Source organism: Streptomyces tateyamensis, assembly GCF_003205575.1.
GTDB classification, from domain to species: domain Bacteria; phylum Actinomycetota; class Actinomycetes; order Streptomycetales; family Streptomycetaceae; genus Kitasatospora; species Kitasatospora tateyamensis.
The window spans coordinates 1-56275 of sequence record NZ_PYBW01000142.1 but is presented as its reverse complement, the minus strand read 5'-3'; the positions used below and the strand labels follow the sequence as shown (position 1 = coordinate 56275).

Here is a 56275-nt window from a genome sequence, read left to right as displayed (position 1 = left end):
GCCAGCAGGGCCAGCCCGAGCAGCAGCACCCGGCGCCGGTCCAGCCGGCCCAGTACGGCCGGTGCGGCGGGCGCGGCGAGGGCGAAGGTCAGGGCGAAGACGCTGACCAGGAGCCCGACCCCGGACGGCGCGGTGTGCAGGGCGCGGCCGATCGGTCCGCCCAGGCCGACCACGGCCAGCGAGGTGGTCCCCAGCACGAAGTAGCCCAGGGAGAGCGAGAGCAGGGCGGGTAACGCGTCGCGAGCGGAGCGCATCGCGAGCCTCCATTTCAATACGGACCGTTGCGTATCTATTCGAGGATTATTTCAATACGAGACGGACCGTATGTCAATGGGTATCCTGGACCGCATGACCGGACGCCCCCGAGACCCCGCCGTCGACGAAGCCATCCGCGCCGCCGCGCTGGAGCTCACCCAGGAGCAGGGCTACCGCGGCCTGAGCATGGAGGGCATCGCGGCCCGCAGCGGGGTGGCCAAGCAGACCGTGTACCGCCGCTACCGAAGCAAGGGCGAGGTGGTGCTCGACGCACTGGTCGGCTTTGCCTTCACCCAGCTGCCCGACCCCGACACCGGCAGCCTGCGCGGGGACCTGACCGCGCTGCTCACCGCCACCTTCCGGGCCGGCCGGGGCGTGGCCGGCGACCTCAACCGCGCCCTGGCCGTGGAGGCGCTGCAGGACGACGAGTTCGCCGCCCGCCTGTGGCACAAGCTGATCGCGGTGCGCCGCGAGGCGGTCGCCGAACTGCTGCGCCGCGGCCGCGAGCGCGGCGAGGTGACCCACCCGGACGAGGAGTTCCTGATCGACCTGGTCTACGGCCCGTACTGGTACCGCCTGCTGTTCGGCCCGGCGGTGCTCACCGACGCCCGCGCGCAGCAGCTGGCCGAGGCGGTCTGCCGGGCCGCGGCCTGAGGCCGGTCCCGGCCCGGGGCGGTCAGCGCCCGGTCAGCGCCGCCAGCACCGCGGCCGCCATGCCTTGCTGCCCGGCCGGGTTCGGGTGCAGCGGGGCCCGCCCGGCGGCCGGCAGCGGCGGCTCGATCCAGCGCTGCTGCGCACCGGCGCACATGTCGTGGCCGAGCGAGGGGGTGTAGGTGTCGACGAAGACCGCGTGCGCGGCCGCTGCCCTGGCGTTGAGCACCGCGTTGAGCCGCTGCTCCTGCTCGGCCAGGAAGGCCACGTCGCCGGCCGCGACGCTGTGCCCGAGCACCGGCAGGCAGCTACCCGGATCGGCGGGCAGCAGCGCGGGGTACCCGACCACGTAGACCCGGGCGTGCGGCGCCCGCCGGGCCACCTCCCGCAGCACCCCGGCCAGTCGCTCCCCAACCGCGTCCAGCACTCCGGTCAGCCTGGAACTGCCGTCCGGCGCGGTGTAGGCCGCCCGGCACGGCGCCGACCCGCCGGCGGCCTTCAGCGCCTGCAGCATGCCCGCCTCGGCGCACTTGGCGACCACCTTGGTGAACTCCGCGTCGTTGCCCCCGATCCCCACCGTGACCAGCTTGGTCTGCGCGGTCAGGGCGTCCAGCTGCGGCGGGTTGCTGCCGCCGGCCACCTGCTGGGCCGCCGTCAGGTCCGCGGTGGTGGCGCTGGAGCAGCTGACGTCGGTGAACGGCGCCAGCTTGAGCTGCTGGGCCACCAGCGAGGGGTAGTTGACGGTGGACCGACCGCAGCCCGCGGGACCGCCGCCGGCCGGCTGGAGCTGGATCCCGGCGGTGTACGAGTCGCCGATCGCCACGTAGGGCCCGCTGGGCGGGCCGGGCGACGGGGACGGGGGTGCCGAGTTCGGCGCGGCAGCGCGTGCGGGAGCGGCAGCGGGCGCGCCCGAGCAGCCGGCCAGTGCCAAAAGCACGGCCAGCAGCACCGGGCCCGGCAGACGACGTGTCACACCAGCCCCAACGCACGGGCGGGCGCGGACGACTTCCGCCGCGCCTACCCTGCTCGCAGCCTTGCGGCCGGACCTACTCCCCGCCCTGCTCGTGCTCGGCCAGGAACTGCTCGAACTGCCGCCCGAGCTCGTCCGCCGAGGGGAGCTCGGCGGACTCGGCGAGCAGGCTCTCCCGGTCCTGCGCCCCGGCCACCGCGTCGTACTGGCCCTCCATGCTGCGGATCGCCGAGCGCAGCTCGCCGTCCCCCTGGGCCAGCTGCTCCTCGATGTCGGCATAGACCTCGCCGACCCGCTCGCGCAGCTCGTGCCCGGGCAGCACCAGGCCGGTGGCCGACTGCACCGCCTCCAGGATCAGCACCGCGGCCGCCGGGTAGGGCGAGCGCGCCACGTAGTGCGGCACGTGCACGGCGAAGCCCAGCACGTCGTGGCCGGCCTCACCGAGGCGGTACTCGACCAGCGCCTGGGCGCTGCCGGGGACCTGGGCCCGCTCGAACCAGACCGGGTAGCCGCCGGCCAGGTCGAGCCGGTTGCCGTGCGGGGTCAGGCCGACCGGGCGGGTGTGCGGCACGCCCATCGGGATGCCGTGGAAGTCGACGGTCAGGCGGACCCCGAACTCGGTCACCAGCCGGCCGACGGCGGCCGCGAACAGCTCCCACTCGACGTCCGGCTCGGGGCCGGTGAGCACCAGGAACGGGGTGCCGGTGGCGTCCTGGACCAGCTGGAGCAGGATCTCCGGCGGGTCGTAGGAGACCCAGCTCTCCCGGTCGAAGGTCATCGCGGGACGGCGGGCCCGGTAGTCCACCAGGCGGTCGTGGTCGAACCGGGCCACCACGCGCGGGCTGCCCTGCTCCAGCAGGTGCTCCACCACCTGGCCGCCGGCCTCACCGGCGTCCATGAAGCCCTCGAGGTGGAAGAGCAGCACCAGGCCGTCCTCGGCGCCGGCCGCCGCCACCGCGGCCGCGCCCTGCGGCTCGATCTCGTACAGCTCCTCGGGATCACGCACCGCGCAGCCCACCTGCTCTCGTCCTCGGTCCGGCCAGTCGGTCTCCTGCACCAGCATGCGGCGCGCCACCGACATTCCCGGCCCGCCCCGCCCGTGGTGAATCTTCTCATCCCGGCCCTGTCTCCAAAGCGGCAGCTCCCGACGTCCTCGCAGGTCAGCACTGCTCTTCGGGGCCCGCCACTGGCCGGCGGGGGCCCTGACGGCGTAGCCTCGGTACCTTCGCGCTCCCAGTTGGCGTGCCGCGAAGTGACGCGAGGGGCCAAGGCAGGTATGGTCCTCTCGCTGCCTCGCATTTGTCGCGTCGTCGCCACGTCGTTCGTCACGCCGTGAGCCGCGGTCCCGACCAGGCGAAGGCCAGCCAACCGACCTCACCTTGCGTTTACTTGGCCGCCCGCTTCCCTTCGCGCCCTCTCTCCTTTCCCGGCCATCTCGCGGACGAAAACTGTCCCCCCGCACCTCCCGCCGGACCGGTCCATGCGAACCGTGCCCGCTCCGGCACCGCGATGCCCGCCTCAGGGCCGCTGCCCCCCGTCGTACGGCCGATGCTCCGGCGTACCCGGGAGGAGTGGACCCGCTCGGGGCGGGGCGATCTGTCCACTCGCCCGAACGCCCGCACCCCGGGCGCGCGGGCGCCCTCCGACCGCCGAAGGACGAAGGTCCCGTGCCTGCACCCGTCACCCTCACCGGCCGCACCGTTCGGCTGGAGCCCCTCACCGAGCAGCACGCCGAAGCGCTGGCCGCGGCCGCCGCCGAGGATCGCACGACGTATGCCTTCACCGCCGTCCCGCAGGGTGTGGACGGCGCCCGGGAGTTCATCGCGACCGCGCGGGCCGACATGGCGGCCGGCCGATCGCTGGCCTTCGCCACCGTCCGGGTCAGCGACGGCCTGGTGGTCGGCTCCACCCGGTTCCTGGAACTGGACTACTGGCAGGGCCCGGTGGTCTGGCCGCCGCTGCCCGCGGGCCCGGCCGGCGACCCGCTGACCGCGGTGCCGGACGCGGCCGAGATCGGCCGCACCTGGCTCTCCCGGCATGCCCAGGGCACCGGCATCAACACCGAGGCCAAGCTGCTGATGCTGCGGCACGCCTTCGAGACCTGGGGCGTGCAGCGGATCTCGCTGCGGGCCGATGCGCGCAACCTGCGCTCGCGGTCCGCCATCGAGCGGCTCGGCGCCACGTCCGAGGGGGTCCGCCGGGCGCACAGCCGGGGCCTGGACGGGGTGGTGCGCTCCACCGCGTTCTACTCGATCCTGGCCGACGAGTGGCCGGCGGTGCGCGACATCATCGAGCTGCGGATCGCCGCCGCGATGGCGCCGAGCGCCCCGGACCGCCGGCTCGACCACCTCGGGCAGATCAGCCACGGCCTGGGCCGCGAGCTCGACTCGGAGTGTGTCAGACGCGCCGGCTCGCTGATCTCGGCCGCCTGAGCGCAGCCGCCTGAGCCCCGTCACCCGAGGCGGCTGCCGGACCGGCAGCCGCCCGGACCGCACGCCGGACCGATCGGCCCGACCAGCCTGGTCGGGCCGATCGAACCGTTTGGTCAACGTATACGCGCAGTGACCCCCTGCGGGGGATCTTTCGCATACCCACGGCCCTTCCGGGGCAACAGGCTGCATATGAGTGCCCTCGATTCGGTCCGGCTGCTGGGCGCCGACCAGCAGCACATCGTCACCCGCGCGCAGCTGATCGAGCACGGGGTCCCGTCCGGGACCATCGCGCACCGTCTGCGCCCGGGCGGCCCGTGGCAGCGAGTGCTGCCCCGGGTGATCTGCCTGCAGAGCGGAAGGCTGTCCGCCCACCAGCGGCTGCGCGCCGCCGTCAGCTACGCCGCGCCCAAGGGCGAGCGCCCCAGGCCGGGCGCGGTGCTGTTGACCGGCCTGGCCGTGCTGGCCGAGGCCGGCCTGGCCAGCGCGGGGCACCCCGCCGACGTGGACGTGGTGGACGTGCTGATCCCCAACAGCCGCCGGGTGGCCAGCCGGGACTTCGTCCGGGTGCACCGGGCCCCGCTGCGCCCCGGCGGGCTGCCGGCCGGCTTCCAGCGCGACGACGGGCTGTGGAGCGTGGGGGTCGGCCGGGCGCTCGCCGACGCGGCCCCCTACCTGGGCAGCAGCCGGCACTTCCGGGCGCTGTGCGCCGAGGCGGTGCAGGGCCGGCACTGCGAGCAGGCCGAGCTGCTCGCCCGACTGCTCGGCGGCTCGGCGTCCACCGCCGCACTGCCCCACGTGCAGCGGGTGGCGGACGAGCTGACCTGCGGCATCTACTCGGTGGCCGAGTCCGAGGCGCGCGAGGTGCTGCGCCGCGGCGGCCTGCCCGAGCCGCTGTGGAACCCGGTGCTGCTGCTGGACGGCCGCTTCCTGGCGATCCCGGACGCGTTCTGGCCGCAGGCCTGCGTGGCGCTGGAGGTGGACTCGCGGGCCTGGCACCTGCGCCCGGCCGACTACGAGCGCACGCTGACCCGGGGCAACCGGCTGCAGGCGGCCCGGCTGCCGGTGGTCCGGGCCACCCCGCACCAGCTGCGCACCGACGCGGGCGCGGTGCTGCGCGAGCTGCGCACCCTGCTGACCACCGGACCGCACGGGCCCTGGCACCGGGTCAGCTGGACCAAGCAGCGGATCTGAGCCCGGTCCGGCCGACGGCCGTCAGCTCTCGTACGGCCGACCGCAACCGAGGGGCCGTCAGCAGGCGAGGTCGATCTGCTGGAAGGTGGCGTAGTGGTCGCCGGTCCAGAACTCCTCGCCCGGTGCGCCGGTGACCACCCGCCGGGTGCCCCGGTCCCCGCTGCCCGGGGTGACCACGGTGTACTCGTGGTAGTAGCCGTTGGCCTTCTTCGGCAGCCGCCCCTCGCGGTTCTCGAAGACCACGCCGTCGGTGCGGTACGGGTAGGGGCCGCCCTTGGCGATCAGCGTGATGGTGTCCTGGGCCTGGCTGGGCAGCTTGCTCCGGCAGACCCGGCCGGACGGGGCCGTAGCCGCGGCTGCGGCCGCCCGGCCCGGTCCGGGGCCGGCAGCGGGCTTGTGACGGGCCGTCGCGTAGACGGCGGCGGCGGCCACGGCGCACAGCAGCAGGGCCGCGACGGCGATCAGGCGGGAGCGACTGGTCATGGGCCCCAGCTTGCCGGTCCCGGTCCGGGCGGTGATCGGCGGGGCCACCTGGCTCACCCGGACGGAGCAGCCACCGGGCCCGAGCGCGAGGAGCGGGCCCGGGTACGCGAAGAGCCGGGGCCGGAACGGACGCCATTGTCCGTTCCGGCCCCGGCCCGTTACGACCGGCGGTTCTCCTGCGCCGAGCACCGCCGATCGCCCCTCCCCGTTGGAGGGGGTGCGGTCAGCGAGAGTCGCTGCCCGCCGTCTCGATGGCGGCGCGGCCGGCCTCCAGCCGCGCCACCGGGATCCGGAAGGGGGAGCAGGACACGTAGTCCAGGCCCGCCTCGTGGAAGAAGTGCACCGAGTCCGGGTCGCCGCCGTGCTCGCCGCAGACCCCGAGCTTGAGGTCCGGACGGGTGGCCCTGCCCTCCTTCACCGCGTGCTTGACCAGCGCGCCGACGCCGTCCCGGTCGATCGTCTCGAACGGGGAGACCCCGAAGATGCCCTTCTCCAGGTAGGCGGTGAAGAACGAGGCCTCGACGTCGTCCCGGGAGAAGCCCCAGACGGTCTGGGTGAGGTCGTTGGTGCCGAAGGAGAAGAACTCGGCGGCCTCGGCGATCTGGCCGGCCGTCACGGCCGCGCGCGGCAGTTCGATCATCGTACCGAGCTTGATGTCCAGCTGGACGCCGGTGGAAACCGCCACCTCGGCGAGAACCCGCTCACACTCCTCGCGGACGATCTCCAGCTCCTGCACGGTGCCGACCAGCGGGATCATCACCTCGGGGCGCGGGTCGCCGCCGGCCAGCTTGCGCTCGGCCGCGGCCTCGGCGATCGCCCGCACCTGCATGCCGAACAGGCCGGGGATGACCAGGCCCAGGCGCACGCCGCGCAGACCCAGCATCGGGTTCGCCTCGTGCAGCTTGTGCACCGCCTGGAGCAGGCGCAGGTCGTTCTCGTTCGGGTCCTTGCGGGCCTCGGCGAGGGCGACGCGCACCGACAGCTCGGTGATGTCGGGCAGGAACTCGTGCAGCGGCGGGTCCAGCAGCCGCACGGTGACCGGCAGGCCGTCCATAGCCTGGAAGAGCTCGAGGAAGTCGCCCTTCTGCAGCGGCAGCAGGGTGGACAGGGCGAGCTCGCGGTCCTTGTCGTTGTCCGCCAGGATCAGGTGCTCGACCTCCTTGCGGCGCTCCTCGCCGAGGAACATGTGCTCGGTGCGGCACAGGCCGATGCCCTGGGCGCCGTAGCGGCGGGCGCGGTTCGCGTCGTCGGCGTTGTCCGCGTTGGCCCGCACCGCGAGCCGGCGGCGGCCGTCGGCGTGCGACATGATCCGGTGCACGGCCTGCACCAGGCCGCCCTGGACGTCGGCGCCGGCGTGCAGGGTGCCCTCGAAGTACTCCACCACCGGGGAGGGCAGCACGGGTACCTCGCCGAGGTAGACCTTGCCGGTGCCGCCGTCGATCGAGACGATGTCGCCCTCCTCGATGACCAGGCCGGCGGCGGTGGTCATCTTGCGGCGCTTGGTGTCGACCTCGAGCTCCTCGGCACCGCAGACACAGGTCTTGCCCATGCCGCGGGCCACCACGGCGGCGTGCGAGGTCTTGCCGCCGCGCGAGGTGAGGATGCCCTCGGCGGCGATCATGCCGTCCAGGTCGTCCGGGTTGGTCTCGCGGCGGACCAGGATGACCTTCTCGCCGGAGCGGGACCACTTGACGGCGGTGTAGGAGTCGAAGACCACCTTGCCGATCGCGGCGCCGGGCGAGGCGGCCAGGCCGCGGCCGATCTGCTTGGAGGTGGCCTCGGGGGCGAACCGCGGGAACATCAGCTGGGCCAGCTGACCGCCCGTCACCCGGTGCAGTGCCTCGTCCAGGTCGATCAGGCCCTGGTCGACCAGCTGGACGGCGATCCGGAAGGCGGCCGCGGCGGTGCGCTTGCCGATCCGGGTCTGCAGCATCCACAGCTTGCCGCGCTCGATGGTGAACTCGATGTCGCACAGGTCGCGGTAGTGCAGCTCGAGCTTGTGCATGATCGCCATCAGCTCGTCGTAGGACTTCTTGTCCAGCTGCTCCAGCTCGGCGAGCTGCAGGGTGTTGCGGATGCCGGCCACCACGTCCTCGCCCTGGGCGTTGGACAGGTAGTCGCCGTAGACGCCGGGGGCGCCGGTGGAGGGGTCGCGGGTGAAGGCGACGCCGGTGCCGGAGTCCTCGCCCAGGTTGCCGAAGACCATGGTGCAGACGTTGACCGCGGTGCCCAGGTCGTTCGGGATCCGCTCCTGGCGGCGGTAGAGCCGGGCCCGGTCGCCGTTCCAGGAGTGGAAGACGGCGTGGATGGCCAGGTCCATCTGCTCGCGCGGGTCCTGCGGGAAGTCCCGGCCGGTCTCGCGCGCCACGATCGCCTTGAAGGTGGCCACCAGGGTCTTCAGGTCCTCGGCGGTCAGGTCCAGGTCGTTGGCCGTGCCCTTGGCGTGCTTGGCCTCGTCCAGCGCCTCCTCGAAGAGCTCGCCGTCCACGCCCAGCACGGTCTTGCCGAACATCTGGACCAGCCGGCGGTAGGAGTCCCAGGCGAACCGCTCGTTGCCGGACTGGGCGGCCAGGCCGACCACCGAGGTGTCCGAGAGCCCGATGTTGAGGACGGTGTCCATCATGCCGGGCATGGAGAACTTGGCCCCGGAGCGGACCGAGACCAGCAGCGGGTCGTCGGCCTGGCCGAGCTTCTTGCCCATCTGCTGCTCGAGGCGGTCCAGGTGCTCGCTCACCTCGGCCTTCAGCGAGGCCGGCTCGGCGCCGGTCTCCAGGAAGACCTTGCAGGCCTCGGTGGTGAGGGTGAACCCGGGAGGGACCGGGAGGCCGAGGTTGGTCATCTCGGCGAGGTTCGCGCCCTTGCCGCCGAGAAGGTCCTTGAGGTCCTTGTTTCCTTCGGTGAAGGAGTAAACAAACTTCTGAGTCGCCGCCACGGGTCGGTCTCCTCGCACGGGGTTGCCCTGACGCCGGAGAACATACCCATTTCAAAGGCGGTGTCGCGCCGTCGATAGGCCGTCCGATCCCGGGAACGGGCTGTCACCCCCGAGATCAAAAGCTTGTGAAGGCGTTCACCTCTGTTGTCGAAATCGTCCGGATGACGCGAGCAAGCCTTCAAGTATTGAAGGCACGGATACGCGAAGATCGCCTAGACCGGACGGAGGGTAACGGCGAGCGGGCCGCCGTGTTTCTCCGGCTTGATTTCCTGCAGCCAGCGGCCCGGATCCTCGTCGGCACCCGTTCGGGAAGCGATTTGGACACCATGGCGATTCTCCGCACCCTGACGGACCGTCATCCGCACTCCGGTGTGGCCAGTGTCACGGACGCGGCTCGGCCATCGTACGTATCGAAACTCGTACCACGCTCGCTCAACGCGCCGTTTTCGCTGCGGAGCGTGATGATGATCTGCCGAAAAGGAGCCCTCTTGGCCAGATCGGCCAAGAGGGCAAGGACGCAGTGTCGGAGGGCCGCGTCAGGTCGAACCTGACAAAGAGGCTAGATCATCCGCCAGAACTGTCCGATTCGGCATCCTGGCTCGGCACGGCACAGTCGTACGGATCGTCCAACCAGCCCTCCGGCAGCACCACCCGGCCGTTGCCGCTGGTGCGCCCGCGCGGGCCGTCCGCGCTGTCCGGCCAGCGCTGCTCCTGGTTCACCTGGGCCAGCAGCTCGCCCAGCTCGGCCAGCGAGGAGGCCGTGGCCAGCCCCACCCGCAGCTGCGAACCGACCGAGAACCCCTTGGTGTACCAGGCCACGTGCTTGCGGAAGTCGACCACGCCGCGCTGCTCGTCGTTCAGCCAGCCGCCCAGCAGCTCGGCGTGGCGCAGCATGGCGGCCGCCACCTCGGCGAAGGACGGGCGGACCGGGTCGGTCACCCCTTCGAAGACCGCCACCAGGTCCTTGAACAGCCACGGCCGGCCCAGGCAGCCGCGACCGACCACCACGCCGTCGCAGCCGGTCTCGCGCATCATCCGCAGCGCGTCCGGCGCGGCCCAGATGTCGCCGTTGCCGAGCACCGGGACCTCGGCCGGCACCGCCTCGCGCAGCCGGGCGATCGCCGACCAGTCGGCCTGGCCCCCGTAGTGCTGGGCCGCGGTGCGCCCGTGCAGGGCAATCGCGCTGACCCCCTCCTCGGCACCGATCCGCCCGGCGTCCAGGTAGGTGAGGTGGTCGTCGTCGATGCCCTTGCGCATCTTCATGGTCACCGGCAGGCCGCCGGCCCCGGCCACCGCCTCGCGCAGCAGCTCGCGCAGCAGGTTGCGCTTGTACGGCAGCGCCGAGCCGCCGCCCTTGCGGGTCACCTTGGGGACCGGGCAGCCGAAGTTGAGGTCGATGTGGTCGGCCAGGTCCTCCTCGGCGATCATCCGGGCGGCCTTGCCGACGGTGGCCGGGTCCACCCCGTAGAGCTGGATCGACCGGGGCTGCTCGCTGGGGTCGAACTGGATCAGCTGCATGGTCTTGGCGTTGCGCTCGACCAGCGCCCGGGTGGTGATCATCTCGGAGACGAACAGGCCCTTGCCGCCCGACTGCTCCCGGCACAGGGTGCGGAACGGGGCGTTGGTGATGCCCGCCATCGGCGCCAGCACCACCGGTGGCCAGACCGGGAGCGCGCCGATCTGCAGCGGGGCGAACTCGCCGGTGGGGGCGGGGGCGGGCGTGGTGGACATGCGCGGCGGATCCTCACCGGTCGGCTCAGGTGGACTCTTCATTGTCCCCTACCGGCCCGGCTGCCCCGCGGGGCCGGGGCTCAGCCGCTCCCGTAGCCCAGCGAGAGCGAGCCGGAGCCGGTGGTGGCGGTGATGGTCCGCCTCGAGGAGGCGTCCTGCAGCCCGGGGTCCACGTCGGAGCTGCCCGAACCGACGCTGCTGACCACCTGGTAGCCGCTCCCCCGTGGCAGCGTCGCCGTGGCCGAGCCGGAGTCGGTCACCAGGGTGAGCTCCTGCGGCGGCTGCACGAAGCCCAGGGTGACCGAGCCGGAGTCGGCCTGCGCCTTGACCCGGGCCGAGCCCAGCTCCTGCCCGGTCACCGACCCGCTGTCCACGCGCACCGCGATCGGGCCGCTGTCCCGCTTCAGGGTCACCGAGCCGGAGCCGGCCCGGGCGCTGATCTCTCCGGTGAGCCCCTCCGCGTATACGGCCGAGGCGCCGCCCTTGGCGGTCAGCCGGGTGGTGGGCGGCACCACCAGCGCGAACTGCACCCCGCAGCGGCCGGCCAGCAGCACCCAGGAGCGCGGGCAGCGCGCGGTGAGGTGCAGGGTGGAGCCGGTGACGGCGCGGGTCACCCGCGGGCGGTCGACGGTCCAGCGCTCGTGCTGGGTGATGCTGACCGCACTGCCCGCCTCGCCGATCACCTGGACCGAGGAGTTCTCCAGGTCCAGTTCGACGGCGGTGATCCCGCCGGCGTACCGGAACGGCTCGTCCTGCTCCTGCTCGGCCAGCACCTTCCAGGCCGTGCCGGCCCCCAGCAGCAGCACCAGGGCCGCCGACAGCGCGGCCAGCAACCGCCAGGTGCGCCGCTCCGGGGCCGCCCGCACCACCTCAGCCCTCCCCGAGGAAGCGCAGCACCGCGAGCACCCGGCGGTGGGTGGCGTCGGCGGCGGGCAGGTCGAGCTTGGTGAAGATGCTGTTGATGTGCTTGGCCACCGCGCTGTCGCTGACCACCAGCGCGGCGGCGATCGCGGCGTTGGAGTGCCCCTCGGCCATCAGCCCGAGCACGTCGCGCTCGCGCGGGGTCAGCTTCTCCAGCGGGTCGCGGTGCCGGCGCACCAGCAGCTGGGCCACCACCTCGGGGTCCAGCGCGGTGCCGCCCTGGGCCACCCGCTGCAGCGCCTCCACGAAGTCGTCCACGTTGGCCACCCGCTCCTTGAGCAGGTAGCCCACCCCGCTGGTGGTGGTGGCCAGCAGGTCGGCCGCGTACCGCTCCTCCACGTACTGGGAGAGCAGCAGCACCGCGACCTCGGGCCACTGCCGGCGGATCACCAGCGCGGCCCGCACCCCTTCGTCGGTGAAGCCGGGCGGCATCCGCACGTCCACCACCACGACCTGCGGACGGTACCGCTCCACCGCGACCAGCAGCGCCTCGGCGTCGCCGACCGCGTCGGCCACCTCGTAGCCGACCGCCTCCAGGACCTTGACCAGGCCCACCCGCAGCAGGACCGAGTCCTCGGCGATCACAGCTCGCACGGCAACTCCACAGTGATGGTGGTCGGGCCCCCGACGGGGCTGCTGATGACGAGGGAGCCGTCCACCGAGGCGGCCCGCTGGCGCAGGCCGACCAGGCCGGTCCCCCGGGACGGGTCGGCGCCGCCGATCCCGTCGTCGCTGATCACGATCCGCAGCCGGTCGCCCAGCTGGCTGACCGTCAGGTCCGCCCGGGAGGCCCGGGCGTGCTTGGCCACGTTGGCCAGTGCCTCGGAGACCACGAAGTAGGCCACCGCCTCGATGGTCGGGGACATCCGGCGCGACAGCGAGACCCGTAGCCGCACCGGCAGCGGGGCCCGGGCCGCGATCCCGGACAGCGCCGCGTCCAGGCCCCGGTCCTCCAGCACCACCGGGTGCAGGCCGCGGACCAGGTCGCGCAGCTCGGCGATGGCCGCCTGCGCCTCCTCGTGCGCGTCGACGATCACCTGCATCGCCTCCGGGGGCACGTCCTTGAGCGTCTTGCGGGCCAGCCCCAGGTTCATCGCCAGCGAGACCAGCCGCTGCTGGGCGCCGTCGTGCAGGTCGCGTTCGATCCGGCGGCGCTCGGCGTCGGCCGCGTCCACCACGTCGGCCCGGCTGGAGGCCAGGTCCTCCACCCGCCGCTCCAGTTCGCGGGCCCGGTTGGGACCGAGCAGGCCGCGGGCCGCCCGCCGGTCGATCCGCCCGCTGCGCACCACCAGCCACGGTCCGACCAGCAGCAGCACCATGCCCAGCGCGGTGACCAGCAGATCCAGGCTCCACCAGCGGCCGCCGGAGTGGGCCGGTGCCCCCTCGGGCAGCAGCCAGCTCCAGGCGAACACGGTGGCCGCCACCGCTCCGACCCCGCAGGCCAGCAACCCGAGCACGGTGAGCAGCGCGAGCAGCGGGCCGGCCAGGAAGTGGTAGCCGAGCCGGCGCCAGGCGGCTTCGTCGGCCACGGCCGCCCGCAGCCGCTCCGACCATCCGGCCCCGGGCGGGGCCGGCGGGCTCGGCTGCGGGATCGCCAGGTCGCCCAGCGCCCGGAACCGGCTGTGCTGGGCCTGCGTCAGCCGGCCGGACAGCAGCAGCATTCCGGCCAGTACCGGCAGGGCCGGCGTCCCCTCCTGCGCGATCAGGTAGTAGGGCAGCAGGAAGGGCAGGCCGGCCGCCGCCAGCCGCAGCTCGCGCCGCCGGCCGGGACGGGCCGGCGGCTGCTCCTCGCCGCCGGTCAGCCAGGCCAGGCCCGGGTGCGCGGCACCGCGACGGAGCCGCTCCCGTAGTCGGCCGGTCTTGATCACCCGGACAGCTTAAAGCTCCTGATGGGGGCCCAGCAGTGGCGCGGGGTACCGGTCGGGGGTGTACCCAGCACCACCCCGAAAACGGGTCCGGGCCTCACAGACGCGGTCGGTGGGTACGCGGGAGGGTGGAGCACGTCGGGTGGGGCGAGACGGACGGGGTGGTCGGGATGACGGTTTTGACGGTGGACCAGGCGGCGCGGCCGCCGGCCCGAGGGCAGGTGCCCGGGCCCTGGTCGGTGCGCCGGGCGGCCGGGCGCAGCGGACGGGCGGCGCTGGAGGTGTACGAGGACGGCGAGCTGATCGACGTCCTGGTGGCGAGTGCGCTGGCGACCGGCTCGGCCGGCTGCGGCGTGCTGCGCGGCGCCCGGCGCGGGCCGGCCGGCACCTTCGCCTGGGGGCGGCTGGGCCCGGACGGGGCGGCGCCGGTGGTGTTGGTGGCCGAGCGGCGGCTGCGGCCGCGCTGGGCGGCGGCCGGCCTGACGCTGGTCGCGGACGAGTTCTGGCTGGCACACCTGCCGGTGGCGGGGTTCGCGGTGGTGGCACGGGGCGCCGGCGGTGCCGTCGGGCGGCTGCGGCCCTCGCGGGTGGGCTGAGCGATGCCGAACCGGATGGTGACGGCGGTGCTGGCGGGCGCCGGGCTGGCGCTGCTGCCCTGGATCCTGGTGCTCGCCCAGGCGCCCGGCAGCGCGGGGTGGGTGGCGCTGGACGTGATGGAGGCGGGGTGCCTGCTGGGCGGCGCCGCGCTGCTGCGCCGGGGCGCGGCAGCCCTGGGCGCGGCCCGGGCGGTGGCCGCACTGGCCGCCGGCCTGTTACTGCTGGACGCGGCCGTGGACCTCACCACGGCCGGCTCGGCCTGGCCCGTCGCGGTGGCGATGGCGCTCGGCGCCGAACTGCCGCTGGCCGCGCTGTGCGGCCGGCTTGCCCTGCGCGGCGTCCAGGTGCCCCGGGCCACCCCGGAGCTGGCCCTGGCCGCCTGATCCCGGCGCGGTAGCGTGGTGCGATCACCGGGGAGGGGGCCACATGGCGGGGATGACAGCGGGTGTGACGGCGGGTGCGGTGCTGGAGCCGTTCCGGGCCCGGCTGCTGGCCCGGATCAACGCGACCGTGCACGGCGGGGACCTCCACCTGGAGCGGTACGACCGGCCTGCCGGGGACCCCGGGCTGTTCGGGCCCGACAGCATGGTCTGGCGGGTGCACGGCCACCCGGCGGGCATGCTGGTCGGCGGTTTCGCGGCGCTGCTGCTCCAGTCCCTGCACCCGCTGGCGATGGCCGCCGTCTCCGCGCACTCCGACTTCCGCACCGACCCGACCGGTCGGCTGAACCGCACCGCCCGGTTCGTCACCACCACCACGCTCGGCTCCACCCCCGCCGCCGAACAGGCCATCGCCGCGGTGCGCCGGATCCACCCGCAGGTGCGCGGCACCGCCCCGGACGGCCGGCCCTACCGCGCCGACGACCCGGAGCTGCTCACCTGGGTGCACACCGCCGAAGTGCGCTGCTTCCTGACGGGGTACCAGGTCTACGCCGCCACCCCGCTCACCCCCGCCGAGTGCGACCGCTACCTCGCCGAGGCCACCCGGGTCGCCGAGCGGCTCGGCGCCGCCGGTGTCCCGGCCTCGCGCGCCGAGGTGAGCGCGTACCTGGCCCGGCTGCGGCCCGAGCTGCGGGTCACCGCCCCGGCCCTGGAGGTGCTCCAGCTGCTGCGCCGGTTCGGCCGCAGCCGCCGCGAGCGCTTCGCGGTGCGCCTGCTCACCAATGCCGCGCTCGCCCTGCTGCCCGCCTGGGCCCGCGCCGAGCTCGGCGTGCGGCGTCCCTGGCCGGTCCGCTCCTGCTGGGACCGGCCGCTGGCCCGGGCCGGCGGCCGGCTCCTGGTGTGGGCCTGCGGCCCCTCCGAGATCCGCCGCGCCGCCCTGGCCCGCGCCACGGCCGACGCGGGCTCGTACTGACGGGCGGTCAGCGCGGCGGGGCCGGCGCCCGTCAGGCATCCGCGGGCCGAGCTGCCGTCAGGCGTGCGCGACCCGAACCGCCGTCAGGCGTGCGCGGGCCATTCGGACGGGGCGTCGGCCAGCGCCGCGCGCAGCACCGCCTCGCGCCGGGCCTGGTCGTCGGCGGCGAGCAGGGCGCTGAGCACTGCGATCCGGGCCTGGCCGGCCCGCAGCGTCCCGGTGGGCACCGCGCCGGCGGCCACCAGGTCGACCGCGCCGCCGTGGGTGTAGATCTCGGCGACCGGGCCGGCCGCCACCCGGGTGGTGAGCGCGACCAGGACGCCCGCGGCCCGGGCCGCGGCGACCGCCGCGACGATCTCCGGAGTGGCGTTGCCGGCCCCGGTGGCCACCAGCACGATGCCCTGGGCACCGGCCGCGACGGCCGCCTCCAGCAGCACCGGGTCGCCGTCGGCGTGGTGCATCACCATGTCCACCCGCGGTGCGGCGTCGGGCAGTTCGGGCAGCGCCAGGGCGCTCGGGCGCAGCGGCGTGCGCAGCACCGAGACCTTGCCGAAGCCCACGTCGCCGATCCGCCGGCCGGACGGGTCGGCGAAGGCGTCGGCGGCCAGCGTCTGGGTCTTCACCGTGCCACGGGCGGCGTGCACCTTGCCGTCGAAGACCACCAGTGCGCCCAGCCCGCGCAGCTGCGAGGCCGCGACCAGTGCGTCGTACAGGTTGCCCGGGCCGTCGCCCTCGGCGGTGTCCATCGGGAGCTGGGCACCGGTGAAGACCACCGGGCGCGGGTCGTCGTGGTGCAGGTCGACCAGGAAGGCGGTCTCCTCCAGGGTGTCGGTGCCGTGGGTGACCACGATGCCGTCCACCTCGGGGGCGGCCAGCACCTCGTGCACGGTGCGCAGCAGGGTGAGCTGGTGGTCGGTGGTGAGCCGGGGGCTGTTGACGCTGAACAGGTCGACCACCTCGACCGCCAGGTCCTGCGGCACGGCGGCGGTGGCCAGCACCTCCGGCCCGCGCGCCTCGGCGGCGAAGCCGGCGCCCTGCCAGCGGCTGGCGATGGTCCCGCCCGTAGTGATGACGACAACTCGTCCCATGGCCCGCACACCCCGATCTTTCGCACAGCTGATCCAGTACAGCAATGGTAAGAAAGATGCCCGGCAATCCGATCGCCACTTTTGCCGTCAGGTCGCTGATCAATGGTGGAGAATTGCGCCATGGACAGGATCGACCGCGCAATCTTGCGTGAGCTCCAGCGCGACGGCCGGCTCAGCAACCAGGACCTGGCGCAGCGGGTCGGCCTGACCCCGTCCCCGTGCCTGCGCCGGGTGCGCCAACTGGAGCTGGACGGGGTGATCCGCGGCTACCGGGCGGTGCTCGACCCGGTGGCGGTCGGGCGCGGCTTCGAGGTGCTGGTCTCGATCGAGGTCAAGCGGGACCGCGAGGCGGTGGAGGCCTTCGAGGCCGCGCTGCAGGACATCCCGGACGTGGTCGAGGCCTACCGGCTGTTCGGCAGCCCCGGCTGCCTGCTGCGGATCGCGGTGGCCGACCTGCAGGCCTACGAGCGGCTGTGGATCGAGCGGCTGACCACCCTGTCCGGGGTGACCGAGGTGAACTCGCAGATCATCATGAAGCGGGTCAAGGAGCCACAGGGCCTGCCGGTGGACTAGCGCGGGGCCGCGGGGCCGGGGTGGCCCGGATGGGCGGAGTGGGCGGGTGGGCGGCGGAAATCAACTCGCCGCTGTCAGCCCCGGCTGCGACGATCCTCGGGTGATCGACCCCACCCGTACCCGCACCCGCGAGGAGCTCGCCGCCCTCACCGCCGCCGGCGCCCGGCCCAAGTACCTGTTCTTCTGGGGCCACCGGCCGCAGCGTGACGGCAGCATCGGCCAGGGTTCGCTGAGCCAGTGGTGGCCGGGCGCCTTCACCGTCGACGGGGTCCGGTACGCCACCGCCGAGCACTGGATGATGGCCGGCAAGGCCCGGCTGTTCGGGGACGCGGAGATCGTGCCCAGGATCCTGGCCGCCCGGACCCCGGCGGAGGCGAAGGAGCTGGGCCGCCTGGTCCGCGGCTTCGACGAGGAGCGCTGGGCCGCGCACCGCTTCGCGCTGGTGGTGGCGGGGAACAGGGCCAAGTTCGGCCAGGACCCGGCGCTGCGCGACTACCTGCTGGGCACCGGCAACCGGGTGCTGGTCGAGGCCAGCCCGCTGGACCGGGTCTGGGGCATCGGCCTGGCCGCGGACGACGAGCGGGCGGCCGACCCGGCCCAGTGGCGCGGCCTCAACCTGCTGGGTTTCGCCCTGATGCAGGCCCGCGCCGAGCTGGCGGACAGTCAGTAGCCGGGCACCGGGCCGCGAGAAGCGTCGGACCCCCTCCCGCCGGGGGGCGGGAGGGGGTCCGTCAGTCCGGCGGCGGCGCCTAGCAGCCGATCAGGCGCGCGCCGAGGTACGACTTGACCTGGTCCAGCGAGACCCGCTCCTGGGCCATGGTGTCGCGCTCGCGGATGGTGACCGCGTTGTCCTCGAGGGTGTCGAAGTCCACCGTGACGCAGAACGGCGTGCCGATCTCGTCCTGGCGGCGGTAGCGCTTGCCGATCGCGCCCGCGTCGTCGAACTCGACGTTCCACGCCTGGCGCAGGTCGGCGGCCAGGTTGCGGGCCTTCGGCGAGAGGTCGGCGTTGCGCGACAGCGGCAGCACCGCGACCTTGACCGGGGCCAGCCGCGGGTCCAGCCGCATGCCGACCCGCTTCTCCATCACGCCCTTGGCGTTGGGCGCCTCGTCCTCGAAGTAGGCGTCGAGCAGGAAGGCCAGCAGCGCGCGGTTGAGGCCGGCCGCCGGCTCGATGACGTACGGGAAGTACCGCTCGCCGGACTCCTGGTCGAAGTACTTCAGGTCCTGGCCGGAGGCCTCGCTGTGGGTCGCCAGGTCGTAGTCGGTCCGGTTGGCGATGCCCTCCAGCTCGGAGAACTCGCTGCCGCCGAAGTTGAACCGGTACTCGATGTCCACGGTCCGCTTGGCGTAGTGCGAGAGCTTCTCCTTCGGGTGCTCGAAGAAGCGCATGTTCTCCTCGCGCAGGCCGAGGTCGCGGTACCAGTTCCAGCGCTGCTCGAGCCAGTACTCGTGCCACTTCTCGTCCTCGCCCGGCACGACGAAGAACTCCATCTCCATCTGCTCGAACTCGCGGGTGCGGAAGATGAAGTTGCCCGGGGTGATCTCGTTGCGGAAGCTCTTGCCGACCTGGGCGATGCCGAACGGCGGCTTCTTGCGCGAAGTGGTCTGCACCGACTTGAAGTTGGTGAAGATGCCCTGGGCCGTCTCGGGGCGCAGGTAGGCCAGGCCGGAGCCGTCCTCGACCGGGCCGAGGTGCGTCTTCAGCATGCCCGAGAACTCCTTGGGCTCGGTGAAGGCGCCCTTGGTGCCGCAGTGCGGGCAGTTGATGTCGGCCAGGCCGTTCGCCGGCAGCTTGCCGTGCTTGGCCTCGTAGGCCTCCTCCAGGTGGTCCGCACGGAACCGCTTGTGACAGGAGGTGCACTCGGTCAGCGGGTCGCTGAAGGTCGCGACGTGGCCGGAGGCCTGCCAGACCTCGGGGGCCAGGATCACCGAGGAGTCGAGGCCGACCACATCCTCACGAGCGTGCACCATCGCCCGCCACCACTGGCGCTTGATGTTCTCCTTGAGCTCCACGCCCAGCGGCCCGTAGTCCCAGGCGGCCTTGGTGCCGCCGTAAATCTCGCTGCAGGGAAAGACGAAGCCTCGGCGCTTGCTCAGGCTGACGATCGTGTCGATCTTGTCGGCGGCCACAGTGCTCTCTTCAGACAACGCCGCACCCAGGTGCGACGGCACGGTCAAGGCGCGGCTGGTTGCGCGCACCCGAATACCTCAGGTTACCGAACAGGTGGGTGGCGGGCTCAAACCGATTAGCGTGGCAACTCGGCCAACAGGCGGCGGCGCGCCGGTGGCACCGCTCACACCATCGGGCAAGTTGACAATCATTTCCAGGTAAGTTGAGAATGGTTGTCATGATGCTCCGCCGTCGTGACCGCCGTGACCGCATATCCGCCGCCCCGCTCGCCCTGGCCGCCGGCACCCTGGCGGGCGCCCTGCTGCTCTCCGCCTGCGGCGGCAGCTCCAGCGCCACCAGCGCCGGCGGCAAGGTGGACGTGGTCGCCGCGTTCTACCCCCTGCAGTACCTGGCGGAGCAGATCGGCGGCGACCACGTGAAGGTCACCGACCTCACCGCGCCCGGCACCGAGCCGCACGACCTGGAGCTGACGGCCAAGCAGGTCGCCGCCGTGCAGGGCGCCGGCGCCGTGCTCTACCTCAAGGGCCTGCAGCCGACCGTGGACAAGGCGGTGGCCCAGGCGGCCGGCAAACACGTGGTGGACGCGGCCGCGCTCTCCCCGCTGGTCGACCACCACCTCGACGAGGGCACCGACGCCTCCGGCCAGGGCGCCGCGCACGCCGGCGACCCGCACATCTGGCTCGACCCGACCCGCTACGCGGCCGTCGCCAAGGGCGTGGGCGCCGAACTGGCCAAGGCCGACCCGGCGCACGCCGCCGACTACCAGCGCAACACCGACGCGCTGGTCGCCAAGCTGGCCACCCTGGACCAGGACTTCGCCACCGGCCTGAAGAGCTGCACCGGCAAGTCCTTCGTGACCAGCCACGCGGCCTTCGGCTACCTGGCCGACCACTACGGCCTGCAGCAGATCGCGATCAACGGCGTGGACCCGGAGTCCGAGCCCACCCCGGCCCGGCTGGCCCAGATCCAGCAGAGCGCCAAGGCGAACGGCGTCACCACGATCTTCTTCGAGACCCTGGTCAGCCCCAAGCTCGCCGACAGCGTGGCCAAGGACCTGAACCTGAAGACCGCCGTCCTGGACCCGCTGGAAGGCGTCAAGGACGAGAAGGCCGACGACTACTTCACGGTCATGCAGCGGAACCTGACCAACCTGCAGGCCGCCCTCGGCTGCACCGCCTGACGGGAGACCAGCACACCATGACCCAGCCCACCCGGCCCCCGGCCCCGGTCCGCCTCACCGCCGCCCATGCCTCGCTCGGCGGCCGCCCGGTGCTGCGCGGGGTGGACCTGACCGTCGCCCCAGGCGAGGTGGTCGCGCTGCTCGGCGGCAACGGCTCGGGCAAGTCCACCACGGTCCGCTCGGTGATCGGCGCGGTGCCGCTGACCGGCGGCGAGCGCGAGCTGTTCGGCGTGCCCGGCGCCAGGTTCCGCGACTGGCACCGGATCGGCTACGTGCCGCAGCGCACCACCGCGGCCGGCGGGGTGCCGGCCACCGTGCGCGAGGTGGTGGCCACCGGGCGCCTGGCCCAGCACGGCCTGCTGCCGTTCCGGCGGCGGGACAAGGCCGCGGTGGCCCGGGCGCTGGAGGCGGTCGGCATGCTGGACCGGGCCGGCGACGGGGTGGCCGACCTGTCCGGCGGCCAGCAGCAGCGGGTGCTGATCGCCCGCGCGCTGGTCGGCGAGCCGGAACTGCTGATCATGGACGAGCCGATGGCCGGGGTGGACCTGGCCAGCCAGCGGGTGCTCGCCGACACGCTGCGCCGGCAGGTGGCCCGCGGCGCGGCGGTACTGCTGGTGCTGCACGAACTGGGACCGCTGGAGCCGCTGATCGACCGCGCGGTGGTGCTGAACGAGGGGCGGGTTCGCCAGGACGGCCCGCCCGCCGCACCGGACCACGTCCACCCGCACGCCGACCGGACCCAGGGGCTCTTCGCATGACCGACATGTTCAGCCTGCTCTTCATGCAGCGCGCGCTGCTGGCCGCGCTGCTGGTCGGGGTCACCGCGCCCTCGATCGGCATCTACCTGGTGCAGCGCCGCCAGGCGCTGATGGGCGACGGGATCGGCCACGTCGCGCTGACCGGCATCGGGCTCGGACTGTTCTTCCAGACCAGCCCGGTCTGGATGGCGGTAGTGGTCTGCGTCGCGGCCGCGGTGGTCATGGAGCTGGTCCGCTCCCGGGGCAACCAGAGCGGCGACATCGCGCTGGCCATGCTCTTCTACGGCGGGATGGCCTGCGGCCGGCTGCTGGTCAGCAAGGCGCCCGGCGCCAGCGGTGCCGGCGGCAGCCTGGACAGCTACCTGTGGGGCTCGATCCTCGCCATGGAGGACAGCGACGTGGTCACCATCGCGGCGCTGGGCGCCGTGGTGCTCGCGGTCACCCTCGGTCTGCGCCGCCAGCTCTTCGCCGTCTGCCAGGACGAGGAGTTCGCCAAGGTCACCGGCCTGCCGGTGCGCCTGCTCAACCTGCTGCTCGCGGTGATGGCCGCGGTCACCGTGACGGTGGCGATGCGGGTGGTGGGGGTGCTGCTGGTGAGCGCGCTGATGGTGGTTCCGGTGGCGGCGGCACAGTTGCTCACCCGGTCCTTCCGGGCCACCCAGGCGCTGGCCGTGGCGATCGGGGTGCTGGTCTCGGTGGGCGGGGTGGTGACCTCCTATCAGGCTGACGTACCGCCAGGTTCGGCGATCGTGCTGCTGGCCATCGCCTGCTTCGCGGTGTTCACCGTGCTGGCCGCGCCACTGGCCCGGCGGCGCTACCGGGACCCGGCGGCGGTCACCGGTACGGAGCTGCCGATTCCGGTTCAGTCGGGCGCCGCAGCAGGGTCGGGCGGCGGTAAGGGGCTGGCACAATGAGGTGTGACCCGCCCCGATCCGCAGGAGGAGCACCGGTGACCACCGCAGGCCCGTCGCCACGCGCCCGATCCACCCGTCAGCGCGCCGCCGTGTCCGCGGCGCTGGACGAGATCGAGGACTTCCGCAGCGCGCAGGAACTGCACGACATGCTCAAGCACCGGGGCGACTCGGTCGGGCTGACCACGGTCTACCGCACCCTCCAGTCGCTGGCCGACGCCGGCGAGGTCGACGTGCTGCGCACCGCCGACGGCGAGGCGGTCTACCGCCGCTGCAGCAGCGGGCACCACCACCACCTGGTCTGCCGGCACTGCGGCGCCACCGTCGAGGTGGAGGGCCCGGCGGTCGAGCGCTGGGCCAACTCGGTGGCCGCCGAGCACGGGTTCAGCGACATCGCGCACACCCTGGAGATCTTCGGCACCTGCGCCGACTGCGCCGCCAAGCAGCTGGCCGCCGCCGCCCCGTAGCCGGCGGCTCAGCCGGTCCACTCCCAGACGGCGGGCGGGAAGGCCGCCACCAGGTCGGCCAGCCGCAGCGCCAGCGCGCTGAGCGCCTCGTAGGTGCGGCGCCCGTCGGTCCAGCCGATCAGCCGGTTCCCTTCCAGCCGCCAGCCGCAGTCCGCCGCCAGGGTCAGCCGCTTGACCTCCTCGGTCACCAGCAGTTCGGCGAAGGCCGGGTCGGCGCCGGTGCGGCGGACCCGGGCGCCCGGGCCACCGCCGGGCAGCGGCTGCGCCCGGCCCGCCCCGGGCGGCAGCGCCTGGTGCCGGTCGATCTGCCAGGTCTCGGCGAGCCGGCGGCAGGTCACGGCGGTCGCGGGCAGCGCGCGCGGCAGCTCCAGCACCGCCAGCGAGAACGAGTACAGGTGACCGCCGCGGTTGGCGCCGCACGGCGGTACCACCTGGTGGGCCAGTACCACCTGGTACCCGGCCAGTTGGCCGCGCACCAGGTCGCGCAGGTGCGAGCGGCCGCTCTCCAGCGTGAAGGGGTAGCCGCGCCGGTCGAACTCGGCCCACGGCGCCTGCGGACGGCGCTGGTACTCCCAGGCCGGGTCGGCGCGGAACCGCTTGATGCTGCGGTGCACTTCGAACACTGCTCGTCCCTCCAAGTGCTCGGGCTGGGCCGCGGGGAGCGTCCCGCGCCCGGCCCGAGCCGGTGTCAGTGCCAGGGCCTGTTTCAGAAGTGGCGCCGGGCCCGCGACGCCACGTCTGAAACAGGCCCTAGTAGGCGCCCTTCGGGTCGACCAGCGGCTGACCGTCGTCGAAGAACTTCTGCGGGTCCGGCTCGCCGGTCAGGTCGTTCTCGCCGGAGCCGGCCAGCCCGTAGGCGCCGGCGTTGGTGAGCGCGTCGCCGGTGGTGGTGTCGTCCGGGCCGCCGGCCCGGTGGGTGCCGGGGCCCGGTCCGTAGACCTTGCCGCCGTAGTGCGTCCCCGCGCCGCCGATGCCGCCGCCGATGGCCGAGGTGAGCATGTCCGGACCCAGGTTGGCGCCGGTCTTGCTGCCCTGGAGGATGTCCACCCCGTCGGCCCCGGCGGTGCCGGCCGCGCTGGTGAGGCTGTTGGTGAACATGCTGCCGGCCAGGCCCTCGCCCTTGAGCAGGTTGCTGACCGTCTCGCCGCCGCCCCACGGGCCGGCGTGCGCACCCGAACCCGCCAGCTTGGTGGCCAGCGCGTTGCCCAGCTTGGGCGCGGCCAGCTCGCCCAGCCCGCTCAGGCCGGTGCCGATGCCGGCCGACACGGCCGCGTCCTGGAAGTCCTGACCCACCGTCACCTGCTGTCCCGCCATGGCCTGGCCGAGCACGTTGCCGCCGAAGTTGGCGCCCAGGTTGCCGGTGAACTTGACGCCGAACTTGAGCAGCTTGCTGTCCTCCATCGCCGTCTTCACGGTCTCCAGGACCTTGGCGACCGCCTCCAGGATCCGGGCCAGCCGGGCCACCGCGGCGCTCGCCTCGGCCGCCTCGGCGGCGGCCGAGGCCGCGGCCGCCGCGTCGGAGAAGCCGGCCGTGACGATCGACAGGCCGATGCCGATAGCCGCGGTGGCCGCGATCTCCAGCACGATCTCCTGGATCTGCTTGTTCACCGACTCGATCGAGTCGGCCGCCTGCTCGAGCTGCTGGGCCACCGTCTCGAAGTTGGGCAGCGCGGCGTCGATCTCGCCCCTGGTGTGCTCCCAGTGGGTGTGGAAGCCGTCGGCCGCCGCGCCGGTCCAGGCCCCGCCGAGCTGGCTCACCTGGTGGTCCAGGCTGTCCCGGGTGCTCTTGAGGTCCGTGGCCATCTCCCGCCAGGCGGCGGCGCAGGCGCGCAGCACCGAGGGGTCGCCGCCGGGGCTGAAGATGTCGAAGCTGGACTCGATCTTCGGTGGCGGCGGAGTCTGCTGACCGCCCTGGTTGTCCGGGTTCTGGGCCATGTTCAGACCGCCAGCCGACGGCTGTTGTGCTGGTCCGCCGTCTGGTAGTTCGTCACCGTGGTGGCCAGCGCCTGCGAGTAGCCCTCCAGTTGGGCCTGCAACTGCTGCAGGCTGACCACGGTGGCCTGGGTCATCGTCACGTACTTCTGCAGCGCGTCGGTGGACTCGGCCAGCACGCCGAAGGCGTCGTTGACGTTCTCCGCCTTGCTGCCGAAGGCGGTGATCTGCCCGCCCAGCGTGACTGCCGCACTGTGGAAGTCGGCGCTCAGCGCCTCGACCTTCCCCGGCTCGATGTGGAAATGATCGGCGACCATGACCTCGCTCCCCCGTGAGACGACTTGAGTCTCACGGCACCGTACTCGCCGTCCGGGCGGCGGCCGCAGCCAGGTCCGGGCAGCAGCGCGGAGCGTCAGCCGTCAGCCGTCGGCGCGCCGGGGGTTCTACGGTCTTGGCGGCATCTTGTGCGCGGCGATACGGCCGAGCGGTCGGCGGGCGCGCGGGGCAACGGTGAGCTGGCGCACGAGCTGGTGCAGCGAGATGGCAGCGGTGAGCGGGGGCAGGCCGACGACGATGAGGTTCGAAGCCGTCCGGGAGACCCCGGCGACGCACAGACCGGTCGCGAGCGAGGAGAACAGGATGACCACCACCCAGGAGTGGACCAGCTGCCGGCCGTGCAGCGCGGCCCGCAGCACTGAGAGGCAACCCACCAGCCACGGACCGTAGATGACCACCGGCCACAGCTGCGACAGTCCGCGCGGCACTCGCGAGAACGCCATGTCCCGCAGCGGGTCGTAGGAGAGGATCCACCCCATCACGCACACCGCGATGACCGTCAGCGCCGTCAGTACGCCGAACAGCGAGCTGATCACGCGTGGCCAGGCCGGTGCGGCGGGCCGCGTCTGTCGTCGGTGCCGGGAGGGCGGTGAGCGCTCCGGGTCGGGTGCGACCGGCGGGGGTTGCTCGACCGGCTCGCGAGGGCGGGGGGCGAACACGCCCTCGGCCTCCCAGCCGAGCGTCGACACGGTGACGGAGCCGAACTGGTGCGGACCGCCCTCGGTGAGACCGTCCTCCTCCACGAGGCCCTCGCCGTACCAGCCGCCGTGACCGTAGGCCCCGAACGGCGGGAGGAGATCGCTCATCCGGTCGTACACGGCAGGTCTCCAGAGCTGCGGTCGGACTCTTCGGCCGAGGACGTGTGGAGGTTCAGCCGCGCCGCGAAGTCGCTCTCCAACTGACGGACCTTGCGCATGAAGTCGGCCAACAGGCGCGAGGTGTGGGCCAGGACGACTCGTTCGCCGTTGCGCGACAGGTAGCCGGTGTGCACGTCACCGGCCGCGTTGCGGCGGTCCGGTACGAAGAGCCAGGTCCCGAGGCTGGCGACCGGGTCCCGGTCCAGGGGGGATGGCAGATAGGGCTGGCATGGTGAGATCACGGCTGCTCAACGAGGCGGCGGCAGTCAGGTCAGTACGGCGTTCGGGCGTCATTCCATATTCGCCGCCGAAGGCGCTCGCCAAAATTACCTGGGGTGGCGCGGGGGGTGGTTGATTTCGCGGCCGACTTCAAACCTGCGAAATTCCCCACACAAGGTAGGTTCATATTAACCCCGACCGGCGCTCACCGAGAATGTCCAAGATCAACAAATGAGAGAAACGTTTTTCCGCTTCGATCTTGCACCCTTTGTGCTATATTTCCGGCTTGCCTCTGGCATATCTCATCCGCTGCAGGGCGAAAGCTCGACCGTGAGGGGGAATCTTGCTCAGTTGGGAAGAATACATGGAAGCGCTCAGGTGCAAGCGCCAGGGATGGTCCATCACCGCGATTTCCCGATATCTCGGACGCGATCGAAAAACGGTGAGATCATACCTCTCCGGAAAACGTGTCCCGGGTATTCGAAGTATGGCGCCCGATGTTTTCTCGCAGTTCCTGCCGTACTGCCGCCTGCGGCTGGCGGAGGACCCGCACCTCCCCGCCGCCACCCTCTTCGACGAGGTCGTCGAGCTCGGCTACCCCGGCGGCTACTCGACATTCACCCGCGCCCTGCGCAGGCACCAGCTCCGGCCGCTGTGCACGCAATGCCGGGGTTTCGGCACGGCGGGAGGCGTGAGCGACGCGCAGCGCCTCGACGAGGCCATCCGATTCGACTGGCTGGAGCTTCCCGATCCGCCGGCGGTATGGGCCGGCGGAAACCGAGCACACGTCCTGGTCGGCTCGCTCACCCGCTCCGGGCGCTGGCGTGCGGTGCTGGCGGAGAACGCCGATCTTCCCCAACTGGTCGAAGCCATGGAGCAGGTGATGAGGCGGTTGGGCGGCACCACGGAGTACTGGTGGTTCGGCTCGGACTCCGCCGAGCACTTCGACACCGGTAACCGGATGTCGCCCCAGTTCCGGCACGTGGCCAGGTATTACGGCGCGAGGGTCCAGACCCGTCCGGACGACGAACCGGAGCCGGCGACGGCCGGGAGCATCAACGAAACGATCCGCGCCTGGTGGCGTGGCCTGCCGAAGGACACCGCCCTCCAACACGCCCAGGAGAGCCTCGGCCGGCTCGCGGCCCGGATGGACGCAACCGGAACCGAAGCACTCCGAGCGCTGCCCTCGGCGCCGTACCCGATCTGGCTGTGTGCCCGGCGCACCGTCACCGACCAGGGCACGGTGCCCTTCCGCGGCAACTTCTACGGCGTGCCGCACCACCTGGCCGGCGCCGTGGTGGAGGTGCGTCGGCGGCTGGACCAGCCCTTCCTCTCCATCACCACGACCGCCGGAGCCGTCATCGCCCGTTACGCCCTGGCCCCGGCGGGGGCGGGGCGCACGGTCGGCGAACACAGTGGTGCCGCGATCGTCCTGGACCGGCTCCCCACGAACCCGGCCAGCGACCGGGGCGGACCCGGCGAGATCCCGCCCTGCCGGGGAAGGACGCCGCTGCCGCCCTCGGGCGAGGCGCTGGCGGAAGCCGAGGCCCTGCGCGGACAGTCCACCGCCGCGGCCCCCTGCCAGGTGCAGACCGAACAGGCCGTCGCGAGCGAGCGGGTGCCGCCCCAGCGGGACGGCGGGGGCGGCACCGCGGAGGGGGACTGACGGCCCGTCACCCGGTTCTGGACCGAGCTGCGGCGCTCCGGCGTCAGCGCGGTGCGGGCAGCTCGGCGGCGACCTCGTTGGGCAGCGCACCGCCGAAACGGCGGTCGCGCATCGCGTACTGCTCGCAGGCCCGCCACAGGTCGCGCCGGTCGAAGTCCGGCCAGAGCACGTCCTGGAACACGAGCTCGGCGTAAGCCGACTGCCAGAGCAGGAAGTTGGAGGTGCGCTGCTCGCCGCTGGGGCGCAGGAAGAGGTCCACGTCCGGCATGTCGGGGTGGTACATGTACTTGGCGAGGGTCTTCTCGTTGACCTTCGTCGGGTCCAGCTTGCCGGCCGCCACATCGGCCGCGATCGCTGCGGCGGCATCGGCCACCTCGGCCCGGCCGCCGTAGTTGACGCACATGTAGAGGGTGACCGCGTCGTTGCCCTTGGTCTGCTCCTCGGCGACCTGGAGCTCCTGCACCACGCTCTTCCAGAGCTTGGGCATCCGGCCGGCCCAGCGGATCCGCACGCCCATCGCGTCCAACTCGTCACGGCGGCGGCGGATCACGTCCCGGTTGAAGTTCATCAGGAACTTCACCTCTTCCGGCGACCGCTTCCAGTTCTCGGTGGAGAACGCGTAGAGCGAGATGTTCTTCACACCGAGCTCGATCGCACCGCGGAGCACGTCGAGCACCACGCTCTCGCCGACCTTGTGGCCCTCGGTCCTGGGCAGGCCGCGCTCCTTGGCCCAGCGGCCGTTGCCGTCCATCACGATGGCGACGTGGGCCGGGACCAGCTCACCGGGGATCTTCGGCGGCTGTGCGCCGCTCGGGTGCGGGGACGGGGCCTGGTAGGCCCGCTGCTTGCTGCCGCCGAAGAGCCGTCGCGCTGCCATGCTCACTTCTCCACGTATCTCATCGAGCGGATACCCCGCTCCAGGTGCCACTGCAGGTAAGCGGCCACCAGACCGCTGCCCTCCCGCCAGTAGCGGGGCTCGCAGACGTCCGCGGTCCGCCAGTCTCCGGACAGCAGGGCGCCGAGCAGAACCAGTGTCTCAGGGGAGGGTACGGCACAACCGGGAACCCGGCAGTCCGCGCAGAGCACCCCGCCGGCCTGCAGCGAGAAGAACCGGTTGGGCCCTTCCAGCCCGCACTTGGCGCAGTCGGTGAAGCTCGCGCCGTAGCCGTTGACCGCGAGCGAGCGCAGCAGGAAGGCGTCGAGCACCAGGTGCGACTCGTGGGTGCCGGCGGCCAGCGTGCGCAGCGCACCGATCAGCAGCAGGTACTGCTGCACGGCCGGCTCGCCCTCGTTCTCGGCGAAACGTTCCGCCGTCTCCAGCATCGCGGTGCCGGCGGTGTAGCGGCCGTAGTCGGTGACGATGCCGCCGCCGTACGGCGCGATGGTCTCCACCTGGGTGCACAGCGGCAGCGAGCGGCCGATCAGCTCGCTGCCCCGGCTGAAGAACTGCACGTCCACGTGGGAGAACGGCTCCAGCCGGGCCCCGAACTTGGACTTGGTCTTGCGCACCCCGCGGGCCACCGCCCGGACCTTGCCGTGCTGACGGGTGAGCAGGGTGATGATCCGGTCGGCCTCGCCGAGCTTCTGGGCACGCAGCACGACGCCGTCATCGCGGATCAGACTCATGCGCCCATTCTCCCCCACCGGCCCGCCCGGACAGCCGTGTGCCCGCACCGGGCTTGTACGGGGGGAGCCGGTGCGGGACACGGCGGGCCCGGAGGGGGGAGTTCGGGCCCGGCTCTTGGGGAGGGGTGGGTCAGTGCGGGGTGCGGCTGGCCGCCTCCAGCGTGCGCCGCACGCTGTCCTCGCCCAGGCGCAGGCAGGCGCCGACCGCGGCCAGCGCCACCCGCTCGGTCGGCAGGTACCGCCCGTCGGCCAGCGCGATCCTGGCGCCCTGCAGCAGCAACCGCTCGCGGCCCTGCTGGGCCAGGTAGGGGGACAACGGCTCCAGCGCGGCGTGCAGTTCGATGGCCAGCCCGCTGCCCACCCCGTGCACGTCGAACGGCTCGCCCTCGCCGAACCCGGAGAGCGCGGCCAGCGCGGCCAGCACCTGCGCCTCGCCGCAGTCCTCGAAGCCGGCCACCCGGACCAGCTCGCAGGCCTGGGCCCGAGCCGCGGCCGAACCGGTGCCGCCGGCGGCCAGCACGGTGAGCGCGATGGTGTACTGCGCGTCCCGCAGCATCCCGGTCAGCCGGGCACTGGTGGGCTGCTCCAGGCACTCCACCCCGTACCGGCCCTGGCAGTTGGTGCATTGCACGCTGCCCTGCACGCCGCCCAGCGGCAGCACCGGCAGCTCGAACAACCGCAGCCACCGCCGGCCGTGCTGCCGACGGTAGTTGCGGTCCCCGCCACAGCCGGGGCAGAAGAACTCGCCGAGCACATCCGTCCGCCACCTCGGGCGAACACCCCACAACCGTGTCACGGCGCCAACTCCCCAGACCTGGCAGGCGGCCTGCACGACGACGGGCAGGTCACGCGACCGAAGCACCGGTCGTCCCACCGACCCCGCTTCCGGTTCACCGATGGTGCCACGGTTGCCAGCAGGTGTCAGCACCCCGAACGAGTGCCGACACAAAAAAATGTGGCCCAGACCACAGTCCGGGCCACATCTGGCGAATACTGGTAAAAACCTGGGCGAAGCTGGGAGCTTTACCGGCGTGCGGAGCGGTTCACCGCGCTGATGATCGCCTTCAGCGAGGCGCGCACCGTGTTGGCGTCGATGCCCACGCCCCACAGCACCTGACCGTCCACCGCGCACTCGACGTAGGCGGCGGCCTGGGCGTCGCCGCCCTCGCTCAGCGCGTGCTCGGCGTAGTCCAGCACCCGTACGTCCACCCCGATACCGGCCAGCGCGTCGGTGAAGGCGGAGACCGGGCCGTTGCCGGAGCCGGTCAGGGTGGCGGGCGCGCCGTCCAGCTGCACCTCGACGCTCAGCGCGTCGCGACCCTCCTCGGTGGTCAGGCTCTGCTGCTCGCGCAGCGCGATCCGGCCCCACGGGTTGTCGGTGGTGGGCAGGTACTCGTCGAGGAAGACCGCCCAGATGGCCGCCGGCGTGACCTCACCGCCCTCGGCGTCGGTCTTGGCCTGGATGATCTTCGAGAACTCGATCTGCATCCGGCGCGGCAGGTCCAGCTTGTGGTCGTTCTTCAGCACGTAGGCGATGCCGCCCTTGCCGGACTGCGAGTTGACCCGGATCACCGCCTCGTAGCTGCGGCCCACGTCCTTCGGGTCGATCGGCAGGTAGGGCACGCCCCAGGTGAAGTCGCCCACCGGTACGCCGGCCGCCGCCGCGTCGACCTCCAGCGCGTCGAAGCCCTTCTTGATCGCGTCCTGGTGCGAGCCGGAGAAGGAGGTGTAGACCAGGTCGCCGGCGTACGGGTGGCGCTCGGGGACGTTCATCTGGTTGCAGTACTCGTAGGTGCGGCGGATCTCGTCGATGTTCGAGAAGTCGATCATCGGGTCGACGCCCTGCGAGAACAGGTTCATCCCCACGTTCACCAGGTCCAGGTTGCCGGTCCGCTCGCCCTGCCCGAACAGGCAGCCCTCGACCCGGTCGGCGCCGGCCATGACCGCCAGCTCGGCCGAGGCGACCCCGGTGCCGCGGTCGTTGTGCGGGTGGGTGGACAGCGCCACGAACTGACGGCGGCTCAGGTTGCGGCTCATCCACTCGATCATGTCCGCGTACACGTTCGGGGTGCAGCGCTCGACCGTGGTGGGCAGGTTCAGGATGATCTCGCGGTCCTCGGCGGGCTGCCAGACGTCCATCACGCCCTCGCAGACCTCCAGCGCGAAGTCCAGCTCGGTGTCGATGAAGATCTCCGGCGAGTACTGGTAGCCGAAGACCGTCGCGTCGCCCAGCAGCTTCTCGGCGTACTCCATCACCAGCCGGGTGCCGTCCACCGCGATCGCCTTGATGTCGGCCCGGCTGCCCTTGAAGACCACCCGGCGGAACAGCGGCGAGGTGGCGTTGTACAGGTGCACGGTGGCGCGCGGGGCACCGACCAGCGACTCCACGGTGCGCTCGATCAGGTCCTCGCGGGCCTGGGTCAGCACCGAGATGGTCACGTCCTCGGGGATCGCGCCCTCCTCGACCAGCGAGCGGACGAAGTCGAAGTCGGTGGCACCGGAGGCCGGGAAGCCGACCTCGATCTCCTTGTAGCCCAGCTTCACCAGCAGGTCGAACATCTTGCGCTTGCGGGCCGGCGACATCGGGTCGATCAGCGCCTGGTTGCCGTCCCGCAGGTCGGTGGAGAGCCAGCGCGGCGCCTTGGTGATCATCTTGCTCGGCCAGGTCCGGTCGGGCAGGTCCACGGTGCCGAACGGCAGGTAGCGGTGGAACGGCATGCCCGACGGGCGCTGGCGCACCGAGGAGGCGGTGATCGGGGTGGGACGGTCGACGAAGGCGCGGGCCACGGAGGACTGCTCGGTCATGAGTGAGGACTCTCGGCTTCTCTTCGGATGCGGGCTGGCCGGGGTGGATTCACCCGACGGGCCGACTCGTGCCGTTTGGCGCGCAGCAACGCTGGGATGCGCACAGCACAGACTCCGCGACGAGGGAGCCGGCCTCTACGGTCTTACAGGCCCTCGCCGCGGCAGCTAAGAAGAAGCAGCCCGTAACGCATGATGGTGCCAGCGTAACCCAACGCCCCACGGTGCCGAAGCGGATGCCGCGACATTTCCACCCCTTGAGACGGCGGGATGCGTGACACGGCGTCAGTGATCGGTGACGCTGTGCGCCATGACCCCGCTCTGCACCATCATCCCGCCCTACCTGCTGGACCGGTTGGCCGAGCTCGGCGACGAGAACGCGCGCCGCTCGCTGGCCGCCGACACCGCCCTGCGCGCCGCCCGCGCCACCGCCCTGCGCGCCGCCCCGCTGCCCGCGGGCCGGCCGGGCCGTACCGTGGCGGACGCCGGCCACAGCACCCGGCTGCCCGGGCGCACGGTGCGCACCGAGGGCGGCCCGCCCACCGCCGACCCGGCGGTCAACCGGGCCTACGACGGACTCGGGGCCACCCTGGCGCTGCTGCTGGAGGTCTACGGGCGGCGCTCGGTGGACGGCGAGGGCCTGCCGCTGCAGGCCACCGTGCACTACGGCGAGGAGTACGACAACGCGTTCTGGGACGGTCAGCGGATGGTCTTCGGCGACGGCGACCAGGTGGTGTTCCGCGACTTCACCGGCTGCGTCGACGTGATCGGCCACGAGCTGACCCACGGCGTGGTGCAGTACAGCGCCGCGCTGGAGTACCGCGGCCAGTCCGGGGCGCTCAACGAGTCGCTGGCCGACGTCTTCGGCTCGCTGGTCAAGCAGTACGCGCTGGGCCAGCAGGCCGCGGACGCGGACTGGCTGATCGGCGCCGGCCTGCTCGGCCCGGGCGTGCGCGGGGTCGCGCTGCGCTCGCTCAAGGCGCCCGGCACCGCCTACGACGACCCCCGGCTGGGCCGCGACCCGCAGCCCGCCTCGATGGACGGGTACCTGGAGACCGGGTCGGACCAGGGCGGGGTGCACCTCAACTCCGGGATCCCGAACCGGGCCTTCTACCTGACCGCCGTCGAGCTCGGCGGCGCGGCCTGGGAGCGGGCCGGGCGCATCTGGTACGACGCGATGACCGGCGGCGCACTGCGCCCCGACGCCGACTTCGCCGACTTCGCCCGCACCACGGTGGCCGCCGCCCGCAGCCGGTTCGGCGAGGGCCCGGTGGTGGAGGCGGTGGCCGGCGCCTGGAAGCAGGTGGGCGTGCCGGCCCTGTGAGGCCGCCGCGCCGCACCGCCACGCCGCAGGGCCCCACAAAGAAGTGCTGTGGCGAAACGGCTGCGGGGCGGCGCGCTCGGTAGCAGACTGGCGACCATGCGTATACAGGTGAGCAGGAGCGGCGGTTTCGCCGGCCGCACCACCGCGGCCGAACTCGACACCCGGGCCCGGATCGACGCCCCGCACGTGCACGCGCTGGCCCGCGAGGCGGTGGCCGGCGCCTCCCGCAACCGGGTCTACGGTGTGCCGGACGGCTACCACTACGCGATCACGGTGGACGGGCGCACCGTGCACTGCGCCGACCCGAGCCTGACCGAGAGCCAGCGCGAGCTGGTCTCCCTGGTGCTGCACCAGGGAGTCCAGCTGCAGGACTGAGGGCGCGTCAGACCGGGTTCAGAACCCCAGCTTGCGCAGCTGCTTGGGGTCGCGCTGCCAGTCCTTGGCGACCTTGACGTGCAGGTCCAGGAAGACCGGCGTGCCCAGCAGCGCCTCGATGTGCTTGCGCGCGGTGGTGCCCACGTGCTTGAGCCGCGCGCCCTTGGCCCCGATCACGATCGCCTTCTGGCTCTGCCGCTCGATGTAGACGTTCGCGTGGATGTCCAGCAGCGGCCGGTCCGCCGGGCGGTCGGCCCGCGGGATCATCTCCTCCACCACCACCGCGAGCGAGTGCGGAAGCTCGTCCCGCACGCCCTCCAGCGCGGCCTCGCGGATCAGCTCGGCGACCATGATCTGCTCGGGCTCGTCGGTCAGGTCGCCGTCCGGGTAGAGCGGCTGGCCCTTCGGCAGCAGGTTGGTGATCAGGTCCGCGACCAGCTGGACCTGCTGGTCGCCCACCGCGGAGACCGGGATGATCTCGGCCCACTCGAAGCCCAGCTCCAGGCCCAGCTGGTGAACGGCGATCAGCTGCTCGGCCAGCCTCTTGGAGTCGACCAGGTCGGTCTTGGTGACGATGGCCACCTTGGGGGTCTTCTTGATCTCGGCGAGTTCCTTGGCGATGAACTTGTCGCCGGGGCCGAGCTTCTGGTCGGCGGGCAGGCAGAAGCCGATCACGTCGACCTCCGCCCAGGTGGAACGGACCAGGTCGTTGAGCCGCTCGCCGAGCAGGGTGCGCGGCTTGTGCAGGCCGGGCGTGTCCACCAGCACCAGCTGGGCGTCGGGGCGGTGGACGATGCCACGCACGGTGTGCCGGGTGGTCTGCGGGCGGTCGGAGGTGATCGCGACCTTGGTCCCCACCAGGGCGTTGGTCAGGGTCGACTTGCCCGCGTTGGGGCGCCCGACGAAGCACGCGAAGCCGGAACGGTAAGGGGTGGTGGAGGTGTCGCTCATGCGGACCATTCTCCCTGATCGGCCGGGCCCATCGGTACGCCGCTCACTTGCCGCGGCCGAACAGGCTACCGGCCAGGGTCAGGATCAGCAGCGCGATCGAGACCGCGAGCCAGACCGGCGAGCCGGTCTCGTGCCAGCGGCCGAACGACATGACCACGGCCAGCAGCGCCGCGAAGAACGCCAGAACCCCCATGCCAGGGAGATTATCCGACTGCTCGGCGGCCGCCCAGCCCGGTCAGGCCTCGACCCGGGCCCGCAGCAACCCGTCCGGTCCGGCCAGCAGCAGCGGGGTGCCCGGGCCGCCCAGGTCGCGCACGGCGGCCAGGTCGGCCTCGGCCGGCTGCTCGCCCGCCGTCACCACGGCCGCCGCCTCCAGGCCCTTGGCGCCGCTGGCCACCGCCATCGCCACCGCGGTCTGCACCGCGCTCAGGGTCAGCGAGGGCAGCGCCACCGAGCCGGCCACGTAGGTGCGGCCGGTCTCGTCGCGCACCGCCGCGCCCTCCGGCACGCCGTTGCGGGCACGGGCCGAGCGGGCCAGCGTGACGATCTTCTGGTCTTCCGGGTCAAGGTCGGTCATGGGACCAGAGCTTAGACGGGGTCACTCCGGGCCTTCGGCCTCGTCCACCACCCGGGGCACCGGGCTGGCCACCACGGTGCCGATCCGGTTGCGCCGCCCGGCCGAGCTCTCCGCCACCAGCCGGATCCCGGCGAGCTCGGGCGAAGTCTCCTCGGGCAGCGGCAGCTCGCAGGCCGAGCCCGGGATCGGCACCCGGCCCAGGTACTTGGCCAGCAGTCCGCCGACCGTCTCCACGTCCTCGTCCGCCAGCAGCAGGCCGAAGAGCTCGCCCAGGTCCTCCACCAGCAGCCGGGCGGTGATCCGGTAGCGCCCGTCGCCCAGGTCCTCCACCGGCGAGGTCTCCCGGTCGTACTCGTCGGTGATCTCGCCGACGATCTCCTCCAGGATGTCCTCGATGGTGACCAGGCCGGCAGTGCCGCCGTACTCGTCGATCACGATCGCCACGTGCGAGCGCATTTGCTGCATCTCGCGCAGCAGGTCGTCGACCGGCTTGCTGTCCGGGATGAAGACCGCCGGACGCATCACCGCGTCCACCTGCTCGGCCTCCGACTCCGGGTTGACGTGGGTGCGCCGCACCAGGTCCTTGAGGTAGACGATGCCCACCACGTCGTCCTCGTTCTCCCCCACCACCGGGATCCGGGAGAACCCGGAGCGCAGCGCCAGGGTGAGCGCCTGACGGACCGTCTTGTGCCGCTCCATCATCACCAGGTCGGTGCGCGGCACCATGACCTCGCGCACGATGGTGTCGCCCAGCTCGAAGACCGAGTGCACCATCCGGCGCTCGTCGTCCTCGATCAGGTCGTCCTTCTCCGCCAGGTCCACCAGCGCGCGCAGCTCCGCCTCGGAGGCGAACGGCCCTTCGCGGTAGCCCTTGCCGGGGGTCAGCGCGTTGCCCAGCAGGATCAGCAGCCGCGGGATCGGGCCCAGGATCCGGGCCAGCGGCAGCAGCACGTACGAGGCCGCGGTCGAGGTGGTCAGCGGGTGCTGGCGGCCGATGGTGCGCGGCGAGACGCCGACCGCGACGAAGGAGACCAGCACCATCACCCCGAACGCCAGCAGCACCGCCTGCCAGGTCTGCTGCAGGGTGCGCAGGCAGACCACGGTCACCAGCACCGCGGCCGCCACCTCGGCGGCCACCCGGATCAGGGTGGCCAGGTTGAGGTAGCGCACCGGGTCCGAGGCCAGCGTGAGCAGCCGGGTGGCGCCGCGCCGGCCGCCGCGCACCGCCTCCTCGGCCCGGAACCGGGAGACCCGGGAGATGCCGGCCTCCGCGCAGGCGGCCACCCACCCCAGCATGACCAGTGCGAAGGCCCCGATCAGGAAGCTCGTACTCGCGGAACCCATCGGGGATCAGTGGGTGGTCGGTGCCGGGGAGATGCCCCCGAGCCCGCGACCGGCCCGCCAGTCGTCCAGGATCCGCTTCTGGAGGGCGAACATCTGCCGCTCCTCCTCCGGCTCCTCGTGGTCGTAGCCGAGCACGTGCAGCACCCCGTGGACGGTGAGCAGTTGCAGCTCCTCGTCCATCGAGTGCTGCGAGGGGGCCGCGGCGCCCTGCGCCTTGGCCACCTCGGGGCAGAGCACGATGTCGCCGAGCAGGCCCTGCGGCAGCTCCTCCCCCTCCTTGCCAGGACGCAGCTCGTCCATCGGGAAGGACATGACGTCGGTCGGACCCGGCAGGTCCATCCACTGGATGTGCAGCTGCTCCATCGCCTCGCTGTCCACCAGGATCACGGACAGTTCGGAGAGCGGGTGGATCCGCATCTTGTCGAGGGCGTAGCGGGCGACGTCGAGGATGGCCGCTTCGTCAGCTTCCCACCCGGACTCGTTGGCGATGTCGATGGACATGGAGCGGTGGTATCAGCTTTCGGTGCGTCGGGGCTGGCGGGGGGTGTGGCTGCGCGGACCGCGCGGAGCACTGCGCCGGGCGGCCGGGGCCGCCTCGTCGGAGTTCTCGGCGTCCCAGCGCTCGTAGGCGTCCACGATCCGGCCGACCAGCTTGTGGCGGACCACGTCGGTGCTGGTGAGGACGGAGAAGTGGATGTCGGGGACGTCGGCCAGGATCGACTGGACCACCTTGAGGCCGCTCTTGGTGCCGCCGGGCAGGTCGATCTGGCTGGTGTCGCCGGTGACCACGACCCGGGAGTTGAAGCCCAGGCGGGTCAGGAACATCTTCATCTGCTCGGGCGAGGTGTTCTGCGCCTCGTCCAGGATGATGAAGGCGTCGTTCAGGGTGCGGCCGCGCATGTACGCCAGCGGAGCCACCTCGATGGTGCCGGCGGCCATCAGCCGCGGGATCGAGTCCGGGTCCATCATGTCGTGCAACGCGTCGTACAGCGGGCGCAGGTACGGGTCGATCTTCTCGTACAGGGTGCCCGGCAGGAAGCCGAGCCGCTCGCCGGCCTCGACCGCCGGGCGGGTCAGGATGATCCGGTTGACCTCCTTGGCCTGCAGCGCCTGCACCGCCTTGGCCATCGCCAGGTAGGTCTTGCCGGTACCGGCCGGGCCGATGCCGAAGGTGATGGTGTGCCGGTCGATCGCGTCGACGTAGGCCTTCTGGTTCAGCGTCTTCGGCCGGATCGTGCGGCCCCGGTTGGACAGGATGCTCTGGGTGAAGACGGCGGACGGGGCCAGGCCCTGGCCGCCGGCCGCGGCGCCCTTCAGCATCGCGATGGACCGCTCCACCGCGTCCTCGGTCAGCGGCTGGCCGGTGCGCAGCACCAGCATCATCTCGTCGAACAACTGCTTCACCAGGGCGATGTCGGCCCGGTCACCGGTGGCGGTGACCTCGTTGCCGCGCACGTGGATGTCGGTGTCCGGGAAGGAGCGCTCGATCACCCGCAGGAGCGAGTCGGTGGCACCGAGCAGGGTGACCATCGGGTGCTTCTCGGGGATCACGATCCGGGCGGTCGAGCCCGCGCCGCCCTGGGCGCTGCTCTGTGCGGTGTCACTCATCGGTTCGCTCATGGGTCGGCGCTACGGCCTGCCTCATCCCATCCGTGGTCTCGGGGTGCCACTCGGTACTTCCGGGGTCACCAGGGTACGCCGCGCGGGTGTGCACTGTGCGGCGCGGCCCGATCGATGGTGCGCCAGTGGCGCGGGCGATGCCAGTGCTTTTCACCCCGCCCGCTGCCGCGGCGGCACCGGGATCCGGGCCAGGTCCCGGGCCACCACCAGTTCGCCCTCGAAGTGCTCGCGGGCTTCGGCCTCGTGACCGGCCAGGTCGGGGTAGCGCTGGGAGAAGTGGGTGAGCACCAGGGTGCGCACCCCGGCCGCCTGCGCCGCCCTGGCCGCCTGGGCGGCGGTCAGGTGGCCGTGCTCGTCGGCCAGCGCGCGCTCGGACTCCAGGAAGGTCGACTCGATCACCAGCAGGTCCGCGCCGTCGGCCAGTTCCTCGACCCCCTGGCACATCCGGGTGTCCATCACGAAGGCGAAGCGCTGCCCCCGGTACACCTCGCTGACCTCGGCCAGGGTGATCCGACGGCCGTTCAGCTCCACCACGGCCTGCCGCTGCAGCTCGCCGACGATCCTGCCGCCGAGGCCGAACTCGGCCAGCTTCTCCGGCCGCATCCGGCGCTGGTCCGGCTCGACCAGCTGGTACCCGTAGGAGTCCACCGGGTGCGACAGCGCCACCGCCTTCAACCGGAACCCGGTCCCCTCGGCGAGTACGCCGGAGCCGTGCACCGGGGACGGCAGGAGCTGGGCGGTCTCGTGGTAGGCGGTCGCGTACCGCAGCCGGTCGAAGTACTGCTGCCCGCCGGCCGGGTAGTGGACGTGCACCGGGTGCGGCACCCGGTCCAGGTTGATCCGCTGGATCACCCCGGCCAGGCCCAGGCTGTGGTCCCCGTGGAAGTGGGTGACGAGGACCCGGTTCAGGTCGGTGGCCGAGACCCCGGCCAGTAGCATCTGCCGCTGGGTCCCCTCGCCCGGGTCGAAGAGCAGTCCCTCGCCGTCCCAGCGCAGCAGGTAGCCGTTGTGGTTGCGGTGCCGGGTGGGCACCTGGCTGGCCGTGCCGAGGACGACGAGTTCGCGGTTGGTCATCGGCGGTTCAGACCAGGCCCTCGTGGAACGGCTCGCCGCCCAGCAGGTGCACGTGGGCGTGGAAGACGGTCTGGCCGGCGGCCTTGCCGGTGTTGAAGACCAGCCGGTAGCCGGTCTCGGCGATCTGCTCGTCGGCGGCCACCGCGGCGGCGTCGGTGAGCAGCGCGGCGGCCGTCCGCGGGTCCGCGGCGGCCAGCGTGGCGGCGTTCGGGTAGTGCGCCTTGGGGATCACCAGCACGTGGGTGGGCGCCTGCGGGTGGATGTCGCGGAAGGCCAGCGTCAGCTCGGTCTCGCGGACCACGGTGGCGGGGATCGTGCCGTCGACGATCTTGCAGAACAGGCAGTCGGGCTCGCGCAGGTCGGCCATGGCGGCTCGGTCTCCCGGGTAGGAATGGGGGCACCCCCGGCCGGAGGCTGGGGGCGGGGCTGATGCCCCGCCAACCTACCGGACGGACAGCCTGGTTACGGCAGCGGCGGCGGGGTCCTGGCCGGGTTGACGGCCAGTGCCTCCAGCGCCATCCGCACCGCCCGGGTCAGCTGCGGGTCCGCGCCGGCCGCCCAGTCGTGCGGCGCGATCGGCACCTCCACGTCCGGGGTGACCCCGTGGTTCTCCACCCCCCAGCCGTAACCCTCCAACCAGGTGGCGTACTTGGGCTGGGTCACCGCGGTGCCGTCGACCAGGCAGTAGCGGTTGTCGATGCCGATCACCCCGCCCCAGGTCCGGGTGCCGACCACCGGGCCGATGCCCAGCGCCTGGATCGCCGCGTTGACGATGTCGCCGTCCGAGCCCGAGTGCTCGTCGGCCAGCGCCACCACCGGGCCGCGCGGGGCGTCGCCCGGGTACGGGTCGGCGGTGGCCAGATCCCGGCCGCGGCCCCAGCCGACGATCCGGCGGGCCAGCTTCTCCACCACCAGCTGCGAGGTGTGGCCGCCGCGGTTCTCCCGCAGGTCCACCAGCAGGCCCTCCCTGGCCAGCTCGACCCGCAGGTCGCGGTGGAGCTGGGCCCAGCCGGCGCTCATCATGTCCGGCACGTGCAGGTAGCCCAGCCGGCCGCCGGACAGCTCGCGCACCGCCGCCCGCCGCCCGCGCACCCAGTCGTGGTAGCGCAGCGCCTCGTCGTCGGCCAGCGGCACCGCCACCGGGTGGCGCACCGTGCCGTCCGGCCGGCGCACCGTCAGCTCCACCGGCTGCCCGGCGGTGCCGGCCAGCAGCGGGGCCGGACCTGACACCGGGTCGACCGGGCGCCCGTCCACCGCGAGCAGCACGTCGCCCGGCCGCACCGCCACCCCGGGCGCGGCCAGCGGGGAGCGGGCCCGGGGGTCGGAGGACTCGCCGGGCAGCACCCGCAGCACCTTCCACTCCTGCCCGTCACGCACCAGGTCGGCGCCGAGCCGGCCCTGCGGACGGGAGGCGGCGCCGCCGCGCCCGGGCGGCGAGACGTAGGCGTGCGAGGTGCCGAGTTCGCCGACCACCTCCCAGAGCAGGTCCACCAGGTCGTCGTGCGAGCCCAGCCCGTCCAGCAGCGGGCGGTACCGGTCCAGCACCCCGGCCCAGTCCACCCCGCCCAGGTCGGCCCGCCAGAAGTTGTCCCGCATCAGGCGGCCGTTCTCCTCGAACATCTGCCGCCACTCGGCCGGCGGGTCCACGGTGACCCGCAGCCTGCCCAGGTCCACCCGGGTCTCGTCCTCCTCGCCGGCCTTCCGGTCGGCGGGCACGATCCGCAGCTCGCCGCCGTCCAGCACCGCGAGCCGGGCGCCGTCCGCGCTGACCTGGAACGCGTCCAGGCTGTCCACCAGTTGCTCGGCCCGCAGCTTGCGCAGGTCGAACCGCTCCAGCACCGGGCCGGGCCGCTCGTCGTCGGGCCCGGCCGCGTCGTCGCCGAGCTCGCCGACCACCTGGTAGCGGGTCCACAGCACGCCGTCCTTGGCGGTCCGCAGCACGCCGAACCGGCCCGCCTCCACCGGGAACGGCACGATCCGGTCGGCCAGGCCGGTCAGGTCCACCACGGTGCCGCCCGGCTGCTCCTCGCCCTCGCCCTCGGCGGGCCTGTCCGCCTCGGCCCCCTCCTTCTCCTCCGCGCCGTCCACCGGGCGGCCGGCCCGCATCGGTCCGAAGGGTGACGGGGTGTCGGCGGCCAGCGTGATCAGGTACGGGCGGGCGCCGGTCGGGAAGGACAGGTCGAAGCTGTGCGAGTCGTAGACCGGGTCGAAGCTGCGCTGGGAGAGGAAGGCCAGGTGCCTGCCGTCGGCGGTGAAGGCCGGCGAGGTGTCCAGGAAGCGCTGCGGGGTGGCCTCGGCGACGTCGCCGGTGGCCAGCTCGCAGAGCATGATCTGGCGCAGCGACCAGGGCGCCAGGGTGGGCTGGGACCAGGCCAGCCAGTCCGACTCGGGGGCGAAGGCCAGCCCGCTGACCTCGCCGTCCTGACTGTGCGCCAGTTCCCGCACCGCCCCGTCGGCCAGCGTGACCAGCAGCAGCCGACCGTCGTGCGCGGCCAGCGCCACCTGGTTGCCGTCCGGTGCCACCGCGAGCGAGAGCACCCGGCCCAGCCGGCCTGCGGCGATCCGGCGGGTCCCTGAGCCGTGGCCCAGGGCGCCGAGCGCGTCGGGCAGGTACTCCAGCGCGTCGTCGCCCGCGGCGTCGGTCACCCACAGGACGCCCTCGGTGCCCTCCTCGCCGGCCGGCGGCACCACCCGGGCCAGCCTGGCCCGCACCCCCGGGGTCTCGGCCAGCGCCCGGGCCGGCCCCTCCCGGTGGGTCAGCCAGTGCACGGTGCCGCGCACCACGGCGGCCACCGCGCGCCCGGTGCCGTCCGGGGCGGCGCTCTCCACCTGGCCGGCCGCGGCCAGCGGGTGGCTGCGCCGGGCGGCGCGCGGGCCGGCCGGGCGCACCTGGAGCGGGCGCGGCTCGGCGCCCGGGTCCAGGCTGTCCAGCTGCCACAGTCCCCCGGCCCGGTGCCAGACGATCCGGGTGCCGTCGGTGGCGGCGTTGCGGGCGTAGAACCCGTCCGGTGCGCCGTGCGCGCGCAGGTCCGAGCCGTCGGGGCGGCTGGAGTAGAGCCGCCCGGTGCCCTCGTGGTCGCTGAGGAAGGCGATCCGGTCCCCCACCCACATCGGCGACTCGAGGTTGCCGTCCAGTTCGGCGTGCACCCGGGTGAACTCCCCGCCGGTCTCGCCGATCCACAGCTTGCCGGCGTTCCCACCGCGGTAGCGCTTCCAGCGGGCGGGCTCCATGCCGACCGCCGACAGCAGCAGCACCCTCCCCCCGCCTTCGGCCTGGGGCACCCCGATCCGGTGCGGCTCGAAGGCCAGGTGCCCGACCGGGCCGTACGGCAGCCGGCGCGGCTCGCCGCCGTCCAGCGGCACCGCGTGGGCCCAGGCCTGCAGGGCGGTCGGCTGCCCCGCGCTGGTGACCGCCACCGGCTCGCCCTGCGCGGTCCAGGTGCTCAGCCGGGTGCGCGCGGCGGCACCCCAGTAGGTCAGCCGATGCGCCTGGCCGCCGTCCACCGGAGCGGCGTACAGCTCCGCCGAGCCGTCCCTGGTGGAGGTCCAGGCGATGGTCCGCCCGTCCGGCGAGAACCGCGGGTGGGCGACCGGCGCCCGGTCGGCGGTCAGCCGCCAGGCCCGCCCGCCGTCCAGCGGCGCGAGCCAGACGTCGTCCTCGGCGACGAAGGTCACCAGATCACCGTGCAGGTGCGGGTGGCGCAGGTAGGCGCCGGTGGAGATGCTCTCGGTTTCCGTCACCGCGTCAGGTTATGCACCCGCCCGCAGCCGGGACCACCGCCCGTCGGGCCTGACGGCCCGTCAGGCCCAGCGCCCGGTACGGGCCAGCAGGACCGCGCCGGCCGCCACGCCCGCGGTGGAGGTGCGCAGCACCGAGGGGCCGAGCCGGTACGGGTGGGCGCCGGCGCCGGCGAAGGCGGCCAGCTCCTCCGGGCTGATCCCGCCCTCCGGGCCGACCACCAGCACCAGGTCGCCGGCCGGCGGCAGCTCGGCGGCGGCCAGCGCGGCCGAGCCCTCCTCGTGCAGCACCCCGGCGAAGGCGGCGCCGGCCAGCACCGGCAGCAGCTGACGGGTGGTCACCGCGTCCCGCACCTCGGGGAAGCGCAGCCGGCGGGCCTGCTTGCCGGCCTCCCGCGCGGTGGCCCGCCACTTGGCCAGCGCCTTGGCGCCGCGCTCGCCCTTCCACTGGGTGATGCAGCGTGACGCGGCCCAGGGGATCACCACGTCCACCCCGACCTCGGTCATGGTCTCCACCGCGAGTTCGCCGCGCTCGCCCTTGGGCAGCGCCTGGACCACCACCAGGCGGGCGGCGGGCGCGGGCTCGGCGCGCAGCTCGGCCAGCGCCACGTCCAGCGCGTCCTTGCCGTGCACCGCGCTCACCGTGCCGTGGCCGCCGAGCCCCAGACCGTCCGTCAGGGTGACCGCCTCGCCCACCTCCAGCCGCTTGACCGCCACCGCGTGCCGGCCCTCGGTGCCGTCCAGCCGGACCAGCGCACCCGGGGCGGCGATGGCGAGGCGGTCGGTGGGGACGACGAAGACGGGTGCGGTCACGGTGCTTCCAGGGGTGGGCGGGGTCGGCGGGCGTCAGCGCCCGTTGAAGGCGTCCTTCAGCCGGGAGAACAGCCCCTGCTGCCCGGGCGCGAAGTGCCCGGAGGGCCGCTCCTCGCCGCGCAGCGCGGAGAGCCGGCGCAGCAGCTCCTCCTGCTCGGGGTCGAGCTTGGTGGGCGTCTGCACCTCGACATGCACTATCAGGTCGCCCCGGCCGCCCCCGCGCAGGTGGGTGACGCCGCGCCCGTGGAGCGGGATCGACTGGCCGGACTGGGTGCCGGGCCGGATGTCGACCTCCTCCAGCCCGTCCAGGGTCTGCAGCGGCACCTGGGTGCCGAGCGAGGCCGCGGTCATCGGGATGGTGACGGTGCAGTGCAGGTCGTCGCCGCGGCGCTGGAAGGTCGGGTGGCTGGTCTCGGCGATCTCCACGTACAGGTCGCCGGCCGGGCCGCCGCCGGGGCCGACCTCGCCCTCACCGGCCAGCTGGATCCGGGTGCCGTTGTCCACGCCCGCGGGGATCTTGACGGTCAGGGTGCGGCGGGCCCGGACCCGGCCGTCGCCGGCGCACTCGGGGCACGGGGTGGGGACCACGGTGCCGAAGCCCTGGCACTGCGGGCACGGGCGGGAGGTCATGACCTGGCCCAGGAAGGACCGGGTGACCTGGGAGACCTCGCCCTTGCCGCGGCACATGTCGCAGGTCTGCGCCGAGGTGCCGGGGGCCGCGCCCTCGCCGCTGCAGGTGGTGCAGGTAACGGCGGTGTCGACCTGGAGTTCCTTGGTGGTGCCGAAGGCGGCCTCCTCCAGGGTGATCTCCAGCCGGATCATCGCGTCCTGGCCGCGCCGGGTCCGCGACCGCGGGCCGCGCTGGCCGCCGGCGGCGCCGAAGAAGGCGTCCATGATGTCGGAGAAGCCGAAGCCCGCCGCGCCCGCGCCGAAGCCGCCGCCCCCGCCGTTCGGCGAGAGCGGGTCGCCGCCGAGGTCGTAGACCTGCCGCTTGGCGGGGTCGGAGAGCACCTCGTAGGCGGCGTTGATCTCCTTGAACCGCTCCTGCGTCTTCGGGTCCGGGTTGACGTCCGGGTGCAGTTCGCGGGCAAGGCGTCGGAACGCCTTCTTGATCTCGTCCTGCCCCGCGTCCCGTCGGACGCCGAGTACCGCGTAGTAGTCCGTGGCCACCAAATGCTCCGCTTGTTCCGCCTGTAGAAAGTGCCTGGGTATGAAGTCGGCCCGCCGGTCGGGCGGGGCCCTGGTGCTACGACTCGGCCAGGATCTGCCCCACGTACCGTGCCACCGCACGTACTGCCCCCATGGTGCCGGGGTAGTCCATCCGGGTCGGCCCGATCACGCCGAGTTTGGCCACGCTCTCGTCGCCCGAACCGTAGCCGACCGAGACCACGGAGGTGGAATTCAGGCCCTCGTACTCATTCTCCCGGCCGATCCGCACCGTCATCCCGCCGTCGGCCGCCTCGCCGAGCAGGCGCAGCAGGACCACCTGCTCCTCCAGCGCCTCCAGCACCGGCTGGATGGTCAGCGGGAAGTCGTGCCCGAACCGGGTCAGGTTGGCGGTGCCCGCCAGCATGATCCGCTCCTCGTTCTGCTCCACCAGGGACTCGAAGAGGGTGGAGAGCACGGTGGTGACCACCGGGCGGTCGGCCGGTTCGAAGGAGGAGGGCAGGTCCTCGACCAGGGCGGGGACGTCCGGGAAGCGGCGGCCGCCGGCCCGGGCGTTCAACCGCACCCGCAGGTCGGCCAGGGTGCTCTCGCGCACCGCGGACGGGCAGTCCACCAGCCGCTGCTCGACCCGGCCGGTGTTGGTGATCAGCACCAGCATGATCTTGGTCGGGGCCAGCAGCACCAGCTCGACGTGGCGCACGGTGGACCGGGTCAGCGAGGGGTACTGGACCACCGCGACCTGGCGGGTCAGCTGGGCGAGCAGGCGCACGGTGCGGGCCACCACGTCGTCCAGGTCGACCGCGCCGTCCAGGAAGTGGCGGATGGCGCGGCGCTCGGGCGGGCTCATCGGCTTGACCTCGGCCAGCCGGTCGACGAACAGCCGGTAGCCCTTGTCGGTCGGGATCCGGCCGGCGCTGGTGTGCGGCTGCTGGATGTAGCCGTCCTCCTCGAGGGTGGCCATGTCGTTGCGCACGGTGGCCGGGGAGACCCCCAGGTTGTGCCGCTCGACCAGGGCCTTGGAACCGACCGGCTCCTCGGTGCCGACGTAGTCCTGGACGATGGCGCGCAGCACGGCGAGCTTGCGCTCGTCCAGCGAGTGGCCGGTGGCGCGGGGGGTGGCCGGCCGGGCCGGGCGGGCGGCCGGAGGGCGCGCGGCACGCGGCGTGCCGCCGGCCCCGGGGGCCGCAGCACGGCCGGCGTTGTCCGCGTCGGACACGGGTTCGTCGAACACGGCACGCACCTCCCTCTTCGCGCGTTGTCCAGGTACCGGGCCCTGCACCGCCGGGTACCGTCCGTTCATCGGCTGGCACTCTGCACCGATGAGTGCCAGAACCGTACCTGCCAGTGTACGGCCCGGGTCCGACCGCAGGAACGCCCCGGCCCCGGATGCCGCACGGATCACGTGTCGCACCGCCCGAGGGTGGTGCCCGGCGGCGGGCGAAGTGGCAGCATCGAAAGCGACTCGGACCGAGCACTCGGTCCGGCGAGACGGAGGATCCCCAGATGTCGGCTTCCGGCCCCCACACCCGATTCGCCCCCGACCGCGGTCTGACCAGCCGGATGGTCGTGACCATGTTCGTGCTCGGGCTGCTCTTCGTCGTGTTCACGGGTGCACTGATCGTGCTGCTGCGGGGGGCCTGGCCGCTGGTGGTGCTGGTCGCCGGCGGGCTCTTCGTCGCCCAGTTCTGGTTCAGCGACAAGATCACCGAGATGGCGATGGGGGCGCACGAAGTTACCCCCGAGCAGTTCCCGCAGCTGCACGGCACCATCGACCGGCTCTGTGCGCTGGCCGACATGCCCAAGCCGCGGGTCGCGGTGGCCGACAACGACATGCCCAACGCCTTCGCCACCGGCCGCAACGAGAAGAACGCGGTGGTCTGCGTGACCACCGGCCTGCTGCGCCGCCTGGAGCCGGAGGAGCTGGAGGGCGTGCTGGCGCACGAGCTCTCGCACGTGGCGCACCGGGACGTGGCCGTGATGACCATCGCCGGCTTCCTCGGCGTGCTGGCCGGCCTGATCACCCGCTTCGCGCTGTACAGCGGCATGTTCGGCGGCGGCAACCGCAACGACAACAACGACAACAACGCGATCGTGCTGATCGCGGTCATCGCGGTGTCGACGGTGGTGTACGCGATCAGCTTCCTGCTCACCCGGCTGCTCTCCCGCTACCGCGAGCTGGCCGCCGACCGGGCCGCCGCCCAGCTCACCGGGCGGCCCAGCGCCCTGGCCTCGGCACTGACCAAGGTGACCGGGCAGATCGCCGCCATCCCCACCGAGGACCTGCGCAAGTCGCAGGCCTACAACGCCTTCTACTTCGCCCCCGCGCTCAGTGCCAAGGAGGTGGGCGCCCAGCTGATGTCGACCCACCCCTCGCTGGAGGAGCGGCTGGAGCAGTTGGGCAAGATCTCCGCCGAGCTGGGTCGCTGAACCCGCCCCTATACCCGAGGAAGGACCGACTGTGGGATTCCTGGACGCCCTGCTCGGCCGCAGCAAGCCGGTCAAGCCCGACCTGGACCAGCTCTTCGGCGTGCCGTCGGCCGCGCTCACCCTGGAGGCGGCCGCCGGCTTCACCCCGACCGGGTTGGGCTCGGTCTGCTTCGCGGCGGTGGAGGGCGGTGCCTTCACCGAGGTGCAGCGGCAGGTGCGGGCCCTGCTGGACGCCGACACGCCCAACGGCGGCGTGCCGGTGGAGGCCAGCCGGGACGGGTACGGCTACTCGTGGCTGCTGGCCCGGCACACGCCCGAGGAGCTGCCGGACCTGGTGAACGACCTGCACGCGGTCAACAGCGAGCTGGAGGCCAACGGCTTCGGGCCGCAGCTGCTCTGCTCGCTGGTCGGCTTCCGCAACGCCGAGGGGCAGTCGCTGGCGCTGGTCTACCTCTACAAGCGCGGCACCTTCTACCCCTTCGCACCGATGCCCGGCGGCGGGGAGCGGCGCAACAGCCCGCTGGAGCTGCAGGTCAAGGCGATGCTGGGGAACGACCTGCGGGTGGAGTCGGACCTGAGCCGCTGGTTCCCGGTCTGGGGCGCGCCCGGGCTCTGACGGGGCGTCCGTTCTTCCTATAGTTCGGTCCATGCGCAGCCGAGAGTACGGACCCGACCTGACCCCGCCGTGGAAGCGGCAGACCCCCGCGCCCGAGGTGCCCGCCGAGCGGGGCCTGGTGGTGGAGGAGGCGGCCGGCGGCTTCTGCGGCGCGGTGCTGCGCTGCGAGAAGACCGCCGAGGGGTTCACCGTGACCCTGGAGGACCGGCACGGCAGGCTGCGGGTCTTCCCGCTGGTGCCACGCGGCTTCCTGCTGGACGGCAAGCCGGTCACCCTGGTCCGCCCCGCCGCCCCGGCGCCGGCCTCCCGGGCCCCGGGGCGGACCGCCTCCGGCTCCCTCGCGGTCCCCGGCGCCCGGGCCCGGGTGGCGCGCGAGTCGCGCATCTACGTGGAGGGCCGGCACGACGCGGAGCTGGTCGAGCGGGTCTGGGGCGACGACCTGCGGATCGAGGGCGTGGTGGTCGAGTACCTGGAGGGCATCGACGACCTGCCCGCGATCGTGGCCGAGTTCGCCCCCGGCGAGGGGCGGCGGCTGGGCGTCCTGGTCGACCACCTGCTCCCCGGCACCAAGGAGCACCGGATCGCGAGCCAGGTGACGGGTTCCTCGGTCCTGGTGGTGGGTCACCCGTTCATCGACATCTGGCAGGCCGTCAAGCCGGGCAGCGTGGGCATCCCCGGCTGGCCCGAGGTCCCCTACGAGGAGGACTGGAAGCAGGGCACCTGCCGCCGCCTCGGCTGGCCGGTGGACACCCCGGCCGCCTGGAAGCGGATCCTGGCCTCGGTCAACTCCTTCAGGGACCTGGAGCCCACCCTGCTGGGACGGGTGGAGGAGCTGATCGACTTCGTGACGGCGGCTCAGGAGTAGGTCTGGAAGTCTCCCAGTGCCGTAAGGACAATCAGTCCACCACGTCACGCACCACCGCGTCCGCCAGCAGGCGCCCGCGCAGGGTGAGGGCGGCGCGGCCCTCGGCGTAGGGGACGGGGTCGAGCAGGCCGTCGGCCAGCGCCTGCTCGGCGGCGCGCAGGCCGGCCGCGGTGAGCAGGTCCAGGGGGCAGCCGGCGGACAGGCGCAGTTCGAGCAGGATCCGCTCGACCCGGCGGTCCTCGGGGGTGAGGAGCTCGCGGCCCTGGGCGGGGGTGTGGCCCGCGGCGAGGGAGCGGGCGTAGGCGGCGGGGTGCTTGGCGTTCCACCAGCGGACCCCGCCCACGTGGCTGTGCGCGCCGGGGCCCGCGCCCCACCAGTCGCCGCCGGTCCAGTAGAGCTCGTTGTGCTTGCAGCGCCCGGCTTCGGTGGTGGCCCAGTTGGAGACCTCGTACCAGGTGTAGCCGGCCGCGGCCAGCGCCTGCTCGGCGATCAGGTAGCGGTCGGCGTGCACGTCGTCGTCCACCCTCGGCAGCTCGCCGCGTTTGATCCGGCCGGCCAGCCGGGTGCCCTCCTCGACGATCAGCGAGTAGGCCGAGACGTGGTCCGGGCCGGCCCCGATCGCGGCGGCCAGCGAGGCGCGCCAGTCCTCGTCGGACTCGCCCGGGGTGCCGTAGATCAGGTCCAGGTTGACGTGCTCGAAGCCGGCCGCGCGCGCCTCGGCCACGCAGGCCTCGGGGCGGCCGGGGGTGTGGTGGCGGTCCAGCACCTTGAGCACGTGCGGCCGGGCGCTCTGCATGCCGAAGGAGATCCGGTTGAAGCCGCCCTCGCGCAGCTCGGCCAGGTAGGCCGGGGTGACCGACTCCGGGTTGGCCTCGGTGGTCACCTCGGCGTCCGGGGCGAGCCCGAACTCCTCGCGGACGGCGGCCAGCATCGCCACCAGGTCGCGGGCCGGCAGCAGGGTCGGGGTGCCGCCGCCGAGGAAGACGGTGCGCACCGGCAGGTCGGCCTCGCCCAGCACCCGGCGGGCGAGGCGGACCTCGGCGACCAGGTTGGCGGCGTAGGTCTCCTGCGAGGCGACCGCGCCGGAGCTGTGCAGCTCGGTGGCGGTGTAGGTGTTGAAGTCGCAGTAGCCGCAGCGGCTGGCGCAGTACGGCACGTGCAGGTAGAAGCCGAACGGCCGCTCCCCCAGCTGGGCCAGGGCGTGGTCGGGCAGCGAACCGTCGGACGGCACGGGTTCGCCGTCGGGAAGTGCGGAGGGCATGGCTCCATTGTCCGGTACGGCCGCCGGTCCTCCGACGGCCGTACCGCGGCGCGGTGCGTCAGGCCTCGTTGGCGCCCGAGTACATCCCGGCCACCGCGTCGGCGTAGGTCCGCTCGACCACCGGGCGCTTGATCTTCAGGCTCGGGGTGAGTTCGCCGTGCTCGATGTCGAGGTCGCGCGGCAGCAGGGTGAACTTCTTGATCGTCTGCCAGCGCTGCAGCTCACCGTTGAGGCGCTGCACGAAGCCGTCGATCAGGCTGTGCACCTCGGCGGTGGCGACCACCTCGGCGTAGCTCTTGCCGGCCAGCCCGTGCTCGGCCGCCCACGGCATGATCACCGTCTCGTCCAGCGCGATCAGCGCGGTGCAGTAGTTGCGGCCGTTGCCGATCACCAGGATGTTGCTGACGAACGGGCAGACCGCCTTGAACTTGCCCTCCACCTCGCTCGGCGCCACGTACTTGCCGCCGGAGGTCTTGAACATGTCCTTCTTGCGGTCGGTGATCCGCAGGAAGCCGTCCTTGTCCAGCTCGCCGATGTCGCCGGTGTGGAACCAGCCGTCCGCCTCCAGCACCTCGGCGGTCTGCTCGGGCAGGTCGTGGTAGCCGCGCATCACGCCCGGGCCGCGCAGCAGGATCTCGCCGTCCTCGGCGATCCGCGCCTCGGTGCCCGGCAGCGGCAGGCCCACCGTGCCCACCCGGACGTCCTCGGCCCGGTTCACCGAGGAGCCGGCGCTGGTCTCGGTCAGGCCGTAGCCCTCGAGGATCGGCACCCCGGCGCCCAGGAAGAAGTAGCCGATCTCCGGGGCCAGCGCGGCGCTGCCGGAGACCGAGCCGCGCATCCGGCCGCCGAACGCCGCCCGGATCTTGGCGTACACCAGCTTGTCGGCGAGCGCGTGCTGCAGCCCGAGGCCGAACGGCACGCTCTCCCGGCCGGTGGCGATCCGGTTGCGCTGCGCGGTCTGCGCGTGCTCGCGGGCCACCTTGGCGGCCCACATGAAGATCTTGTACTTGGCGCCGCCCTCGGCTCTGGCCCGGCCCGCGATGCCGTTGTAGACCTTCTCGAAGATCCGCGGCGCGGAGGCCATCAAGGTCGGCCGGACCACCGGCAGGTTGTGGATGATGCGGTCCACCCGGCCGTCCACCGCCATCACGTGACCGGTCGCGATCTGACCCGAGATCAGCGTCTTGCCGAAGACGTGCGACAGCGGCAGCCACATGAACTGCACGTCGTCCTCGCGCAGCAGGCCGCACTCGGCCTGGGCCACGCCCTCGTAGGCCCAGCAGTCGTGCACCAGGCGCACGCCCTTGGGGCGTCCGGTGGTGCCGGAGGTGTAGATGAGGGTGGCCAACTGCTCGCGGTCCAGGGCCGCCACCGCGGTCTCCACCGCGTCCGGGTGCTCCTTGAGGTGGGCCGCGCCGCGCTCCTCCAGCTCGGCCAGGGTGAGCAGCTCGACGCCCGGGGCCTCGGGGAGCTCGGCGGGCGCGTCGAACAGCACCACGGTGGCGAGCTCGGGCAGTTGCTCACGCTGGGCCACCGCCTTGGCCAGCTGGGCGGCGTTCTCGGCGAACAGTGCACGGCTGCCGGAGTTGGCCAGGATGAAGGCGGTCTCGTCGGCGTTGGTGCTCGGGTAGACCGTGGTGGTCGCGGCGCCGGCGCACATGTTGCCCAGGTCGGCGAGGATCCACTCGACCCGGGTCGAGGAGGCGATCGCCACCCGGTCCTCGGACCGGATGCCCAGGGCCATCAGGCCGGCCGCGATGTTCCGTACCCGCACCGCGGTCTGCGCCCAGCTCAACGAGCGCCACTGCTCGGCCCCGGGGGCGCCGTCGGCGGCGTGCTCGTCGACCGGGACCGGGAACCGGTACGCCTCGTCGTCCGGGGTGGCCTCTACCCTGCTGAGGAAAAGGTGGGCGACCGAGGCCGGACGCCCCGTGATCTTGTCGGAGGCGAGGGCGGACTGCACTGAACTCAACGAGACCTCCGGAGGACCAGGTGGCCGAGGGTGGACGCCGGGCGGGGGTGGGGGAAAGCACCGCCGACGACTTGTTAACCGACCAGTAACTGACTGGCGAGTAACAAGGTTGCCGACAGCCTAGGCCCAACGAGCGCCGGTGTTAAGAGGCAATGGTGCTCTGGCACCCCGCCGGACGACCAGTGCAGACCCCGCTGGGGCGGGGTTCGGCAACAGGAGGCTACAAGTTCGGGGCCAGATCCACGAGAGTCCCCTGACCCGTCAGTAGAAGTACGAAAATGAGGGTGCGAATCCTCCTGACGACAACGAGAGTGTCCGAGTGCTGATCCGACTCCTCAAGGCCCACCTCGGGCCTTACAAACAACCGATCGCGGTGCTGGTCCTGCTCCAGCTGATCGCCACCATCGCCGCGCTCTACCTACCCACGCTCAACGCCGACATCATCGACAGCGGGGTGATCAAGGGCGACACCGGCTACATCGTGAAGACCGGCGGCCTGATGATCGCCGTCACCGTGGCCCAGGTCATCTGCTCGGTCGGGGCCACCTTCTTCGGCGCCCGCACCGCCATGGCGATGGGCCGCGACATCCGGGCCTCCGTCTTCGACCGGGTGCAGCGGTTCTCCGGGCGCGAGCTCGGCCAGTTCGGCGCGCCCTCGCTGATCACCCGCACCACCAACGACGTCCAGCAGGTCCAGATGCTGGTCCTGATGACCTTCACCCTGATGGTCATGGCGCCGATCATGTGCGTGGGCGGCATCATCATGGCGCTCAACCAGGACGTGCCACTCTCCGGCCTGCTGGTGGTGCTGGTCCCGCTGCTCGGCGCGATCGTCACCGTCCTGGTGCGCAAGCTGCGCCCGGCCTTCCGGGGCATGCAGACCCGGATCGACGTGGTCAACCGGATCCTGCGCGAGCAGATCACCGGTATCCGGGTGATCCGCGCCTTCGTCAAGGACGGCCACGAGAAGCAGCGCTTCGGCGGCGCCAACGACGACCTGACCGAGGTCTCGCTGCGCACCGGCCGGCTGATGGCCTTCATGTTCCCGGCCGTCATGTCGGTGGTGAACATCTCCAGCGTGGCCGTGATCTGGTTCGGCGCGCAGCGGATCGCGAGCGGCGGGATGCAGATCGGCGCACTGACCGCCTTCCTCTCCTACCTGATGCAGATCCTGATGAGCGTCATGATGGCCACCTTCATGTTCATGATGGTGCCGCGCGCCGAGGTCTGCGCCGAGCGCATCGTCGAGGTGCTGGACACCGACACCAGCGTGCTGCCGCCCACCGCCCCGGTCACCGAGCTGCGCGCGCACGGCCACCTGGAGCTGCGCGGCGCCGACTTCCGCTACCCGGGCGCCGAGGCCTCGGTGCTGCGCGGGATCGACCTGACGGCCCGTCCGGGCGAGATCACCGCGGTGATCGGCTCCACCGGCAGCGGCAAGACCACCCTGCTGGGGCTGGTCCCCCGGCTGTTCGACGTCACCGACGGCGAGGTCCTGGTCAACGGCGTGGATGTGCGCGAGCTCGACGCCGCGCTGCTCTCCCGGACCGTCGGCCTGGTGCCGCAGAAGCCGTACCTCTTCTCCGGCACCATCGCCAGCAACCTGCGCTACGGCCGCCCGGACGCCTCCGAGGACGAGCTGTGGGCGGCGCTGGCGACGGCGCAGGCCAAGGACTTCGTCGAGAAGCTGGACCTCGGCCTGGAGGCCCCGGTCGCCCAGGGCGGCAGCAACTTCTCCGGCGGCCAGCGCCAGCGCCTGGCGATCGCCCGCACCCTGGTCCGCAAGCCGGAGATCTACCTCTTCGACGACTCCTTCTCGGCCCTGGACTACGCGACCGACGCCAGGCTGCGCGCCGCGCTGGCCGCGGAGACCGCCGAGGCCACCGTGGTGATCGTGGCCCAGCGGGTGTCCACCATCCGCGAAGCCGACCGGATCATCGTGCTGGACGAGGGCGCCGTGGTCGGCACCGGCACCCACCACGAGCTGATGGCCGACAACCCGACATACCGGGAGATCGTGCTCTCCCAGCTCACCGAGCAGGAGGCGGCGTGACCACCCCGCAGACGTCCGCCCCCCAGAAATCGGGTTCCCAGGAGGCCGCCGCCCGGCGCGGGCCGGCCGGTCCGGGCCGCTTCATGGGCGGCCAGGGCACCGAGAAGTCGCTGGACTTCAAGAACAGCAGCCGGCGCGTGCTCGGGCTGCTGCGCCCCGAGCGCGCGGCGCTGACCGGGATGCTGGTGTTCGGCGCGCTCAGCGTCGGCTGCGCCGTGGGGGGGCCCAAGCTGCTCGGCGACGCGACCAATGAGGTCGTCAAGGGCGCGCTCGGCAAGCTGATCCCGAGCCAGGCAGCGCTGGACCACGCCATCAGCGGCGGCGGCAAGCAGGCCGAGCTGCTGCGGGCAGCGCACTTCACCCCCGGCCAGCAGATGAACTACGACGCCATCGGCCGGATCCTGCTGGTGGTGCTCGCGGTCTACCTCGCCGCCGCCGTCTTCGGCATCGTCCAGGGCCGCCTCGCCGCCCGGGCGATCAACAGCACCGTCAACCGGCTGCGCGCGGACGTGGAGGCCAAGCTCACCCGGCTGCCGCTGAGCTACTTCGACAAGCAGGCCCGCGGCGAGGTGCTCAGCCGGGTCACCAACGACATCGACAACATCGGCCAGTCCATGCAGCAGAGCATGGGCCAGGTGGTGAACTCGCTGCTCACCATCGTCGGCGTGCTGGTGATGATGTTCTGGATCTCCTGGCTGCTCGCCCTGATCGCGCTGGTCTCGGTGCCGATCTCGGTCATGGTGGCGACCCGGGTCGGCAAGCGGGCCCAGCCGCAGTTCGTCGCCCAGTGGCGGACCACCGGCGAGCTGAACGCGCACATCGAGGAGATGTACACCGGCCACACGCTGGTCAAGGTCTTCGGCCGACAGAAGGAGGCGGCCGAGGTCTTCCGGCAGGAGAACGAGGCGTTGTTCGCCTCCAGCTTCCGGGCGCAGTTCATCTCCGGGCTGATCCAGCCCGCGATGATGTTCGTCGGCAACCTCAACTACGTGGCCGTCGCGGTGGTCGGCGGTCTGCGGGTGGCCTCCGGCGCGCTGTCCATCGGTGACGTGCAGGCGTTCATCCAGTACTCGCGCCAGTTCAGCCAGCCGCTCAGCCAGGTGGCCAGCATGGCCAACCTGGTGCAGTCCGGGGTGGCCTCGGCCGAGCGGGTCTTCGAGCTGCTGGACGCCGAGGAGCAGTCCCCCGAGCCGCAGCACCCGGAGCGCCCGGCCGAGCTGCGCGGCCTGGTCAGCTTCGAGGACGTCTCGTTCCGCTACGAGCCGGACACGCCGCTGATCGAGGACCTCTCGCTCAAGGTCGAGCCCGGCCACACGGTGGCCATCGTCGGCCCGACCGGGGCCGGCAAGACCACCCTGGTCAACCTGCTGATGCGGTTCTACGAGGTCAGCGGCGGCCGGATCACCCTGGACGGGGTGGACATCGCCGCGATGTCGCGCGAGGAGCTGCGCTCGGGCATCGGCATGGTGCTCCAGGACACCTGGCTGTTCGGCGGCACCATCGCGGAGAACATCGCCTACGGCGCCACCGGCGCCACCCGCGAGCAGGTGGTGGAGGCGGCCAGGGCGGCGCACGTGGACCGCTTCGTGCGCACCCTGCCGGACGGCTACGACACGGTGCTCGACGACGAGGGCACCGGCGTCAGCGCCGGTGAGAAGCAGCTGATCACCATCGCCCGGGCCTTCCTGGCCCAGCCCAGCATCCTGGTGCTGGACGAGGCGACCAGCTCGGTCGACACCCGCACCGAGGTGCTGATCCAGCGCGCGATGGCCCGGCTGCGCAGCGGCCGGACCAGCTTCGTGATCGCGCACCGGCTCTCCACCATCCGGGACGCCGACGTGATCCTGGTGATGGAGAACGGCTCGATCGTCGAGCAGGGCACCCACCAGGAGCTGATCGAGGCCGAGGGTGCGTACGCCCGGCTGTACCAGGCGCAGTTCGCCCAGGCGGTGGCGGAGGCGGACTGACGCCCCGTCGCACGGCGAAGGGCCGCCACCCGCGTGCTGCGGGTGGCGGCCCTTCGCCGTGCCGACCTCCTTCTTGGCGTCCTTGGGAGCCTCTTCGTCGGTGGACAGGGCGGCGATGAAGGCCTCATGCGGGACCTCGACCCGGCAGACCATCTTCATCCGCTTCTTGCGCTCCATCTGCTACTCGACGCGCTTCCGCTTG

Annotated in this window: 54 protein-coding genes (1 of these 54 cut by a window edge); 20 read left to right on the top strand and 34 right to left on the bottom strand. The window is 72.6% G+C overall.

The window, feature by feature from the left end:
* A protein-coding gene (locus C7C46_RS29820; RefSeq protein ID WP_110673041.1) for an MFS transporter crosses the window boundary here: on the bottom strand, positions 1-254 show its 5' portion. The gene continues 931 nt to the left of window position 1, outside the view; the window shows 254 of its 1185 coding nt (coding positions 1-254); its start codon is at positions 252-254; its stop codon lies beyond the left edge, outside the window.
* Positions 255-348: 94 nt separating this feature from the next.
* Between C7C46_RS29820 and C7C46_RS29815 the strand changes: the two genes are divergently transcribed.
* The gene (locus C7C46_RS29815; RefSeq protein WP_181442605.1) at positions 349-909 is read left to right on the top strand and encodes a TetR/AcrR family transcriptional regulator; all 561 of its coding nucleotides are present in this window, start codon (positions 349-351) and stop codon (positions 907-909) included.
* Positions 910-931: 22 nt separating this feature from the next.
* Here the strand turns inward: C7C46_RS29815 and C7C46_RS29810 are convergent, their stop codons facing one another.
* Positions 932-1879, bottom strand: coding sequence for an SGNH/GDSL hydrolase family protein (locus C7C46_RS29810; RefSeq protein WP_110673039.1), 948 nt, complete (start codon positions 1877-1879; stop codon positions 932-934).
* Between the two features lie 73 nt (positions 1880-1952).
* Complete coding sequence (locus tag C7C46_RS29805) at positions 1953-2882, bottom strand: PAC2 family protein (RefSeq protein ID WP_110673053.1); 930 nt, start codon at positions 2880-2882, stop codon at positions 1953-1955.
* Between the two features lie 661 nt (positions 2883-3543).
* Here C7C46_RS29805 and C7C46_RS29800 point away from each other — a divergent pair.
* Together C7C46_RS29800 and C7C46_RS29795 are read left to right on the top strand one after the other, a co-directional pair.
* Complete coding sequence (locus C7C46_RS29800) at positions 3544-4308, top strand: GNAT family N-acetyltransferase (RefSeq protein WP_110673038.1); 765 nt, start codon at positions 3544-3546, stop codon at positions 4306-4308.
* Between the two features lie 189 nt (positions 4309-4497).
* Complete coding sequence (locus C7C46_RS29795; RefSeq protein WP_110673037.1) at positions 4498-5499, top strand: hypothetical protein; 1002 nt, start codon at positions 4498-4500, stop codon at positions 5497-5499.
* A 57-nt stretch (positions 5500-5556) separates the two neighbouring features.
* On the opposite strand, the gene C7C46_RS29790 is transcribed toward C7C46_RS29795, so the two are convergent.
* From C7C46_RS29790 to C7C46_RS29765, 6 genes are all read right to left on the bottom strand, one after another.
* Positions 5557-5982, bottom strand: coding sequence for a ribonuclease (locus tag C7C46_RS29790; protein ID WP_110673052.1), 426 nt, complete (start codon positions 5980-5982; stop codon positions 5557-5559).
* Between the two features lie 223 nt (positions 5983-6205).
* A complete protein-coding gene (gene ppdK / locus C7C46_RS29785) occupies positions 6206-8914 on the bottom strand; it encodes a pyruvate, phosphate dikinase (RefSeq protein ID WP_110673036.1) in 2709 nt (902 codons plus the stop codon).
* 564 nt (positions 8915-9478) lie between these two features.
* Complete coding sequence (gene dusB, locus C7C46_RS29780) at positions 9479-10645, bottom strand: tRNA dihydrouridine synthase DusB (RefSeq protein WP_181442603.1); 1167 nt, start codon at positions 10643-10645, stop codon at positions 9479-9481.
* 80 nt (positions 10646-10725) lie between these two features.
* Positions 10726-11514: a DUF4097 family beta strand repeat-containing protein gene (locus tag C7C46_RS29775; RefSeq protein ID WP_110673034.1), complete on the bottom strand. Its 789-nt coding sequence runs from the start codon at positions 11512-11514 to the stop codon at positions 10726-10728.
* Position 11515: 1 nt separating this feature from the next.
* Positions 11516-12160 carry a response regulator gene (locus C7C46_RS29770; protein ID WP_110673033.1) on the bottom strand — a complete coding sequence of 215 codons (645 nt, stop codon included), beginning with the start codon at positions 12158-12160 and terminating at the stop codon, positions 11516-11518.
* The gene (locus C7C46_RS29765; RefSeq protein WP_342775450.1) at positions 12148-13434 is read right to left on the bottom strand and encodes a sensor histidine kinase; all 1287 of its coding nucleotides are present in this window, start codon (positions 13432-13434) and stop codon (positions 12148-12150) included. The genes C7C46_RS29770 and C7C46_RS29765 overlap by 13 nt, the downstream gene beginning before the upstream one ends.
* A gap of 167 nt (positions 13435-13601) precedes the next feature.
* Between C7C46_RS29765 and C7C46_RS29760 the strand changes: the two genes are divergently transcribed.
* Genes C7C46_RS29760 through C7C46_RS29750 form a run of 3 tightly spaced genes read left to right on the top strand, consistent with a single transcriptional unit; the run spans position 13602 to position 15381 of the window.
* Positions 13602-14027 (top strand): hypothetical protein, encoded by a 426-nt coding sequence (locus C7C46_RS29760; RefSeq protein WP_146259258.1) that lies wholly within the window; start codon positions 13602-13604, stop codon positions 14025-14027.
* 3 nt (positions 14028-14030) lie between these two features.
* Entirely contained in the window at positions 14031-14411 is a 381-nt protein-coding gene (locus C7C46_RS29755; RefSeq protein WP_110673031.1) for a hypothetical protein, read from the top strand.
* 43 nt (positions 14412-14454) lie between these two features.
* Positions 14455-15381 carry an oxygenase MpaB family protein gene (locus C7C46_RS29750; RefSeq protein WP_245985163.1) on the top strand — a complete coding sequence of 309 codons (927 nt, stop codon included), beginning with the start codon at positions 14455-14457 and terminating at the stop codon, positions 15379-15381.
* Between the two features lie 83 nt (positions 15382-15464).
* On the opposite strand, the gene C7C46_RS29745 is transcribed toward C7C46_RS29750, so the two are convergent.
* Entirely contained in the window at positions 15465-16469 is a 1005-nt protein-coding gene (locus C7C46_RS29745; RefSeq protein ID WP_110673030.1) for an asparaginase, read from the bottom strand.
* A gap of 120 nt (positions 16470-16589) precedes the next feature.
* Between C7C46_RS29745 and C7C46_RS29740 the strand changes: the two genes are divergently transcribed.
* On the top strand, positions 16590-17042 hold the full coding sequence (locus C7C46_RS29740) for an Lrp/AsnC family transcriptional regulator (RefSeq protein WP_110673029.1): 453 nt from the start codon (positions 16590-16592) through the stop codon (positions 17040-17042).
* Between the two features lie 100 nt (positions 17043-17142).
* Positions 17143-17712 carry a riboflavin biosynthesis intermediates N-glycosidase gene (locus tag C7C46_RS29735; RefSeq protein ID WP_181442602.1) on the top strand — a complete coding sequence of 190 codons (570 nt, stop codon included), beginning with the start codon at positions 17143-17145 and terminating at the stop codon, positions 17710-17712.
* A gap of 79 nt (positions 17713-17791) precedes the next feature.
* Here the strand turns inward: C7C46_RS29735 and C7C46_RS29730 are convergent, their stop codons facing one another.
* Positions 17792-19174, bottom strand: a complete 1383-nt coding sequence (locus tag C7C46_RS29730; RefSeq protein ID WP_110673028.1) for a glycine--tRNA ligase — start codon at positions 19172-19174, stop codon at positions 17792-17794.
* A gap of 209 nt (positions 19175-19383) precedes the next feature.
* On the opposite strand from C7C46_RS29730, the gene C7C46_RS29725 reads away from it, so the two are divergent.
* The 4 genes from C7C46_RS29725 to C7C46_RS29710 are packed head-to-tail and all read left to right on the top strand — an operon-like array spanning position 19384 to position 22491.
* Complete coding sequence (locus C7C46_RS29725) at positions 19384-20355, top strand: metal ABC transporter solute-binding protein, Zn/Mn family (protein ID WP_425470143.1); 972 nt, start codon at positions 19384-19386, stop codon at positions 20353-20355.
* 17 nt (positions 20356-20372) lie between these two features.
* Positions 20373-21113 carry a metal ABC transporter ATP-binding protein gene (locus tag C7C46_RS29720; protein ID WP_110673026.1) on the top strand — a complete coding sequence of 247 codons (741 nt, stop codon included), beginning with the start codon at positions 20373-20375 and terminating at the stop codon, positions 21111-21113.
* Positions 21110-22027, top strand: a complete 918-nt coding sequence (locus C7C46_RS29715; protein WP_110673025.1) for a metal ABC transporter permease — start codon at positions 21110-21112, stop codon at positions 22025-22027. The genes C7C46_RS29720 and C7C46_RS29715 overlap by 4 nt, the downstream gene beginning before the upstream one ends.
* Before the next feature lie 35 nt (positions 22028-22062).
* The gene (locus C7C46_RS29710; RefSeq protein WP_110673024.1) at positions 22063-22491 is read left to right on the top strand and encodes a Fur family transcriptional regulator; all 429 of its coding nucleotides are present in this window, start codon (positions 22063-22065) and stop codon (positions 22489-22491) included.
* Positions 22492-22499: 8 nt separating this feature from the next.
* Here the strand turns inward: C7C46_RS29710 and C7C46_RS29705 are convergent, their stop codons facing one another.
* The 5 genes from C7C46_RS29705 to C7C46_RS29685 all read right to left on the bottom strand — a co-directional run bounded on the left by C7C46_RS29705 (position 22500) and on the right by C7C46_RS29685 (position 25858).
* The gene (locus C7C46_RS29705) at positions 22500-23114 is read right to left on the bottom strand and encodes a hypothetical protein (RefSeq protein WP_110673023.1); all 615 of its coding nucleotides are present in this window, start codon (positions 23112-23114) and stop codon (positions 22500-22502) included.
* 127 nt (positions 23115-23241) lie between these two features.
* Positions 23242-24426, bottom strand: a complete 1185-nt coding sequence (locus tag C7C46_RS36910; protein WP_110673022.1) for a WXG100 family type VII secretion target — start codon at positions 24424-24426, stop codon at positions 23242-23244.
* A gap of 2 nt (positions 24427-24428) precedes the next feature.
* Positions 24429-24740, bottom strand: a complete 312-nt coding sequence (locus C7C46_RS29695; protein ID WP_110673021.1) for a type VII secretion target — start codon at positions 24738-24740, stop codon at positions 24429-24431.
* 126 nt (positions 24741-24866) lie between these two features.
* Positions 24867-25565, bottom strand: coding sequence for a DUF2637 domain-containing protein (locus tag C7C46_RS29690; RefSeq protein WP_146259257.1), 699 nt, complete (start codon positions 25563-25565; stop codon positions 24867-24869).
* Entirely contained in the window at positions 25562-25858 is a 297-nt protein-coding gene (locus C7C46_RS29685) for a hypothetical protein (protein ID WP_110673019.1), read from the bottom strand. Before C7C46_RS29685 ends, C7C46_RS29690 begins: the two co-directional genes overlap by 4 nt.
* 320 nt (positions 25859-26178) lie before the next feature.
* Here C7C46_RS29685 and C7C46_RS29680 point away from each other — a divergent pair, with 320 nt between their 5' ends.
* The gene (locus C7C46_RS29680) at positions 26179-27501 is read left to right on the top strand and encodes a transposase (protein WP_146259256.1); all 1323 of its coding nucleotides are present in this window, start codon (positions 26179-26181) and stop codon (positions 27499-27501) included.
* A gap of 43 nt (positions 27502-27544) precedes the next feature.
* Here C7C46_RS29680 and C7C46_RS29675 read toward each other — a convergent pair whose 3' ends face one another.
* The 4 genes from C7C46_RS29675 to leuA form a co-directional block, all read right to left on the bottom strand.
* Positions 27545-28378 (bottom strand): isoprenyl transferase, encoded by an 834-nt coding sequence (locus C7C46_RS29675; RefSeq protein WP_110673017.1) that lies wholly within the window; start codon positions 28376-28378, stop codon positions 27545-27547.
* Between the two features lie 2 nt (positions 28379-28380).
* Positions 28381-29127, bottom strand: coding sequence for a DNA repair protein RecO (recO, locus tag C7C46_RS29670; RefSeq protein WP_110673016.1), 747 nt, complete (start codon positions 29125-29127; stop codon positions 28381-28383).
* A gap of 130 nt (positions 29128-29257) precedes the next feature.
* Positions 29258-29881, bottom strand: coding sequence for a TerB family tellurite resistance protein (locus C7C46_RS29665; protein ID WP_245985161.1), 624 nt, complete (start codon positions 29879-29881; stop codon positions 29258-29260).
* 269 nt (positions 29882-30150) lie between these two features.
* Complete coding sequence (leuA, locus tag C7C46_RS29660) at positions 30151-31932, bottom strand: 2-isopropylmalate synthase (RefSeq protein ID WP_110673014.1); 1782 nt, start codon at positions 31930-31932, stop codon at positions 30151-30153.
* Between the two features lie 307 nt (positions 31933-32239).
* On the opposite strand from leuA, the gene C7C46_RS29655 reads away from it, so the two are divergent.
* Together C7C46_RS29655 and C7C46_RS29650 are read left to right on the top strand one after the other, a co-directional pair.
* A complete protein-coding gene (locus tag C7C46_RS29655) occupies positions 32240-33253 on the top strand; it encodes a M4 family metallopeptidase (RefSeq protein WP_110673013.1) in 1014 nt (337 codons plus the stop codon).
* 96 nt (positions 33254-33349) lie between these two features.
* Positions 33350-33628: a protealysin inhibitor emfourin gene (locus C7C46_RS29650; protein WP_110673012.1), complete on the top strand. Its 279-nt coding sequence runs from the start codon at positions 33350-33352 to the stop codon at positions 33626-33628.
* A gap of 18 nt (positions 33629-33646) precedes the next feature.
* On the opposite strand, the gene era is transcribed toward C7C46_RS29650, so the two are convergent.
* From era to hrcA, 12 genes are all read right to left on the bottom strand, one after another.
* Positions 33647-34588: a GTPase Era gene (gene era, locus C7C46_RS29645; protein WP_110673011.1), complete on the bottom strand. Its 942-nt coding sequence runs from the start codon at positions 34586-34588 to the stop codon at positions 33647-33649.
* 34 nt (positions 34589-34622) lie between these two features.
* The gene (locus C7C46_RS35415; protein WP_181442601.1) at positions 34623-34772 is read right to left on the bottom strand and encodes a hypothetical protein; all 150 of its coding nucleotides are present in this window, start codon (positions 34770-34772) and stop codon (positions 34623-34625) included.
* A 42-nt stretch (positions 34773-34814) separates the two neighbouring features.
* On the bottom strand, positions 34815-35156 hold the full coding sequence (locus C7C46_RS29640) for a cytidine/deoxycytidylate deaminase family protein (RefSeq protein ID WP_110673010.1): 342 nt from the start codon (positions 35154-35156) through the stop codon (positions 34815-34817).
* A 21-nt stretch (positions 35157-35177) separates the two neighbouring features.
* Positions 35178-36500, bottom strand: a complete 1323-nt coding sequence (locus C7C46_RS29635) for a hemolysin family protein (RefSeq protein WP_110673009.1) — start codon at positions 36498-36500, stop codon at positions 35178-35180.
* Positions 36501-36506: 6 nt separating this feature from the next.
* Positions 36507-37001: an rRNA maturation RNase YbeY gene (ybeY, locus tag C7C46_RS29630; protein WP_110673008.1), complete on the bottom strand. Its 495-nt coding sequence runs from the start codon at positions 36999-37001 to the stop codon at positions 36507-36509.
* A gap of 12 nt (positions 37002-37013) precedes the next feature.
* Positions 37014-38108 (bottom strand): PhoH family protein, encoded by a 1095-nt coding sequence (locus tag C7C46_RS29625; protein ID WP_110673007.1) that lies wholly within the window; start codon positions 38106-38108, stop codon positions 37014-37016.
* Between the two features lie 162 nt (positions 38109-38270).
* Entirely contained in the window at positions 38271-39194 is a 924-nt protein-coding gene (locus tag C7C46_RS29620; RefSeq protein ID WP_110673006.1) for a ribonuclease Z, read from the bottom strand.
* Between the two features lie 7 nt (positions 39195-39201).
* Positions 39202-39561, bottom strand: a complete 360-nt coding sequence (locus tag C7C46_RS29615; RefSeq protein ID WP_110673005.1) for an HIT domain-containing protein — start codon at positions 39559-39561, stop codon at positions 39202-39204.
* Between the two features lie 95 nt (positions 39562-39656).
* On the bottom strand, positions 39657-42935 hold the full coding sequence (locus C7C46_RS29610) for a S41 family peptidase (RefSeq protein ID WP_425470142.1): 3279 nt from the start codon (positions 42933-42935) through the stop codon (positions 39657-39659).
* Between the two features lie 60 nt (positions 42936-42995).
* Positions 42996-43745 (bottom strand): 16S rRNA (uracil(1498)-N(3))-methyltransferase, encoded by a 750-nt coding sequence (locus tag C7C46_RS29605; RefSeq protein WP_110673004.1) that lies wholly within the window; start codon positions 43743-43745, stop codon positions 42996-42998.
* A gap of 33 nt (positions 43746-43778) precedes the next feature.
* Positions 43779-44915 carry a molecular chaperone DnaJ gene (gene dnaJ / locus C7C46_RS29600; protein ID WP_110673003.1) on the bottom strand — a complete coding sequence of 379 codons (1137 nt, stop codon included), beginning with the start codon at positions 44913-44915 and terminating at the stop codon, positions 43779-43781.
* A gap of 76 nt (positions 44916-44991) precedes the next feature.
* The gene (hrcA, locus tag C7C46_RS29595) at positions 44992-46005 is read right to left on the bottom strand and encodes a heat-inducible transcriptional repressor HrcA (RefSeq protein ID WP_110673047.1); all 1014 of its coding nucleotides are present in this window, start codon (positions 46003-46005) and stop codon (positions 44992-44994) included.
* A 410-nt stretch (positions 46006-46415) separates the two neighbouring features.
* On the opposite strand from hrcA, the gene htpX reads away from it, so the two are divergent.
* From htpX to C7C46_RS29580, 3 genes are read left to right on the top strand one after another with little or no spacing between them, the layout of a single operon-like run.
* On the top strand, positions 46416-47339 hold the full coding sequence (gene htpX, locus C7C46_RS29590; protein ID WP_110673002.1) for a zinc metalloprotease HtpX: 924 nt from the start codon (positions 46416-46418) through the stop codon (positions 47337-47339).
* A gap of 31 nt (positions 47340-47370) precedes the next feature.
* On the top strand, positions 47371-47955 hold the full coding sequence (gene pspAB, locus C7C46_RS29585; RefSeq protein ID WP_110673001.1) for a PspA-associated protein PspAB: 585 nt from the start codon (positions 47371-47373) through the stop codon (positions 47953-47955).
* 31 nt (positions 47956-47986) lie between these two features.
* Positions 47987-48820 carry a DUF3097 domain-containing protein gene (locus C7C46_RS29580; RefSeq protein ID WP_110673000.1) on the top strand — a complete coding sequence of 278 codons (834 nt, stop codon included), beginning with the start codon at positions 47987-47989 and terminating at the stop codon, positions 48818-48820.
* A 31-nt stretch (positions 48821-48851) separates the two neighbouring features.
* Here the strand turns inward: C7C46_RS29580 and hemW are convergent, their stop codons facing one another.
* A complete protein-coding gene (gene hemW, locus C7C46_RS29575; RefSeq protein WP_110672999.1) occupies positions 48852-50081 on the bottom strand; it encodes a radical SAM family heme chaperone HemW in 1230 nt (409 codons plus the stop codon).
* A gap of 58 nt (positions 50082-50139) precedes the next feature.
* A complete protein-coding gene (locus tag C7C46_RS29570; RefSeq protein WP_425470141.1) occupies positions 50140-52053 on the bottom strand; it encodes an AMP-dependent synthetase/ligase in 1914 nt (637 codons plus the stop codon).
* Positions 52054-52372: 319 nt separating this feature from the next.
* Between C7C46_RS29570 and C7C46_RS29565 the strand changes: the two genes are divergently transcribed.
* Entirely contained in the window at positions 52373-54106 is a 1734-nt protein-coding gene (locus tag C7C46_RS29565) for an ABC transporter ATP-binding protein (RefSeq protein WP_110672998.1), read from the top strand.
* Positions 54107-54189: 83 nt separating this feature from the next.
* Positions 54190-56073, top strand: coding sequence for an ABC transporter ATP-binding protein (locus tag C7C46_RS29560; RefSeq protein ID WP_110673045.1), 1884 nt, complete (start codon positions 54190-54192; stop codon positions 56071-56073).
* Positions 56074-56275: the final 202 nt, after the last annotated feature.

Coding starts and splice junctions, on each gene's coding strand:
- C7C46_RS29815 (WP_181442605.1), top strand. CDS start 349: ATGACCGGACGCCCCCGAGACCCCGCCGTCGACGAAGCCATCCGCGCC.
- C7C46_RS29795 (WP_110673037.1), top strand. CDS start 4,498: ATGAGTGCCCTCGATTCGGTCCGGCTGCTGGGCGCCGACCAGCAGCAC.
- C7C46_RS29790 (WP_110673052.1), bottom strand. CDS start 5,982: ATGACCAGTCGCTCCCGCCTGATCGCCGTCGCGGCCCTGCTGCTGTGC.
- dusB (WP_181442603.1), bottom strand. CDS start 10,645: ATGTCCACCACGCCCGCCCCCGCCCCCACCGGCGAGTTCGCCCCGCTG.
- C7C46_RS29760 (WP_146259258.1), top strand. CDS start 13,602: ATGACGGTTTTGACGGTGGACCAGGCGGCGCGGCCGCCGGCCCGAGGG.
- C7C46_RS29755 (WP_110673031.1), top strand. CDS start 14,031: ATGCCGAACCGGATGGTGACGGCGGTGCTGGCGGGCGCCGGGCTGGCG.
- C7C46_RS29750 (WP_245985163.1), top strand. CDS start 14,455: ATGGCGGGGATGACAGCGGGTGTGACGGCGGGTGCGGTGCTGGAGCCG.
- C7C46_RS29745 (WP_110673030.1), bottom strand. CDS start 16,469: ATGGGACGAGTTGTCGTCATCACTACGGGCGGGACCATCGCCAGCCGC.
- C7C46_RS29740 (WP_110673029.1), top strand. CDS start 16,590: ATGGACAGGATCGACCGCGCAATCTTGCGTGAGCTCCAGCGCGACGGC.
- C7C46_RS29725 (WP_425470143.1), top strand. CDS start 19,384: ATGGTTGTCATGATGCTCCGCCGTCGTGACCGCCGTGACCGCATATCC.
- C7C46_RS29720 (WP_110673026.1), top strand. CDS start 20,373: ATGACCCAGCCCACCCGGCCCCCGGCCCCGGTCCGCCTCACCGCCGCC.
- C7C46_RS29715 (WP_110673025.1), top strand. CDS start 21,110: ATGACCGACATGTTCAGCCTGCTCTTCATGCAGCGCGCGCTGCTGGCC.
- C7C46_RS36910 (WP_110673022.1), bottom strand. CDS start 24,426: ATGGCCCAGAACCCGGACAACCAGGGCGGTCAGCAGACTCCGCCGCCA.
- C7C46_RS29695 (WP_110673021.1), bottom strand. CDS start 24,740: ATGGTCGCCGATCATTTCCACATCGAGCCGGGGAAGGTCGAGGCGCTG.
- C7C46_RS29690 (WP_146259257.1), bottom strand. CDS start 25,565: ATGAGCGATCTCCTCCCGCCGTTCGGGGCCTACGGTCACGGCGGCTGG.
- C7C46_RS29675 (WP_110673017.1), bottom strand. CDS start 28,378: ATGGCAGCGCGACGGCTCTTCGGCGGCAGCAAGCAGCGGGCCTACCAG.
- recO (WP_110673016.1), bottom strand. CDS start 29,127: ATGAGTCTGATCCGCGATGACGGCGTCGTGCTGCGTGCCCAGAAGCTC.
- leuA (WP_110673014.1), bottom strand. CDS start 31,932: ATGACCGAGCAGTCCTCCGTGGCCCGCGCCTTCGTCGACCGTCCCACC.
- C7C46_RS29655 (WP_110673013.1), top strand. CDS start 32,240: ATGACCCCGCTCTGCACCATCATCCCGCCCTACCTGCTGGACCGGTTG.
- C7C46_RS29650 (WP_110673012.1), top strand. CDS start 33,350: ATGCGTATACAGGTGAGCAGGAGCGGCGGTTTCGCCGGCCGCACCACC.
- era (WP_110673011.1), bottom strand. CDS start 34,588: ATGGTCCGCATGAGCGACACCTCCACCACCCCTTACCGTTCCGGCTTC.
- C7C46_RS35415 (WP_181442601.1), bottom strand. CDS start 34,772: ATGGGGGTTCTGGCGTTCTTCGCGGCGCTGCTGGCCGTGGTCATGTCG.
- C7C46_RS29640 (WP_110673010.1), bottom strand. CDS start 35,156: ATGACCGACCTTGACCCGGAAGACCAGAAGATCGTCACGCTGGCCCGC.
- C7C46_RS29635 (WP_110673009.1), bottom strand. CDS start 36,500: ATGGGTTCCGCGAGTACGAGCTTCCTGATCGGGGCCTTCGCACTGGTC.
- ybeY (WP_110673008.1), bottom strand. CDS start 37,001: ATGTCCATCGACATCGCCAACGAGTCCGGGTGGGAAGCTGACGAAGCG.
- C7C46_RS29625 (WP_110673007.1), bottom strand. CDS start 38,108: ATGAGTGACACCGCACAGAGCAGCGCCCAGGGCGGCGCGGGCTCGACC.
- C7C46_RS29620 (WP_110673006.1), bottom strand. CDS start 39,194: ATGACCAACCGCGAACTCGTCGTCCTCGGCACGGCCAGCCAGGTGCCC.
- C7C46_RS29615 (WP_110673005.1), bottom strand. CDS start 39,561: ATGGCCGACCTGCGCGAGCCCGACTGCCTGTTCTGCAAGATCGTCGAC.
- htpX (WP_110673002.1), top strand. CDS start 46,416: ATGTCGGCTTCCGGCCCCCACACCCGATTCGCCCCCGACCGCGGTCTG.
- C7C46_RS29580 (WP_110673000.1), top strand. CDS start 47,987: ATGCGCAGCCGAGAGTACGGACCCGACCTGACCCCGCCGTGGAAGCGG.
- hemW (WP_110672999.1), bottom strand. CDS start 50,081: ATGCCCTCCGCACTTCCCGACGGCGAACCCGTGCCGTCCGACGGTTCG.
- C7C46_RS29560 (WP_110673045.1), top strand. CDS start 54,190: ATGGGCGGCCAGGGCACCGAGAAGTCGCTGGACTTCAAGAACAGCAGC.